Origin of the sequence: Roseovarius roseus, assembly GCF_043355935.2 — a bacterium.
In the GTDB taxonomy this organism is placed as follows: domain Bacteria; phylum Pseudomonadota; class Alphaproteobacteria; order Rhodobacterales; family Rhodobacteraceae; genus Roseovarius; species Roseovarius roseus.
This window is the reverse complement of sequence record NZ_JBHFPE020000013.1, coordinates 53,507-95,042: the sequence shown is the minus strand read 5'-3', so window position 1 is coordinate 95,042 and position 41,536 is coordinate 53,507. Positions and strand designations below refer to the sequence as shown.

The window sequence follows — 41,536 nt, the reverse complement described above, 5'->3', positions numbered from 1 at the left end:
CTGATCCGCACTCGTTGCCTGCTTGATCGCAGGCCCTCGAGGTCCCGCAGGGACGTGGTTCCGATGATGTCGTGCTCGGGACCGTCGCTGGCATCCGTCAAGCACGCTTATGAGATGGGCACATCGGAATTGCACCGAACCAGCATCATGTTGGCGGCCACGCGCTGACCACGGACCGAAGCATGTGCCCAAAGGACCTCATTACAGAGCGGCGTGAAGATCAGGCGCTGACGCCAGAAAGGGCCGATCTCCTGCTTCGGCGGGATCAGTCTTTTTGCGCAAAATGCCTTGACTGGGGTCGACCCGTTACCGAAGTCCTGTGCCTAACTATGTTTATTCGGACGCACGATGTCGTTCAGAAACGACCGTTTTGAGATAGGCATGGCGGTTACTCCGGTCCGCCGCATCCCCCCATCACCAGCCCTATGCCGGCGCCACATGGTAGCAGGCCGCGCTGCCGCAAGTCAGCTTCGAGCCCGATGCACTGTTTCGTCACGTCTTTTCTCAACGCGGCAGTAGCGTCTTGGAAATTCGATTGACAGGTGCGCTTGGGAAATCCAGTTGGTAAGATGAATTCAGGTCGATGGTCTACGTGAATAGGTACCGCTGAAATCTGTCGAGAGTCGTACTTGCCGAAATGCGACGCGCCTACTTATTAAACCAGCTAATTACGCTGGATCGAATTGAGGCGGAATGCATCGAATAATCTTTCTGCACAAAAAAGGACACGCTACGAACGGTTCCAAGATCATGCGATGTGATCAGCTCTGTCAGCTTGCACGGGAGCATATCGACGGCAAATGGAGTTTCGAGGTGGCTTCGCTCCCACACTTCAAAAACACAGGAGCCTTGAATGCGATCATCGAGGATTTAGCAGGCTCTGTCGTGGTTTTCCTGAAACGCGCCTATAATGTTTTCACATCAGACCAGTTGGAACGGCTTGGCGCACGCGCGAGAAAACTTATTGTAGATCACGTCGACGCACCGACCCATCCTCTGCCAGACTATCCTTTCGATCTGCATCTTTGTGCATCTATTGCGGGAACTCACGCGCTTCGGACGCAATTGAACGGTCCCAACTCAAAGGCGACCGGCTCGCCGACGCGGGTTGAGACACTCATTCATCACTCTGATCCGCGAATTGTTTGGACTGACTTCAGCAAGGACGTTGATCTGCGTGTCGGGTACTTCGGTATCCCGAAAAACACCATTCTCCCACGTCGCGGGGTTGAGATACCTCAATATGATGGCTCGCAATTGTCCAACGACCTCCTCGACCGAATGACTGAAACAAATGTGCATTATGCTGTCAGGCGGAATCCTGACAGTAACCCGCGACTACTGTTCAAACCGTTTACCAAGGGCTTCAATGCCGCTGCCGCGGGTGCGCATGTGCTTGTCAATCGGGATGTCTGCGACGCGGTTGAACATCTGGGATATGACTACCCATTTTTTATTGAAGGCATGAGCGAAGAAAACATCTCGGCAGGTATCGAACGGCTGAGGCAAGCGGCTGGCACAGGCACATGGAAAGACGCGTTCGATGCCGTCAATCATACGCGTCAAAGGAGCCTTCCGAGTTATTCGGCGCGAAGCCTCGGTGTAATCCTTGGTCGCCTGATGCTCTCCTGAAAACCAGCCCGCTTCGGCGGGCTTCTTGTTGTCCATTCGCGGGGTTCGAGAAGTCTTGCCCCGGTTTTTAATCAAAAACAGGCTCGTTCCGGTCAGTTTCGGATCGCTGCAGACGAGGGCAAGCAGCCGCTCTATCCTGCGCAGGCCAAGGCGGGGGCAGGGCGCATGTCCAGCAGCGCGGCCAGATCGCAATTGCCTTTCACAAGGTCTGCCAGCGTCACCATATCCAATTCGTGATAGAACGCCTCGACCGCGCGCGCGATGAAATGGCGCAGGCGGCAGGTATCGGCAAGCGGGCAGGTATTCGTCGTATCGGCAAAGCATTCCGCAAATGGCACCGACGCCTCGAAGACGCGGAACACCTGCCCGACCGAGATCCTGTCCATTGGCCGAGCCAGCCGCAAGCCGCCGCTGCGCCCTCGGATGGTTTCCACGAAACCGTTGCTTTGTAGCAGGTTGACCACCTGCTGGGTATGATTGCTGGAGGCGTTGCACTTCTCGGCGATGTCGGCCGTGCGCACAAGCGCCCCATCATTGACGGCGCAGGCCATCAGGATGCGGGAGGCAAGGTTGGTGCGGGTGGTCAGGCGCATGGGGGCAAAGCTCTGTTGCAGATTCCGGTTTTTCATTCCTACCGGCATCGGGCCGCCCCCGTATTTGATCCAGATCAGATCATGGCCAGTCAGACGCGAATAAGTGGTATCAACGACTCAAGTTTAAGGCTCTTCCCTCGTGACGCACCCAAGGCGAGACATTTCAGATGCATCTGCCGCGGCAGGATCGGGGCGCGAAGAACTGCTGCAGCCGGGCCGGCCCATGCAGCGCCGCGCCGGCCTGCTGTCTGCGCTGGCGGCGCTGGTCTGGCCGTTGCAGGCCGCGCTTGTCGCGCATGCGCTGGGCGGGTTGCTGACCGGCGCCGATATATCGGCGCTGGGCGCAGCGCTGGGCTTTGCCGGTCTTGGCGCGCTGCGGGCGCTGCTGAACGTGCTCAGCGAGGCGCAGTCGCAGGCGGCGGCCGAGGCGGTGATCCACGCCGCGCGCACGGAAATCATAGCGGCCGAGGCGCGCCGCGCGTCGGAGGGCCCATTCGGCGGCGCCGGAAGCATCGCGGCATTAGCCAGCGAAAAGCTGGACCTGCTTGCGCCCTATATCACGCGCTACGCCCCGGCGCGGGCGCGGGTGATGACGGTGCCGCTGGTCATCTTGCTGCTGGCGCTGTCGCAATCCTGGGCGGCGGCGCTGATCCTGGCGATCTCGGGGCCGCTGATCCCTGTCTTCATGGCGCTTGTCGGTCTGGCTGCCAAGGAGGCCAGCCAGCGGCAGATGGCCGAGGTCGGCAGTCTCAATGATCTTCTGGTCGAGCGGTTGTCGGCCTTGGTCGATATCCGGCTTTTGGGCGCGGGGGAGGCCGTTCTCGGCGGGTTCGCGGCTAAGGCGGGTGACTTGCGCAATCGCACGATGGCGGTGCTGCGCGTGGCCTTCCTGTCCTCTACCGTGCTCGAGCTTTTCGCGGCCATCGGCGTTGCGATGGTGGCCGTTTATGTCGGCTTCTCGCTACTCGGGGCGCTTGGCTTTGGCACATGGGGCGGGCCGATGACGCCGCAGGCCGGGATTTTCCTGCTGTTGCTGACGCCCGATTTCTACCAGCCGCTGAGGGATCTTGCGACGGCATGGCATGACAAGGCTGCCGCCGATGCCGTTCTGGACGAGTTCGAGGCGTGGCAGGGTCAGGAGACTGCCAGCCTATTGGGGCGCGGGGGCGACGCCGCGCCTCTGGCTGGTCCAGCTGCCATTTCGCTGGAGGGCTGTGTTTTGCCGGGCGGCCACGCGCTGGCGGATATCGACATCGCGCCGGGAGAAAGCGTTGCGCTGATTGGGCCCAGCGGCGCGGGCAAGACCTCGGCCCTGCGCATGATGGCGGGGCTGATCACGCCGGCCTCGGGGCATGTCAGCGTGGCCGGTCGCGCGCTGGACGGCGCAAGCGCGGATGCCTGGCGCGCACGGATCGGGTGGATGCCGCAGGCACCCCATTTCGTGAATGCCAGCCTGCGCCAGAACCTCACCTCTGGCCGCGAAGGCGATCTGGACGCGGCGCTGCGCGCCGCCGCCGTGACGGATGTTGTCGCGCGCCTGCCCAAGGGTCTGAACACCCGGCTGGGCGAGACGGGCGGGGGCCTCTCGGGCGGCGAGGCGCGGCGCCTGACGCTGGCCCGCGCGATATACGGCGGCCCGGATGTGATCCTCGCGGACGAGCCGACGGCGGATCTGGATGCGGTCACGGCGCAGGCCGTGGCCGATGGGCTGATGGCGCAGGTCGCGCGCGGCGCGACGCTGGTGGTAGCCACCCATGACGAGGTGCTGGCCGCGCGGATGGACCGCATTATTCGCATCGGAGGTGCGGCATGAGGGCGCTCTGGCAGATATTTCGCCTGATCCTGCGCGAACAGCGCGTATCCCTGACGCGGGGCGCGCTTCTCAGCTTTGTGGTGCTGGCGATGGGGGCGGCGCTGCTGGGCCTCTCGGGTTGGTTCATCACCGCGGCCGCCGCTGCCGGGCTGGCCGGGATGGGCGCGGTTTTCGACGTCTTTCGCCCCTCCGCAATGGTGCGGTTCCTGGCGCTGGGCCGGGCGGCGGCGCGCTATGGCGAAAGGGTGCTGACCCATCATGCGACGCTGCGCGCGCTCGAGGCTTTGCGCCTTCGCCTGCTGAGCGGGCTGATGGCCGCCCCGCATGACCGGATGATCCGGCTGAGGGGCGCGCAGGCGCTCAACCGCCTTGTCGCGGATATCGACGCGCTGGACGGCGTGCCCTTGCGGCTGGTCCTGCCGGTTCTGGCGGGTTTGGCGATGCAGGCGGCGGCGTTCATCGCCCTCTGGGCGCTGGTCGGCCTGCCGGTCGCACTCTGGGTTTTTATCGGCTTCGTCGCGGGGGCTGCAGTCATCTTCTGGCGGGCCGGGCGGCGCACGGCGCCCTTGTCGCGCCGGGCCGAGGCGGCGGCGCAGGCGACGCGGGCGCGGCTGATCGACATGATCCGGGCGCGGCGCGATCTGGCGGTAGAAGGGCACCTTGTCGCGCAATCCGCCCATGTGCTGGCGGCGGATGACCGGCGGCTTGCCCTGCGCCGCGATCAGGACCGGGCCGAGAGGTGGACCGGGGCCGCGCTCCAGTTGCTGGCGGCCGTCGTTGCCGCCGGAACCCTGTGGCTGGGTATCACCATGGTCCAGGCGGGAGAGATTGCGCCCGCCTTCGCCGCGCTTGTCTTCTTCGCGGCGCTGGCACTGTCCGAGACGATCGCACCTCTGCGCCGCGCGGCGGGCGATCTGGGGCGGATGGCCGAGGCCGCGCGTAAAGTGTCGCGCGACATCGCGGTGACGGAAGCTCCGGAGGGCGCTGCCTCTGCCGGGCGCGCGCTCCAGTTTGGCGCGGTGACGTTCAGCCGCGCCGGGTCGCACACGCCCATCATTCGGGATCTGTCCCTGACCGTCCAGCCGGGCGAAACCGTTGCCATGACCGGCCCCAGCGGGGTGGGCAAGTCAACGCTGCTGCTGGCCGCCGCGGGTCTGCACCCGGTGGCGGCGGGGCGCATCACACTGGGCGACATGCCCATTCCTGACTGGGACGAGGCCACGCTGCGCCGCGCGCTCACGCTCTTGCCGCAGCGCAGTGCGCTGATGTCGGGATCGGTGGCTGATGCGCTGCGCCTTGCCGCGCCGAACAGCAGTGATGCCGCCCTTTGGCAGGTGCTGGAGGCGGCAGGGCTGGCCCGACTGATGGAGGCGCGGCAGGGCCTCGGCACGATGATCGGCGGGCGCGGCGATGGCCTGTCGGGCGGCGAGGGGCGGCGGCTGGTCCTGGCCCGCGCGATGCTGCGGCGGCCCGGCGTCCTGCTGCTGGACGAGCCAACCGAGGGGCTGGACGATGCGACCGCGCGCGCGGTGTTGCGCGGCATCCGCGCCTACCTGCCGGATGCCGCGATCCTGATCGCCGCCCACCGCAAGGCCGAGATCCAGTTCGCGGACCGGGTCATCGCCCTGAAATAAGTTGCATCCACGATGTTGGTTATTGACCCATGTCAAGGATTCCGTCCCGTCCCCGGCGCACATATTCGCACATTGGAATTCTTGGGCGGTAGCGAGTCGCCGCCTGCAAGCGGGAGCTGATTGGATGGAATTCGGTATTGTCGAGTTGTCACGACTGCAATTTGCCGTGACGGTAATGTATCATTTTCTCTTCGTGCCGCTGACGCTGGGTCTGTCGATCCTCGTGGCGATCATGGAGACGGTCTATGTCATGACAAATCGCCCGATCTGGCGGCAGATGACCAAGTTTTGGGGCCTGCTCTTCGGGATCAACTTCGTTCTGGGCGTCGCCACGGGCATTACGATGGAATTCCAGTTCGGCATGAACTGGAGCTATTACAGCCACTATGTCGGTGACATCTTTGGCGCGCCCTTGGCGATCGAGGGGCTCATGGCCTTCTTTCTCGAGGCGACCTTCGTCGGCCTTTTCTTCTTTGGCTGGGACAAGCTGAGCAAGGTCGCGCATCTGGTCGTCGCTTGGCTGGTCGCCATTGGGTCCAACTTTTCGGCCCTGTGGATCCTGATCGCCAATGGCTGGATGCAGAACCCGGTGGGCGCCGAATTCAACCCGATGACCATGCGCATGGAGATGACCGATTTCTTCGCCGTCATGTTCAATGAGGTGGCGCAGGCCAAATTCGTTCACACCGTCTCGGCGGGCTATGTCACGGCTTCGGTCTTTGTCATTGGTGTCTCGGCCTGGTATCTGCTGCGCGGCCGCCATACCGAGCTGGCGCGCCGGTCGATCACCGTTGCGGCGGCCTTTGGCCTCGCCTCGGCCTTTTCGGTGGTCCTGCTGGGCGACGAATCCGGTTACTCGGCCACGCATAGCCAGAAGATGAAACTGGCCGCGATCGAGGCGATGTGGGAGACACACGACGCCCCCGCGCCCTTCAACCTTGTCGGCATCCCCGACCAGGATGCGCGCGAGACGCATTACGCCATCGAGATCCCCTGGGCCATGGGCCTGATCGGCACCCGCTCGCTGACCACGGAAATTCCGGGCATCAACGATCTGGTCGCCACCTCCGAGGAGCGCATCCGCTCGGGCATGATCGCCTATGAGGCGCTGCTGGAGGTGCGGGCGAACCGCGACGCAACCGATCCTGCCGTCATGGCCACTTTCGAGGAGCATTCCGCCGATCTGGGCTATGCCTTCTTGCTGAAGAGATATGTCGAGAACCCGCTGGACGCGACTGAGGAGCAGATCAAGGCGGCGGCCAATGATACGGTGCCGACGGTCTGGCCGCTGTTCTGGGCGTTCCGCATCATGGTGGCGCTTGGCTTCGGCTTCATCGCGACGATGGGGTATTTCTTCTACCGCGCCTCGTTCAAGGGCATGAACTTTCCGCGCCCCGCGCTGCATCTGGCTGTCTGGATGATCCCGGCCCCGTGGATCGCAGCCGAGTTGGGCTGGTTCGTGGCCGAGTTCGGGCGCCAGCCCTGGACCGTGGACGGCGTGCTGCCCACGGCCATGTCGGTCAGCGCCTTGTCGATGACCGAAGTGGCGCTGACGCTGGCGGGTTTCGTGATCTTCTACACGATCCTCTTCATCGTCGAGATGGGCCTGATGCTGAAATACATCCGCAAGGGCCCGCATCAGGATGTCGAGGAAACCGACGCTTGGAGAGAGCGCCACCACAATCGACTGGCCGGCCGGCACAATGCCGATGCCATCGCCAACCCTGCGGAGTAAGAGCAATGATTTTGCATGAATACATCGACTATGAGACGTTGCGTGTCATCTGGTGGGGCCTTCTGGGTGTGCTGCTGATCGGCTTTGCCCTGACGGACGGGTTCGACATGGGGGTGGGCGCGCTACTGCCCTTCGTCGGCAAGACGGATGTCGAGCGGCGCATCACCATCAACACCGTCGGCCCGGTCTGGGAGGGCAACCAGGTGTGGTTCATCCTTGGGGGCGGCGCGATCTTTGCCGCCTGGCCGCCGCTCTACGCGGTCAGCTTCTCGGGCTTTTATCTCGCGATGTTTGTCATCCTTGCGGCCCTCATCGTGCGGCCCGTGGCCTTCAAGTACCGCTCCAAGCGGGAGGATGCGCGCTGGCGCAGCACGTGGGACTGGGCGCTCTTCGCCAGTGGCGCGGTGCCGGCCCTGCTATTCGGCGTCGCCGTGGGCAACGTGATTCAGGGCGTGCCGTTCCACTTCACCGATGATCTGCACACCATCTATGAGGGTGCGTGGTACATGAAATTCATCGGCCTGCTCGATCCCTTCTCGATCCTCGCCGGGTTGGTGTCGCTATCGATGCTGATCATGCATGGCGGCGCGTGGCTGACGCTGAAGGCCGAGGGGCCGGTGCAGGCCCGCGCCCGCGCCATCGGATCGCTTGCCGCGCTGGTCGCAGTGGGGGGCTACGCACTGGCGGGGCTATGGCTGGCCTTTGGCATCGAAGGCTTTGCCATCGTCGGCAGCTATGTGACCGATGGCCCGTCCAACCCGCTGCATTTCGAGGTCGAGCGGTCGACAAGCTGGCTGACGGCTTACACCGACCGCCCATGGATCGTTGTAGCCCCGATCATGGGCATCATGGGCGGGTTGCTGACCTTCCTGGGGCTGCGGGCCGGGCGCGAGGTGTCGACGCTGCTCTTCTCCAAGATGTCGATTCTTGGCGTGATCTCCTCGGTGGGCCTGACGATGTTCCCGTTCATCATGCCCAGCTCCAGCGATCCGCGCTCGTCGCTGACGGTCTGGAACAGTTCTTCGTCGCACCTGACGCTCTTTGTCATGCTGGTGGCCACGGCGATCTTCATGCCGCTGATCCTGATGTATATCGCTTGGGTCTACAAGGTGCTGTGGGGCAAGGTCACCGATGCGGATGTGTCTGAAAACTCCGACTCTGTTTACTAAGGAAAGGAAATTCCGATGTGGTATTTTGCATGGATCCTCGGCCTTCCGCTGGCCGCCATCTTTGCGGTGATGAACGCCATGTGGCTCGAGCTGAAAGAGGATGAGCGCGTCATGACCAAGGGGTCTGCCAGACCGGCCAAGCCGCCGCGCGACTGATCTGGATGTGAGGCGGCAGGTCTTGCCTGCCGCCCCGCACCTTGCCGATTTCAAAGAGGTCTCATTATGTCCGTCACATCCCCCGATCTGGCACCGCCATCGCGGCTTGCCCATTACCCGGTGACCTTCTTTGCCATCGGCATGGGCATGATGGGTCTGACGCTGGCGCTGCGCGCGGCCGAGCAGGCCTTCGGGCTGGCGCATGGTATCTCGCATGGTGCCTTGCTGCTGTCGGTCGCCTTGCTGCTGGCCGTCACGGCGGGCTACCTGGCCAAGGCGCTGCGCCACCCGGCCGAGGTGGCGGCCGAATGGCACCACCCGGTGCGTATCGCCTTCTTTCCGGCGATCTCGATCTCGCTTTTGCTGTTGGCGACGGCGCTTCTGGATGTTGCGCCTGCCCTGGCCGCTCCGCTATGGCTTTTTGCGACGCTGCTGCAGGGCGGTCTGGCGCTGGCGGTGATCTCGGCCTGGATCGGGCACCGCTCGTTCCAGACGGGGATGATGACGCCCGCCTGGTTCATTCCGGCGGTGGGCAATGTCATCGTGCCGCTGGCGGGCGCGCGGCTGGGCTATATCGAGCTGTCGTGGCTCTTTTTCTCGGGCGGGCTGATCTTCTGGATCGTGCTGCTGACGATGGTGATGAACCGGCTGATGTTTCACGATCCCTTGCCGGGCAAGATGGTGCCGACGCTGATGATCCTCGTCGCTCCTCCGGCGGTGGCCTTCACGGCCTGGATGGGCCTTGCGGGCGCGCCGGGGCCATTCGGGCAATTCCTGCTGAGCACGGCCTATATCTTTGCCCTGATTGTGGCGACGCAGGTGGCCAAGCTGCGCAAACTGCCTTTTACGCTGTCATGGTGGGCGCTGTCCTTCCCGCTGGCTGCGCTGGCCATCGCCAGCTTTGTCTATGCGGGTGCGGCGGGATCGGAGGCGCATCGGTGGATCGGCGTGGGCTTACTGGCGCTCCTGGTCGCGGTGGTGGCCGCGCTGATCCTGCGCACGGCCGCTGCGATGCGCGCCGGGCAGATCTGCGTGCCCGAATAGGCGCGGCGCAGGGCGCGCGTCACTTGCCCTCAACCAGGGCGATGGCCGTATCCTGCGCCTCCTTCACGACCTTGGCGCTGGCCTCCAGCCTGGCATGGTCCTCGTCCGACATGCTGGGCACGGAATAGATCGTGCCTCTGATGGTGGCGAGCAGGGACAGCAGACATCCGCGACGGTGTCGACCCGCTCATGCGGGCAGGCCGGTATGAGATGGGGCGGCCCCCGATCGTCGCGCCGGACCAGTCGATCATCGAGCTGTCGCCATGCTCGCCCAGCACATAGGCATGTATCGCGCCCGGCGCGATCTCCAGCCGCTCGGCCAGCAGGCTGCGCAGGCGCGCGGAATCGAGCGCCGTTCCGGTTGAAATCACCCGGCCCGCGGCAAGGCCCAGCCGCCGCTGGGCGATATGGCCCAACACATCGACCGGATTGGTCGCGATGACATAGGTTGCGTCGGGCGATCCTTCGGCGACGGCATCGAGGATATCGGTCAGCACCTCCAGATTGGCCTTGGCCAGATCAAGGCGCGACTGGCCGGACTTCATCGCCACGCCCGCCGTGATCACGATCACGCTCGAGCCGGCGACATCACCGTAATCACCCGCGCGGACATGCACCGCCCGCCAGAGCGCGCCGGCATGGGCGATGTCCATTGCCTGCCCCTCGGCGCGCTGACGATCGATATCGACGATGACAACCTCGCAGCCGGGGATCACGGCCTGGATCAGCAGCGCCGCCGAGCCGCCGACAAGCCCCGCGCCGATGACAGCAACCTTGGGAAGCGTCATCATTGGATGAGGCTCCACCAGAGCGGGCCGACCGTCAGCCATATGGTGAGGTAGATGACGCTCATCAAAAACCCGTTTCGGAGCCATTCGACCTGACTGACATAGCCCGCCCCGAAAAGGACCGGGGCCGAGCCGATGGCATATTGCGTCAGGCACCCGAACGCATTCGACATGCAGGCCAGCGCGATGGCCGAGATGAAGGGATCGACGCCCGCCGCGATCAGCGTCGCGAGGGAGGCGGCATAAAGCGCCCCGATATGTGCGGTGGCGCTGGCAAAGAAGTAATGCGCATAGAAATAGATCACCACGACGACGACAAGCGCGACAGCCGGTGACAGACCGGCAAGAAGGCCGCTCATCTCACCGCTGAACCAGTCGATCAGGCCGTAATCCTTCAGCTTGCTTGCCATCATGATCAGCAGGCCGATCCAGACCATAGTGTTCCACGCCGCCTTCTCCCTGAGCGCGTCGTCCCAAGTGATGATGCCCAGGATCAGCATGGCACTGACCCCCAGCGCCGCCGCCAGACCCGTGCCGATCCCGAAAAGGGGCTGGCCCGCGATCCACAGGGACAGCAGCCCGACAAAGATCGCGCCCATCATGTATTCATTGCGGCTGACGGGCCCCATTTCCCTCAGGCCCTCCCGCGCGACGGTGACGGCATCCGGCGTCTGGGTGATCTGGGGCGGCGTAAGCCGGCCCACCACCAGCGGGATCACGGCAAGGCAGACGATACCGGGCACGAAAGCGGCAATGGCCCAGCCTGCCCAGGTCAGCTCGACCCCCTGGTCGCCGGCCAGTTGCACCGCCAGCGGATTGCCCGCCATCGCGGTAATGAACATCGCCGAGGTGATGACGTTGCACTGGAAGGCCGTCTGCATCAGATACGCGCCCACCTTGTGGCGCGTCGCGTCGTCGGAGCTTCGTCATGGCATCGCTTTGCGTCTCGAATATCATCCCGGTCTCCAGTTTGGTCAGCGCCCTGCGTGTCTGCAGGGGCCGCTTTCGAATGGCTCGTTTCCCCTGATGCAGGGTATTGCTGCACCTGCGCGGCGCCTTGACCCTGATCAATTCACGGGCGCTTGGACGCGGCGGCCTAGGGGTGAGGGGGGGCGGTTTTGGTCCACGCGCCTGGCCCGACATCATTGACAATCAGGGTGAAATGCGGGCTTTCCTTGGGCCGGGATGGGGATGGAGCCGTGCCGCACAGTTGCGCGGAATGGGGGAGGAGCATGCATGATGAGCACCGATACCAGCGCAGTCATTGCATGCCGCTGGTCTGCGCAGGTCTGGTCCGGGCGTGGCCCCAGCCGCGCCGTTTCGGGCTGAGACCATAGACATGTCCCCAATGCACACCGTCCCTTCTTATCGCCGTGACGCCAAGTCCCTTCTGGTGCTGGGCATGCCGCTGATCGGCAGTCATCTGGCGCAGATGGCGATTCACCTGACGGATTCCGTCATGCTGGGCTGGTACGGGGTCGAGGCGCTGGCGGCGCAGGTGCTGGCGCATACCTTCTTCTTCGTATTCTTCATCATGGGATCGGGCTTTGCCTTTGCGGTGATGCCGATGGTCGCCACTGCCGTGGCCGAGGAGGACGAGCGGCAGGTGCGGCGCATCACGCGCATGGGCGCTTGGGCATCACTGCTCTTTGCCGGGCTGGCGCTGCCCTTCATGATCGGGTCCGAGGCGCTTTTCCTGCTGCTGGACCAGAACCCGCAGACCTCGGCGCTGGCGGGCGAATACCTGGTGATCGCCGGCCTCTCGATCGTGCCGGCGCTGATGGTGATGGTGCTGAAATCCTACCTTGCCGCGCTGGAGCGGACGCAGGTGGTGCTCTGGCTGACGCTGGGGGGCGTGGCGGTGAACGCGCTGATCAATTACGCGCTGATCTTCGGCAATCTGGGTATGCCCGAGATGGGCGTGCGCGGCGCGGCCATCGCCTCATTGGGTGTGACCACGGCGACGCTGATCGCGCTTTGCATCTATGTCGCCCTGGCCACGCCCGAACATTCGCTTTTCGTGCGGGTCTGGCGACCTGATTGGGAGGCGCTGCGCGACGTGTTCCGGCTGGGTTGGCCCATCGGGATCACCAATCTGGCCGAGACGGGGCTTTTTGCCGCCTCCTCGGTGATGATGGGCTGGCTGGGCACCTTGCCGCTGGCGGCGCATGGCATCGCGCTGCAACTGACCTCAATTGCCTTCATGATCCATGTGGGGCTGTCGAATGCCGCCACTGTGCGCGCCGGGCAGGCTTATGGGCGGCGCGACAAGGGCGCGCTGCGCTCGGGCGCGATCGTGGCGGTGGCGGTGTCGGGGGTTTTTGCGCTGCTGACGGTGGTCGCCTTTATCGCGGTGCCGGAATGGCTGATCGCCGTCTTTCTGGACCCGGAGGAGCCGGACCGCGCCGCGGTCATTGCCATTGGCACGGGCCTTCTGGCGTCGGCAGCCCTCTTTCAGGTGGCCGATGCGGGGCAGGTGATGGCGCTGGGCCTTTTGCGGGCGGTGCGTGACACGCGCGCGCCGATGGTGATCGCCGCCGTCAGCTATTGGGTGATCGGGATTCCGGCCAGCTACCTGCTGGGCTTTCCGCTGGGCCTTGGCGGTGTCGGTGTCTGGATCGGGCTGGCCATCGGCCTTGCGGCGGCCTCCGGCATGCTGGGCCTCAGGTTCTGGCGCTGGACGGGGCGCTGGCTGATCTGAGCGCGCTCAGGTGTCGCCCAGCAGGCGGTCGGCCTTCTTTCGCACCAGAACCGTGCGCAGATCGTGCATCGCCAGCAAGAGCGCGTCGGTGACGGCCTCCAGTTGCTCATCCGTGGCCTTCGATTGCACCCAATGCGCGGTGGTGTTGAGGTAGTCCACCGCGCGGTGGATATCGTCGATATCGCGGTATTCCAGCAGTTCCAGTCGCTCGGCCATCCACTCGTTGATGACGGCGGTGTCTTCCTCGGTCAGTTCGCGCTCGCCATGCGGCTTGACTTCGCCCTTGCGGATATTGACAACCGCGATCTGGTCGAGGTCGATCCGGCGCTGCCGGTTTTCGGTGTCGACGCGGAACACGAAGGCGCCGTTTTCGCGCACCCTGAAATAGTAATCAGGCAGCTCTCCGGCCATGTTCCGCGTCTCCTTTCGGGTGTCAGCTCAGGTTTTTGCAGAAGTCCTGAATGCGCGTGCACGCCTCTTTCAGCGCCTCGTCTGAGGTAGCGTAGCTGACGCGGAAGTTGGGCGACAGACCAAATGCCGCGCCGAATACCACGGCAACACCCTTGGCCTCGAGCAGTTCTGTGGCAAAAATCTCGTCATCGGTGATCTTGGTGCCGCTGGGTGCCGTCTTGCCGATGCAGCCCTTGATGGAGGGATAGACGTAAAACGCGCCCTCCGGCATCGGGCATTCGATGCCCTCCGCCTCGTTCAGCATCGAGACGACCAGATCGCGGCGGCGCTGGAAGATCTCGTTATGCTTGGGGATGAAGTCCTGCGTGCCGTTCAGTGCCTCGACTGCGGCCCATTGGCTGATCGAGCAGGGGTTGGACGTGCTCTGGCTCTGGATCTTGCCCATCGCCTTGATGATCTGCTCGGGGCCGGCGGCATAGCCGATGCGCCAGCCGGTCATCGCGTAGGCCTTGGAGACGCCATTGCAGGTCAGGGTGCGATCATAAAGCTTCGGCTCGACTTGGGCGGGGGTGCAGAATTTGTAGTCACCGAAGACGAGGTGTTCATACATGTCGTCCGTCATCACCAGCACCTGGGGATGACGCAGCAGCACATCGGTCAGCGCCTTCAGCTCGTCCCAGGTATAGCCTGCGCCGGTGGGGTTCGAGGGCGAGTTGAAGATGAACCACTTGGTCTTGTCGGTGATCGCGGCCTCCAACTGATCTGCGGTGATCTTGTAGGCGGTATCCATGCCCGCCTCGACAAAGACAGGCTCGCCGCCCGCCAGCAGCACCATGTCGGGGTAGCTGACCCAATAGGGCGCGGGGATGACCACCTCGTCACCGGGGTTCAGCGTGGCCATCAGCGCATTGTAGAGGATCTGCTTGCCGCCCGTGCCGACGCTGACCTGCGCGGGGGTGTAATCCAGATCGTTGTCGCGCTTGAACTTGGCACAGATGGCCTTCTTCAGCTCGGGGATGCCGTCGGGGGCAGTGTAGCGCGTCTTGCCCTCGTCGATGGCGCGCTTGCCCGCCTCGCGGATGTTTTCGGGCGTGTCGAAATCCGGCTCTCCGGCGCCAAGGCCGATCACGTCGCGCCCGGCCTCCTTCAATTCGCGCGCCTTGGTGCTGACGGCGATGGTGGGCGAGGGTTTCACGCGCGACAATGTCGCGGACAGGGTGATCATGTCGGTCTCCGGATTTGAAAGTTGCGCGTCGCTGTTCTAGGTTGCCAAGCAAGACGGATCAAGCGCGTTAACAGCACCACGCAGGGAGATGACGAGAATGGATGACGATACCGCCGAGAAGTGGTTCGACCCCGATGCAACGACATTTGGCGATCGTCTGGCTGGCGCGCGCGAGCTGGCGAACATGACGCAGGCGCAGCTGGCCAAGCGGCTGGGCGTCAAGAAAAAGACGCTGGACGATTGGGAGAACGACGTGCGCGGCCCGCGCGCTATGCGCCTGTCGATGCTGGCAGGCCTTCTGAACGTGTCGTTGCTGTGGCTGCTGACCGGCGATGGCGACGGGCCGGGCGAGCCGGGCGAGGCGACCAGCTATGTGCGCGGCAGTCATCAGCTGCTTGATGAAATCCGCGCGATTTCCGCCCAGATGAAGCTGAATTCCGAGCGGCTGGCCCGCGTCGAGGAAGAGCTGCATGAATTGCTGAGGGATGAAGATGCCGGAGACGCGTGAGATCCGCCTGCGACGGCTGACCATGCGTTCCATGCGGCGGGGCATCCGCGAGATGGATATCCTGTTGATGCGCTATTCGCGCGCCCGGCTGGAAGGGCTGAGCGACGAGCAGCTTGATCTCTATGACGCGTTGCTGGAGGAGAATGATCAGGATCTCTACCAATGGGTCAGCGGCCAGGTGCCGCCGCCCGCGCAGTATAGCGCCATGATCGACGATATTGCGTCGGTCCCGGATACCGTGTGATCGGCACGGTTTTCTGGAAATACATCGCATTTTATCGGTAAAAGCGTTTTATGGGCGCCGTTTAACCGATTGTTCGGCAATTTGGGTCAGTTTCTTTCTCGAGCAGGTTATGCACGGAGAAAGAAATGAGCATGCACAAATCCATGGCGCCCCCAGCCCATGACCAGGGCTTCATGTCCGGATATCTTGATGCGCTATCACTGGTCGAGCGGCTGCACCGTCTGCTGCTGGACGTGATCAAGGATGAGTTCGAACGCGTCGGCGTTCTGGATATCAACGCCGTTCAGGCGCTGCTTTTGTTCAATATCGGCGATCACGAGGTGACGGCGGGCGAGTTGAAATCGCGCGGCTACTATCAGGGCAGCAATGTCAGCTACAATCTCAAGAAGCTGGTCGAGATGGAGTACATGCACCATCAACGCTGCGAGATTGACCGCCGCTCGGTGCGCGTGCGCCTGACGCAAAAGGGGCGTGAGATCCGCGATGTGGTGACCGAGCTGTTCGGTCGCCATGCCGAGGGTCTGCAATCCAATGGCGTACTGGGCGCAGACGGGATCGACCAGATCGCCGCCTCACTGCGACGGGTCGAGCGCTATTGGGCCGATCAGATCCGCTATATTTACTGAGCGGGCCGCGCGCCTGCCGAGGATACTGCGGCAGGACGCAGCTCGCGCAGGAGCTTGCGGGTCATCGCCGCCTCGAAATCACTGAAATCCTGCGCGGTTTCCGCAAAGGCGCCGGGACCGCGCAGAACATGGGTTCTGTAGTGATCGAGGAGCGTGCGGGTATAGGTCAGATCCTTGGTGACATTGTCCCGCCCGCCCGGGTTCACCACCAGCGCGTTGACGGTGATGCCGGCGCGCGGGTCCGTCAGCGCCGTCTGCGGCGCGGGGCCTGAGTTGGACGGCCCGTCGCCGGAGATATCGAGCGTATGCTGCCAGCAATCGCCGCGCTGGCGTAGCAACGCGCCGCCATAGCGCATCGCGGCGCCAAGCGCCGTGTAGGGGTCCTGAAAGCGCATGTTGGCGCGGCGCAGGACCTGCGCGGCGGTCGCAACATCCTCGGGGCCGTGCAAGTCGGTCCAGTCCAACAGCAGCCTCTGCTGATCCTCCGCACCCCATTGGTAGACGGCAAGCGCGACATGGACGCCGGGCATACCGAAAAGCGCGGCCTGCACCTCGTCATCCATCAGCGCGCTTGCGACTCCGTCCAGTTGAAGCCGGTATTCCTCGGCATCGACCGAGCCGGACACGTCCAGCCCCAGCGCCAGTGCAAGGCGGCAAGCCGCCTCGGCAGGTGCCGCCAGCAGCCCGAGGCACAGCATCATTGCCGCAGCCCTAGCCATGCGGCGACAGACGCGGCGCATCAAAGCCGCCCAGAATGATGTCATTGATTTCGCGAAACAGCTTGCGTGTCATCGCCGCGCGAAAGCCTTCGAACCCTGCGGCCAGCTCGACAAAGGCGCCGGGCCCGCGCACCACCTCGCGGCGGTAGAACGCCTCGACCTCGGGGTCGTCTCCAAGGATGACGAGCCCGTTCACCTGCACGTCCCGCAAGGGAAAGTGTCGATAGGCTTCCCGCGGGCCATAGCCGTAATTGTTGATGCCATCGCCTGAGACGTCGATCACGCGGCGATCGCAGTCGGGCGCCTTGCGCAAGAGGGACGAGGCATAGCCAAGCGCCTGGCCGACCGAGGTGGGAAACCCCTCGTAGCTGCGGGTGATATTGCCAAGGGCCAGCACGGCGCGATCAATGTCGGCATGGCTTGTCAGAAGGCTCCAATCCAGATGCATCTGCTGCTGGAACCGGCCAGACCATTCAAACACGGCGAGCGCCACCGCACCGCCCTGACCGCGCAGTATGGCATCCCGCACATCCGGCGCGTCCAGCGCCGCCGCAAGGCCAAGCCGCTGCAAGTCATATTCCTCCGCATCCACCGAGGCCGAGACGTCCAGCGCCAGAACGAGCGCGAGGCGGCAGGAGCTCTGCCCCGCCGCCGGTGCCGCACAGAGCGCCGCCGCCGCAGTCAGAGCTGCGGCCATGCGACGCGCCGTAGACGGGATCCTTACCAATGCCCCGTGTTTTCCATGCTGGCCCAAGGCTCGGCCTTCTCCAGCGCGTCCCCGGCCTGAAGCAGCTCGATCGAGATGTTGTCGGGGCTGCGCACGAAGGCCATATGGCCGTCGCGCGGCGGACGATTGATGGTCACGCCATTGTCCATCAGGTGCTGGCACATCTCGTAGATGTTGTCGACGCGGTAGGCCAGATGCCCGAAATGGCGGCTGTCATCTGGCAGCTTGTCGTCGCCATCCCAGTTATAGGTCAGCTCGACCGGGCATTCGTCCTGCCCCTCGGGGGCCATGAAAACAAGGGTGAACCGGCCGCCCTCATTCTCCATGCGCCGCGTCTCGCGCAGGCCCAGAAGCTGGAAAAAAGCCATGGTCTTGTCCAGATCCTTCACCCGGACCATCGTGTGCAGATAGCGTGTCGTCATCTTTGCGCCTCCAATTCATGAAACTCGCACTTCATCCTAGTGGGATATTGCCACGCGTCCACCAGCCTTTAATTTGGTGCGATCTGTGGCTAGACAGAAACCTGACCGACTCACGCAAACAGTCCCGCGCCAAGGAACCCTCACATGCCCCTCACCCCCGAGCAGACAGCCGAAATCGAGGCGCAGCGCGCCGAGCCGCAGTCCACGCTGCGCGCGACCGCACATGGCATGGAGGCGCATCTATATACTGCCTACCCGGTGCTGGATCACGGCTTTGTCCGGGTGATCGACTATATGGGCGACGATGCCGCGATCACGCAGGCCGCGCGCGTCAGCTATGGCAAGGGCACGAAATCGGTGCAGAATGATGAGGGACTGATCCGCTACCTCATGCGGCACTGGCACTCGACCCCGTTCGAGATGTGCGAGATCAAGCTGCACGTCAAACTGCCCGTCTTCGTCGCGCGCCAGTGGATCCGCCACCGCACGGCCAACGTCAACGAATACTCGGCCCGCTATTCGATCCTCGACCGCGAATTCTATATCCCCGCACCCGATGCGCTCAACGCGCAGTCGGTGGTCAACAATCAGGGCCGGGGCGAGGTGCTGGAAGGGGACGAGGCGCAGCGCGTGCTGAAATTCCTGCAGGACGACGCGATGCGCGCCTATGATCACTACGAAGAGATGATCTCGACCGAGGGTCAGCAGGGCCTTGCGCGCGAGCTGGCCCGCATGAACCTGCCCGCCAACATCTATACACAATGGTATTGGAAGGTGGACCTGCACAACCTGCTGCACTTTTTGCGGCTGCGCGCCGACAGCCATGCCCAATACGAGATCCGCGTCTATGCCGAGGAGATCTGCAAGATCGTCGCCGACTGGGTGCCCTTTGCCTACCGAGCGTTCGAAGATTACCGCATGGGCGGAGCGCAGATGTCCGCGACTGCGCTGGACTGTGTGCGCCGGATGATCAAAGGCGAAGAGGTGACGCAGGAGAATTCCGGCATGAGCAAGGGCGAGTGGCGGGAGTTTGAAGGGGTTTTGGCTGGCTGAACGCAACGCCTTGCGTGTTAGTTCAGGCTGCATCCCGTTTCGGAGGCCATCACGCGGCCAAAGTCACGCCCATCGGCGAGGCTGCATTTCCCGATAACCCGGTCATAGGATGTCTGGGTATTAAGGCGGCAGGTCACCGTCTTGCCATTGACCAGTTGACTGGCGCGGCGTGTGGCCATGTCTCCGGTAAGCGTTCCGCTTTCAGCGCAATCCAGATTGGCGATGCGCACCGGGGTCGTTCCGACGACGAATGTGTCTCCATCGCGGATATATGTAACGGTTCCGGTCAGGGTCTGGCTGGCCGAACCGGCAAAGCCACCGCCGATGCGATTCCAGGCATTCCCGCCATTCAGGCTACGGGGAGCCGCGCGCGGCTGGGTCTTGCCAATGCGCCCATCCTGATCTCCTACAGTTCCGGCGACGGCGATGATGCCCAGCGCGATCGGTATGAATATGAGGCTCGGTAGCCGTCTGCGCCACTTTTTCAGGTGCCAAGGCTTGGGTCTGACGAAATCCAAGACATTTCTCCGCCGCGCAACGGGGCGCAGCGGTTTTTTTGCGGGTTTGAATCCGACCAAGTTTGTCATGCCGTCGGCATAACGACAAAAATGGACGAAATTTTGGCGAGGGCCTGATGTTTAGGCGCGCTCCAACCACCCGCCCACAACATCCACAAACGCCCGCGGCTCCTCTGCATGCAGCCAATGGCCCGCGCCCTTGAGCGTCATGAAGCGCGCGTTCGGGAAGAGGGGCTTGATCACCTCGCGGTGTTCGGACTGCACATAATCCGACGTCTCGCCCGAGAGGAACAGGGCAGGGCCGTCATATTTCCCTGACACCTCAGGAAAGCTCATGATCTTGGGCATCTCGGCGGACAGCACGTCCAGATTGAGACGCCAGCGGCGCTGGGCCACGTCCAGCGATTGCAAGAAGAACGGGACCAGCGCGGGGTTGTCCACGACCGCCTCCAGCAGGGGCGCGGCGTCGCTGCGGCGCTCCACTCCTGACAAATCGACCGATTTCATCGCCTCGATATAGGGCAGTTGGCTGTGCTCATAGGTGACGGGCGCGATGTCGGCGACGATCAGGCGGTTCACCAGATCGGGCTGTGTCAGCGCCAACACCATCGCTGCCTTGCCGCCCATCGAATGGCCCAGAACATCGACCGGGCCGTCCTCGGCCTCGATCACCTCGGCCAGATCGGCGGCCATGTCCGGGTAGCTGTGGGTATCCTGCCACGCGCTGTCCCCATGGTTGCGCATGTCCACGGCCACTACGCGGCGCGCGTCCGACAGGCGTTTGGCGATCACGCCCCAGTTGCGGGCCGAGCCGTAAAGGCCATGCGCGATCAGAAGGGTGGGGGCATCCGTGGCGGTGCCGTGCTGGGTCATGTTCAACATGGCCCCTGCTTAGCGCGCCCGCCCGTGCCGTTCCAGCCCCATTGAGCGGCTATTGAGCATGGCCCGCGCCGCCTGTAGGGTCGCGCGCGAAAAGGAGCCCGGCATGGTCGATCCCACGACATTTCAAAGCGATATCGACGCGGCGTCCGAAAAGCTGCGCAGCCGTCTGGGGGCGCGGGGCGCAACGCTGGCTAAGCAACTGCGCCGCGCAGGCCGTGCCTTGCCCAAGGCCGCGCGGCAGGGCGGGCACCGTTTGACTCAGTTGCAGGCGATGATGGCGCATCCACGGCTGCGCCGCCTGGTGCGGGCCGAGGATGCCTCGGCCGCGCTGGCCACGCTGAACGCGCCTCTGGACCAGATAGACGTCAAGGAGCGGCGCAAGGACCGGCTCTTGCACTTTGCGGGCAGCATGGTGGGCAACCTTTTGCTGCTGGCCTTGCTGCTGGTGATCGTGCTGCGCTGGCGAGGGCTGATCTGAAACGCAAACGGCGCCGCTATTGCCAGCGGCGCCGCATTTGGACAAGTTTCGGCCTTAAAGGTTGGGGTAAAGCGGGAAGCGTTCGCACATTTCTGCAACTTCGCGGCGCACCTTGGCCTCGACCTCTTCGTTGCCATCAGCGCCGTTCGCGGCCAGACCATCGACAACTTGGGTGATCCAGTCGCCAATCTGGCGGAACTCGGCCTCCTTGAAGCCGCGGGTCGTGCCCGCCGGGCTGCCAAGGCGCAGGCCGCTGGTGACGGTGGGTTTTTCGGGGTCAAACGGCACACCGTTCTTGTTGCAGGTGATATGCGCGCGGCCCAAAGCGGCATCGGCAACATTGCCCTTCACCCCCTTGGGGCGCAAATCAACCAGCATCAGATGCGTGTCGGTGCCGCCGGTGACGATGTCCAACCCGCCCTTCATCAGCTGATCGGCCAGCGCCTGCGCGTTCTTGATCACCTGCTGGATATAGCCCTTGAAGGACGGATCCAGCGCCTCGCCAAAGGCGACGGCCTTGCCGGCGATCACGTGCATCAGTGGGCCGCCCTGGATGCCGGGGAAGATGGCGCTGTTGAACTTCTTGGCCAGCGCCTCGTCATCGGTCAGGATCATGCCGCCGCGCGGGCCGCGCAGGGTCTTGTGTGTGGTGGTGGTGGCCACATGCGCATGGGGGAAGGGCGAGGGATACTCGCCGGCCGCGATCAGCCCGGCGAAATGGGCGACATCTGCCATGACATAGGCGCCGACCATGTCGGCGATCTCGCGGATGCGCTTGAAGTCCAGCTGGCGCGGGATGGCGCTGCCGCCCGCGATGATCATCTTGGGCTTGTGCTCTTTCGCCAGCTCTTCCATCTGATCGTAGTCCACGTCCAGCGTGTCGCGGCGCACGCCGTATTGCACCGCGTTGAACCATTTGCCGGACTGGTTGGGCGCGGCGCCATGGGTCAGGTGCCCGCCTGCATCGAGGCTCATCCCCAGGATAGTGTCGCCGGGCGTCAACAGTGCCTGCATCACGCCCTGGTTGGCCTGGCTGCCCGAATTGGGCTGCACATTCGCGAAACCGCAGCCAAATAGCTTGCATGCGCGCTCTATCGCCAGGTTCTCGGCCACGTCGACGAACTGGCAGCCGCCATAGTAGCGCCGGCCCGGATAACCTTCGGCGTACTTGTTCGTCATGACCGAGCCCTGCGCCTCCATCACCGCCGCCGAGACGATGTTCTCGGAGGCGATCAGTTCGATCTCACTGCGCTGGCGGCCCAGCTCGTTCGTGATCGACGCGTAAAGCTCGGGGTCGCGGTCCGAGAGGGACTGGGTGAAGAAACCGGAATCGGACATATGGGGTGGCTCCCTTGGATTGAACAGCTTTGTGGAATGGCGTAGCGGAAAGCCTGTCTCATTGTAAGAAGGGAATGCGACTATTTCCCACGGCGATGCGGCAGCGCTGGCAGAGCGGCGCAAACTGTGATGTGATCGGCGGCGTCACGAAAGCCAAGGATACTTCCCCATGCCAGATTGCCCCGAATGACGCGCAAGATCGCCTTTCTGGCCAGCGATGCCGCGATGGCGCTTGCCGCGCGCAAGGCGCTGATCTCGCGCTATGGCGACACGCCCGAGGAAGAGGCCGATGTCATTGTGGCGCTGGGCGGCGATGGGTTCATGCTGTCGACACTCCACCGCACGCAGGAGCTGGACGTGCCGGTTTACGGTATGAACCGCGGCACCGTCGGCTTTCTGATGAACGAATACGGCGAGGCCGACCTGATGGAGCGGCTGGAGGCCGCGGGCGAGGAGGTAATCAATCCCCTCTCGATGCGCGCGGAATCCGCCGATGGCACGCTGCATCATGCGCTGGCCATCAATGAGGTGTCGCTTTTGCGCGGCGGCCCGCAGGCGGCGCAGCTCCGCATCTCGGTCGATGGACTGGTCCGGCTCGAAGAGCTGGTCTGCGACGGCGCGCTGGTATCAACGCCTGCCGGATCGACTGCCTATAACTACAGCGCGCATGGCCCGATCCTGCCCATCGGCGCAGAGGTGCTGGCGCTGACCGCCGTTGCGGCTTTCCGTCCCCGTCGCTGGCGCGGCGCGCTTCTACCCAAGGCTGCCGTGGTGCGTTTCGACATCTGCGAGCCTGAAAAGAGGCCGGTGATGGCAGTAGCCGACAGCCGCTCGGTCGAGAATGTCCTCTGGGTCGAGATCCGGTCCGAGCCCAGCATCGGCCACCGGATTCTCTTCGATCCGGGCCATGGTCTGGAAGAGCGTCTGCTGCGCGAGCAGTTTGTCTGAAATTGCCGCGCAAGGCAGGGAACCATGCGCCCGCCAACCCGTTACCATCCCAGTAGCGGCGCGGGCATGACCCCGCCGAGGAATTCAGACCCGAAAGGAGTTCAGACATGAACTGGGATACCATCAAGGGCAATTGGAAACAGCTGACCGGCGAAGCCAAATCGCACTGGGGCAAGCTGACTGATGACGACGTACAAGAGGCCGCAGGCGAGCGTGAAAAGCTCGTCGGCAAGGTTCAGGAGCGCTACGGCGTTGCCCGGGACGAGGCCGAACGCCAGGTAGATGAGTTCGCAGCCAAGCACTAAGGTTCGAACCCTACTCAGATCAGTGTCATGATCGAAGGAGGTGGTCCCAAGCGGGGCCACCTTTTTTCATGGCGCTACCTGGCATCGCGTATGACGCTGGCAGGCGCCCAGACTTTTTTGGAGAAAATACCCATTACACCCGATTTGCCGGGGGCGCGGTCAATGTTGGCTGGGCGACTCCTGATCGCTTTTGCCACGCCTGCACCTGCACTACTCTGCAAGGCATGATCATCTCGCCAAACCGCAACTACGTCTTCGTCCACATACCCAAGACCGGAGGCACCTCGCTGGCCACGGCGCTGGAGGCGCGCGCGATGCGCGACGATATCCTGATCGGGGATACGCCCAAGGCGCGGCGGCGGCGGGGCCGTCTCAAGGGGCTTGGCGCGCCGGGCCGCCTTTGGAAACACGCGACGCTGGACGATATCGCCGGGGTCATGCCGCCCGAATGGATGGCACAGGCCCTCGTCTTTACGCTGGTGCGCAATCCGTGGGATAGGATGGTCAGCTATTATCACTGGCTGCGCCTGCAGCGCTTCGATCATTCGGCGGTGCGGGCGGCGCAAACCCATGAATTCTCAGCGTTTCTGGACCTGCCTGACATGCAGGCATCAATCCGGTCGCACCCTTATGGGCGCTATGTTCGTCGCGGCCAGAGTGAAAGAACACCGTTGTTCATCCGGCTCGAGACGTTTGAGGCCGATGCCGCGCCGCTTTGGGATCATCTTGGCTTCCGGCTGAATCTGCCGCACCTCAACGTGTCACCACGCGTAAGGGATTACAGGCAGTATTATGACGATGCCGCGCGGCGCTGCGTCGCCTCCCTCTGTGCCGAGGATATTGAGAGGTTCGGATACCAGTTCGCGGCGGGCGCGTCTGAAGGTTAACAGCGGGCAGGAGCGGGGCTGATTGTCCTCCGAGAGGCGACACTGCCGCGGGCGGATCATGTTTTGGGCGATAATTAGCCGGAGTCGGTGTATAATCGGCGCTTCGCTGCGCGCAATTGGATGTTGCGGCGTTCTCTGACGGGATTGACCGCGATGTTCGAGTGGATTGGCACGGCTGGCGATACGCCCCCGGCGGACTGTAACGGGCAGGACCGGGACGTGCCCGGTGTGGGGCAGGCGGGTCTTTCGGCGTCGGTCTGCGTGGCCGGGACGGGGGGCTGGCTTGCGCTGGGCGCTGTCGCGCCCGGTGACCTCGTCCTGACCTTCGACGCGGGGCTGCAACCTGTCGCCGAAATCCTGCGAGAGCCCGCATGGGCCGGTCGCGGCCCATTGCTCCCGTCACTCTGGCTGGTCGAGGTCCCAAGCCGCGCCCTTGGCAACCGCGAGGTGATGCATCTGGCCGCCGACCAGCTGGTCCTGATCGAGAGCGATGTGGCCGAGGCCGTGACCGGCGATCCCTTTGCCCTTGTCACCGCCCGCAGCCTCGACGGCGTGCGCGGCATCCACCGCGTCCCGCCCCAGCCGGGGGACGAGATCATCACGCTGACATTTGCCGCGGAGCAGATCGTCTTTGCCGCGGGCGGTGCGATGCTCCACTGCCCCGCCGCCGCCTCCGATCTGCTGGAGGCCGCGCCGAGCGCGCCAGGTTACCCCAGGCTTTCAGCGCAGCATGCGCGCGAAGCTGCAATGCAGATGGACGAGGCCGCGCTTCAGGCGCGGTCCGCCGGACTGCCCGGCATCAAGTCATAAGGAGGCTTCCAGCCCGGCAGTGCCTCGATCCGCGAGAGCCAGCGGTCGATCGCGGGCCAGTCGGCGCGCTCAAATCCGAAAGGCTCGGGGTAGAAGAGGTAGCCGCAGCAGGTGAAATCGGCATTGCTCGGCCCATCGCCGACGATCCAGTCGCGCCCGTCCAGATGCGCGTCGAGCGTCGCATAGGCGCCCTTCAGCCGCCCCTGGATGAATCCGATCACATCGGGGTTTCGCTTGTCCTCGGGGGCAAAATTCATCAAGAAGCGCGCCACGCCTGCCTGACTGCTGAGCTTGTGATTGTCCCACAGCACCCAGCGCAGGATCTCCTGCGCCTCGTCGGCATTGGCTCCGCCGAATTTTCCTGTCTTTTCCGACAGGTGCATCTGGATGGTGCCGGACTGGGTCAGCACCTTGTCGCCATCGACCAGCACCGGCACCTCGCCCATCGGGTTGATCCGGCGAAACTCCGCTCCGCGCGTCTCGCCGCCGAAAAAGTCGACCTTGATCGGCTCCCAGTCGAGGCCGCTGAGTTCGAGCGCGAGCGCAACCTTGTACGAATGGCCGCTCTCGCCCATGCAGTAGAGTTTCAGTGTCATGCCGATCCTTTCGTTGCCGCGCCTGTGGAGGGTGTTCGCCCTGAGTATTTCAAGAGCGGTGAAACAGGGCGCGGGCGCATTCACCGGTCCGGGCATAGGTTTCCCGAAGAGGTAGCCCTATCTCTTGCGCGCTTCCAGTTCGGAATTGAACAGGCGCAGGCGGTGGCCGAACGTGTCCTCGTTGATGACGCTATCGAAATTTTCGAAGAGAAACGACAGCGCCTCGCCCTCGTCCAGCCCGGCCTCCTGCGCGAGGCGGCGCAAGCGGCGATAGCCGTCCTCGGTCATCGCCACGTTGAAGCGGCGGGTCATGCGAAAACGTTTGGGCATCGGCGGCTCCCTGGTGGCTGGCCTGCAAAGGTGGGGCAGGGCGCGCAAGATCAGAGCGCCGTGCCGCCACTTTAAACAGCCTATGGACCCCGCGTCACCCCCCTGCCGGGAGCCCATCACTCGGCCGCGTGGGCCGATCCGTCGCGCTCGGCCAACATGCGGGCGAACCAATCCATCTGGGTGCGCAGCTCGTCGATGGCGCTGTCGAGCTCGTCGCGCTGGCGGACCATGTCCTCCAGTCGGTCGGCGGCCAACTCTTGCGTGCGCACCAACTGGCTATACTGCTGATCGCCGGCGTCATAGAGATCCAGCAGCTGGCGGATCTGCTCCAGCGAGAAGCCGAACCGCTTGCCGCGCAGGATCAACTTGAGCCGCGCGCGGTCGCGCTTGGTGAAAAGGCGTTTCTGGCCTTGGCGGATCGGTGCCAGAAGCTCTTTGGACTCGTAGAATCTGAGCGTGCGTGGGGTCACATCGTAACTGTCGCACATCTCGCGGATGGTCATGGTCTCGCTTGACATGGGGGTACCTGGCTGTCTGATTTTCTATTTGCAGCCGAGATAAGCCACCATGCGGCAGATGCAACATCTGCCATCGGCGGGTGACTGCGAACGTTACGTCACTTTTACGTGTTCTTTGCACGTTTCGGGGGCTTGCGTGTTGGCTGCGGCGGGCCAATAACGGGGCATGAGTCCTCGTTTTTCCCTCAAGGTCAAGCACCTGCCTTGCGGCCGGCCCGAATGAACGGTGCCTCGGCTATCAGGCTGACGCATCGGCGTGTGCTGCGCATCGCGTGGCCTATCGTGCTGTCAAATGCGACGGTGCCGCTGCTGGGAATCGTCGATACAGGTGTGATCGGCCAGCTTGGCGCCGCCGCGCCTATCGGCGCGGTAGGCATCGGCGCGGTGATTCTGACGGCGATCTACTGGCTGTTCGGTTTTCTGCGGATGGGCACCAGCGGGCTGACCGCGCAGGCGCGCGGGGCGGATGACCGCGCCGAGGTGGCGGCGATGCTGACGCGCGCGCTGCTGATCGGGGGCGCGGGCGGCGCGCTGATCTTGCTGCTGCACGTGCCGCTCTTTGCGGGCGCGTTTGCCATTGCGCCCGCCAGCGCCGAGGTCGAGAGTCTCGCGCAGGAATACATGGGCATCCGAGTGTGGAGCGCGCCGGCCATGATCGCCCTCTTCGGCATGACCGGCTGGCTGATCGCGATGGAGCGGACGGGGGCCGTCCTGATCATCCAGCTGGTGATGAATGGCCTCAACATCGTGCTGAACCTGTGGTTCGTGCTGGGCCTCGGCTGGGGCGTGGCGGGCGTGGCGTGGTCCAGCTTCGTTGCCGAATGGGCGGGGCTGATCGTCGCCTTTTTCCTATGCCGAGATGCGTTCCGGGTGCCGGACTGGCGCAACTGGCCGCTGGTTTTCGACGCGGGCCGCCTGAAGCGGATGGCCTCGGTCAATACCGACATCCTCTTGCGCTCGGCGATGCTGGAGGTGGTGATGCTGTCCTTCGTGTTTCTGGGCAGCGATCTGGGGGACGTGACACTGGCCGCCAACCAGGTGCTGGTGCAGTTCCTGCATGTCAGCAGCTATGTCATGGACGGCTTCGCCTTCGCCGCCGAGGCGCTGGTGGGGCAAGCAGTGGGGGCCAAAGCACGCGGCGCGGTGCGGCGCGCGTCGATCCTGACCGGCGAATGGGGGTTGGGCGCGGGTGTGCTGCTGGCACTGTCCTTCGCGGTCTTCGGCGGGGCGGCGATCGACGCGCTGGCCACGGATGAGGCGGTCCGTGCGGCGGGTCGCAGCTATCTGCCCTGGATGGTCATCGCGCCCATCTTCGGCGCGGCGGCATGGATGCTGGACGGCATCTTCATCGGGGCGACGCGCACGCGCGACATGCGCAACATGATGGCGCTGTCGCTGCTGGTCTATGGCGCGTCCCTCGTGGCGCTGGTGCCGCTTTTCGGCAATCATGGCCTCTGGATGGGGCTTCTGGTCAGCTATGTGGTGCGCGGCGTCACTCTGGGCGTGCGCTATCCTGCGCTCGAGCGCGCGGCAGGCTAGTCGCTGGTCCGCAGGCGCGAGCTTTGGACCAGCCAGATCGTCAGCAGCGGCAGCGCCACGGTCAGCACGCCGGCCACAATCAGCAGCATCCCCAGCTGGCTGTAATCTGCGGGCACGGTGATGGCGCCCGTCTCGCTATCCGTTATCTCGCGCGTGACAAGGAAAATCTGGTTGAGGTATTTCGTCGCCAGCGACGAGGCCGAGAGGGCGAGGTTGGTGAACGAGGCCATGACGGCAAAGAAGGTCGCCTTGAGATGGCTGGGCGCGTTGCGCGCGATCCAGGCCAGCATCGGGATGAGGGCGATCTGGCTCAGCGGGCTTTCGGCGGCAGTATCCAGCACGGCAATGAAACGGGCATCGACGATGCCCCATGTCAGCGGCGCGGTGATGTTCTGGATCCCGTAGTAGAGCGCGATATTCGGCAAGGCCAGCACCCCGGCAATGATCGTCAGGGTGAGATAGACGCGCGTCAGCCGGCGCTCGGCCATATAAGGGCGCAGCACCAGCATCGCGCCCAGCGTCAGCAGCGCGGCGATCATTCCAAGCACCGACAGGAATTGCGCGTCAAAGCCGAGCCCGTCGATCACGAACCATGTCGCGCCGGGGCCGGGCAGGGGCACCGCGCGAAAGACGAAGACGATCAGCGCCGTCCCGACCAGCATCCTTGCCTGCGACTGGCTGAGCGCCTGAACAAGCTGGCGCATCAGGAAAATCACGATGGCCATCGACCCGGCAAAGACGATCTCCTGCGCGAAGGGCACGTTGAGCAGGCCGACCGTGAGCGACAGCGCGACAAAGGCGCCGCCGCCGATGAAGTACCACGGGTTCACCTTGGTGGGCGGACCGGGCCGCTCTTCCAGATGGGCCGTATCCTGGCCGCGGGCACGGGCGGTCCTTATGGCGCGGCCGCGTTGCCAGGCGGCCAGCATCACGCCCGAAACCGAGATGGCGGGCACGATCATCGCGATGGCATAGATGCGGGCATAGTTTTCGGCCTTCATCGCCTGGGGCAGATCCTCGACCCCGTTGAAGACCGTGATGTTGATGGCCGAGACGATCAGCGTCCCGCCGATCAGGGCGACGCGGCCCAGCGTCTGCATGGTGGTATGGAGCGCGCGCGATGTCTCCTCGTCCAGCGGCGCGCCGGCCTCGTCCACCACTGGCACCGCCTCGACCGACATGGCGTCGGCCACCGCGTCTTGCAGGACCAGCCCGCAAGGCATGAGGAGGGTCGCGCCGACGAACCACGCCTCGACCGGCATCATCGTGGCGAGGGTGTCCGGCGTGGAGACCAGCAGATACATCGTGCCAAGGCTGCAGGCGACCAGCGCGGCGCCCAGCCAGACCAGCCACGCCTTCCACCGCCAGATGATGTCCACCAGGTGCCCCAGCGGCATTTTGAGCGCCCAGGGCAGGCCCGCCCAGAACGCGAGACCGGCCAAGAAGGCTGCGGATAACCCAAGGTATTCCTTGACGAAGAACGTGCCGACAATGCCCGTGATCGTCGAGATCCCATAGGCAAGGTAGACCATCAGCGGCGGCAGGTAGGACCAGCGCATTTGCCGCCCAAGATCAAAGACGGTGGCGTCGATCCATCTGGCAACCGGGGCAATCATCCGTGCCTCACCCGTCCAGTAGACTCAGCACCGCCTCGGGCGGGCGGCCCATGACGGCGCGGTCTTCGGTCATGGCGAGCGGGCGCTCGATCAGGATCGGGTGCGCGGCCATCGCGGCGAAGAGGGCATCCTCGGGGCTGTCCTTGGTCAGTCCGGCCTCCTTGAACGCGGCCTCGCCTTTGCGCATCATGGCAATCACCGGCCCGCCGAGCAGGGCATGCGCGGCTCGCAGCTCCGCCTCGCTGGGCGCGTCCTTCAGGTAGAGCCGCACCGTGACCTCGGCATGCTCCTCCAGCAGCGCCAGCGCGGCGCGCGATTTCGAGCAGCGTGGATTATGCCACAGCGTGATCATAGCCATTCCTCCCGCCCCGCGCCCACGGCCTCGGTCACATTGTCAAACCCGTCGGCCTCCAACAGCCGGTCCAATCCCCGCGCGATGCGCGGCACAAGGCCAAGCCCCTCATAAACCAGTGCCGAGTATAGCTGCACGGCGGACGCACCCGCGCGGATCTTGGCATAGGCCTGCTCGGCCGATCCGACCCCGCCGACCCCGATCAGCGGCATCCGCCCTTCGGTCAGTTGCGACAACCGCGCCAGAACGCGTGTCGACCGCTCGAAGAGCGGCGCGCCCGACAGGCCGCCTGTCTCGTCCCGGTGGACGCTGCTCAGCCCGCTGCGATCCAGCGTCGTGTTGGTGGCGATGATCCCGCTCAGACCCGCGCGCTGCGCGACCTCGGCGATCTCGGCCAGCGCCGCATCGTCAAGGTCCGGCGCGATCTTGAGGAATACCGGGATGGGGCGTTCCAGCCAGGCGCACGCCTCCATCACCCCGGCCAGAAGCGCGGTCAGCGCCGCACCGCCCTGCAGGTCGCGCAGCTTCTCGGTATTGGGGCTCGACACGTTGACCGTGGCAAAATCCAGATGCCGACCGCAATGGGCCAGCACGCGGGCAAAATCCTCGGCCCGGTCGTCGCTATCCTTGTTGGCACCCAGGTTGAGACCGATGACGGCCCCCTTGGGACGCTGCGCCAGCCGCGTGGCCGCCGCCTCCATGCCCTGGTTGTTGAAGCCGAAACGATTGATCACCGCCCGGTCCTCGGGCAGGCGGAAAAGGCGCGGGCGTGGATTGCCGGGCTGGGGGCGCGGCGTGACGGCGCCCACCTCGATCATGCCGAAGCCTGCACGCGCCAAGGGCGCCAACGCCTCGGCATTCTTGTCAAACCCCGCGGCCAGCCCCACCGGATTGTCCAGCCGCAGCCCCGCCACCTCGCAGGCAAGGCGCGGGGACGTCACCCGGCCCGGTAGCGGCACAAGCCCCAAGCGTAGCGCCCTCAGCGCCAGCCCGTGCGCGCGCTCTGGATCGAACTGGCGCAAGAGGCCAAGGCCGATCCGCTCGACCGCGCTCATAGCGCGCCCGCTGGGAATTGATGCACGCCGCCCTCCAGCGGCAGGGGCTGGGCCCATGCCACATCGGAAAGCCGCAATTCACGGTAGAGATGCGGGAACAGCGCGCCGCCGCGCGACGGCTCCCACTTCAGGGCGCCCTCCAGCCGGTCCGTCTCGATCCCCAGCAGGAACAGCCCGTCCTCGCCGGCAAAATGCTTGGCCGCTGTCTCGGCCGCCTGTTCGGGCGTCGAGAGGTGCACATAGCCGTCGGCCACATCCACCGGCGCTCCTGCGCTGGTGCCATCGCGGCGCAGCGCCGCCCATTCATCGGGCCGGAAAATCTTGTAAACTATCATGGCTCCCTGATGCCGCGCCCCGCGGGTACGGTCAAGCGCCGCGACGCGGCGGCGGGGCAACGCCCCGTCTTCATCTTGGCAAAAATACTCAAGCACCGCCTGCCACGCGCACGGACCTTGCCAAGCCGACGGACGGCGCGCTCCGGGCCAAGACGCTTAGGGATCTGGCGAATGGGCTAGGCTGCCTAACGCGCGCGCGGCTCTGACGCTGGTCACTCGCCGTCAAAAGCGACCAGCGTGCGCACATCCATTCCCAGCGCCTCCAGGCGTTTGCGCCCACCCAGATCGGGCAGATCCACGATGAAGGTGCAGGCCGCGATACGCGCGCCCAGACGCTCGATCAGGGTGATCCCGGCCTCCGCAGTGCCGCCCGTGGCCAGCAGGTCATCCACCATCAGAACCGTCTCGCCTGCCTCAATGGCGTCCTCGTGCAGCTCGAAGGTGGCGGTGCCGTATTCCAGCGCGTAATCCTGCGTAAGGACCGTGCCCGGCAGCTTGCCCGCCTTGCGCACGGCCACGAATCCGGCATTCAGATGACAGGCAACGGCGCCGCCCATGATAAAGCCGCGCGCTTCCAGCCCGACAACCTTGTCGATGCCCGTGCTCTCCCACGGCGCGGCCATCTGAGCCACGGCGGTGCGCAGTCCAGCAGGATCGGCAAGAAGGGTGGTCACATCGCGAAACATGATTCCCGGTTTGGGAAAGTCGGGGATGGTGCGGATAAGCGCGCGCAGGGATGGCTCGGAAATGGTCGTTCTCCTTTTCAGGTGGTGCCGCGCCGCAAGAATGCGGTGGCCAGCCCCATGGCAATCAGCGCGCCGCCGCCCGCGCGGGTCAGCCAGGCGATTACACCCGGCCGCGCGATGCGCGCGCGCATCCGGTCCGCCAGCAGGGCATAGGCCAGTGCGTTCAGTGCGGCTAGCCCCACGAAGGTGCCGATGAGCACGGCGAATTGCAGTGTCAGAGGCGCATCCAGCGTGACGAATTGCGGCACGAAGGCGATGAAGAAGGCGATGGATTTGGGGTTGAGCGCGGTCACGGCAGCTGCATGCCAAAAGACACTGCGGCCGGTGACCTCGGCGCTGGATGGCAGGGTCAGACCAGCGCCCGGCGCGCTTCGGATCAGCTTGATCCCCAGCCAGACAAGGTAGACCGCCCCGATCCATTTCAGCGCAGTAAAGAGTGTGGCCGAGGCCAGCACCAGCGCGCCGAGGCCCATGAGCGAGGCGCTCATCGCCACCAGATCGCCCAAGGCAACCCCGCCCGCCGAGGCAAGCGCGACGCCGCGCCCCTTGCTGAGCGCGTAGCTGAGAACCAAGAGGACCGTCGGGCCGGGGATCAACAGAAGCGCGGTCGAGGCGGCAACGAAGGCCAGCCAGAGGTCCAGTGGCATCGTGCGCACTCCTTTTTAATATGCGGATCAGTCTGCGGCCCTATTCAGCACACGGCCTGCCACCGCGTCCAGCCTTTCCAGCATTGCAGGGTCCCGAGCTTCGGGTGCGGTCAGGATGGCATATTCCAGCGCGCGATCGCAGCCATGGGGGCAGGGCGCGGGCTCGGCCTCCAGATGCGCGGGAAGGATGCGCAGCATGTCCTTGGCGCGCGCGGCATTGCCCATCAGGGTCGCGATGATCGCGGTCACATCGACCTCGCCATGCTCGGGATGCCAGCTGTCATAATCGGTGATCATCGCCACGCTCGCGTAGCAAAGCTCGGCCTCGCGGGCCAGTTTCGCCTCGGGCATACCGGTCATGCCGATCACGTCGCAGCCCCACTTTTCGCGGTAGAGCTTGCTTTCAGCCACGGTCGAGAATTGCGGGCCTTCCATGGCCAGGTAGGTGCCGCCGCGATGCACGCGGCTGCCTGTCGCCTCGGCGGCATCCGCGCAGGCAGCGCCGAGGCGCGCGCAGGTCGGGTGCGCGACGCTGACATGGGCGACGCAGCCGGGGCCGAAGAAGGATTTCTCGCGGGCGAAGGTGCGGTCGATATACTGATCGAGGATCACGAAATCGCCCGGCGCCATATCCTCGCGGAAGGACCCGCAGGCGGAGGCGCTGACCACATCCGTCACGCCCAGCCGCTTGAGCGCGTCGATATTGGCGCGGTAGGGCACCGAGGCGGGGGTGTGGATATGACCGCGACCGTGCCGGGGCAGGAAGGCCATCGGCACGCCGTCCAGAGTTCCGGTCAGGATGCGGTCCGAGGGCGCGCCGAAAGGCGTCTGCACCTCGCGCCATTCGGCACCCTCCAGCCTCTCCATCTCGTAGACGCCCGAGCCGCCGATCACACCGATCATTCTCTTCGCCATCCAGGGCTCCTTTCGCGGTTTACCCGTCAGGGTTTAGGCCCAGGCGCGGTGAATGAAAAGCAGGCAGAGAGGGGCGATTTTGTCCGAGGCCCGCCTGACCCGCGTGATTTAAGTGTTTCGAAACAGGTTGGGTGCCAATTCAGGTATAGCCAAGAAACCGAAGGAGGGGTAAGGGGGCCACTCGCCCGAAAAGACGCTTATTGACAGGACACACGCCTTGAGAACCTCACTGGCCGCCTTCGCCAAGACCATCACGATGCCCGATCTGCGCGTGATGCAGGACGAAACGTTTAGCGCCGCGCGCGTGCGGATCGAGCTGCTGTCAGGCCTGACAGTTGCGCTGGCGCTGGTGCCCGAGGCGGTCGCGTTCGCGTTCGTTGCTGGTGTGCACCCGCTGGTCGGGCTTTATGCCGCGTTCCTTGTGGGGCTTGTCACGGCGGTGCTGGGCGGCCGGCCGGGCATGATCTCGGGGGCGACGGGCGCACTGGCGGTTGTCATGGTGGCTCTGGTGGCGCAGCACGGGGTGGAATACCTCTTTGCGACCGTGGTGCTGATGGGCCTCTTGCAGGTGACTGCGGGCGTGCTGCGATGGGGCAAGTTCATTCGCCTCGTGCCACATCCGGTCATGTTGGGTTTTGTGAACGGCCTTGCCATTGTGATTTTCCTAGCGCAGCTGGGGCAGTTCAAGGTGCCTGGCACGATGGAGAATACCGGCCATGGCATGAGCGGCGGTGTCTGGCTGTCGGGGCAGCCCTTGCTGATCATGCTGGCGCTTGTCGCGCTGACGATGGGGATCATCTACATCATGCCGCGCATCACGCGCATCATTCCTGCGCCGCTGGCTGGCATCGGCGTTGTCGCGGGGCTTGTCATCGCCTTCGGCCTCGACGTGCCGCGCGTCGGCGACTTGGCCTCGATCAAGGGTGGCTTGCCGTCCTTCCATATCCCGATGGTGCCGCTGAATCTCGAGACGTTTGAGATCATCCTGCCCTACGCGGTGATCCTTGCCGCGATTGGCTTGATCGAAAGCCTGCTGACGCTCAACCTTGTGGGCGAAATGGTGGGCCGCCGGGGCGGTGCCAGCCAGGAGTGCATCGCTCAGGGCCTTGCCAACACGCTGACTGGGTTTTTCGGCGGTATGGGCGGCTGCGCGATGATCGGACAGTCGATGATCAACGTCAAATCGGGTGGGCGCACGCGCATTGCGGGCATTGCGGCAGCACTCTTCCTGCTGATCTTCATCCTGTTTGCCGCGCCTTTGATCGAGCAGATTCCGCTCGCTGCGCTGGTCGGCGTCATGTTCATGGTGGTGATCGGCACCTTCGCCTGGAATAGCCTGACCATTCTGCGCAAGGTGCCGTTGACTGATGCGATGGTGATCGTCCTCGTGACGGCGGTCACGGTGAAATACGATCTGGCCATCGCTGTGGTCGTCGGTGTCATCGTCTCGGCGCTGGCCTATTCGTGGAACAATGCCAAGCGGATCCACGCGACGACCAAACTGGACGCAAGCGGCGCGCGCGTCTACAGCATCGAGGGGCCGCTCTTTTTCGGCTCGGCCGAGGGCTTTGGCGAGCTTTTCGATGTCGAGGGTGACCCGGACACCGTGATCGTCGATTTCGATCAGAGCCGGGTGGTAGACCAATCGGCCTTGCAGGCCATCGAGGGGCTGGCGGGCAGGTATCAGGCTGCGGGCAAGTCCTTGCAGTTGCGCCACCTCAGCCGCGATTGCCACCGCCTGCTGACGAAGGCTGGGCATCTGATGATCGACAGCGACGATGATCCCGAATACCAGGTCGCGGTCGATTACGATGTGCGCACCGGCGTTCTGGGCGCAGGCCACTAGGCCCCGCAGGCGCAGCGTGCAGAATTGTCGCCTGCGGCATGTCGTGCTAGCCAAGCGCGGTGAAGGACAGGGAGCGGCGCGGCGGTGGAACTGAGGCCCGAGACGGAGGCGGACTGGTGGGAAGTCGAAGCCCTGCTGGACCTGTGTTTTGCGCCGGGCCGCGAGGCGCTGTCGTCCTACCGTCTGCGTGAAGGCATCCCTCCCGTTCCCGGCCTCAGCACGGTTGCCCGCGACGAGGCCGGCATCCTCGCCGGGGCGATCCGGTACTGGCCTGTGCGCATCGGTGATGCCTGGGCGCTGCTGCTAGGGCCGATCGCGGTGCATCCGACCCACCAAGGCGAGGGGTTGGGCGCCTACCTCATGCGCGGCTCGCTGGCCGAGGCGCGCGAGCGCGGCTGGGACCGGGTGATGCTGGTGGGCGATGCACCCTATTATGGGCGCTTCGGTTTTGCCCGGCTTGATCATGTCGAAATGCCGCCGCCCACCAACCCGGACCGTGTTCTGGGCCTTGACCTGACGCCAGGCGCTTGGGATGGTATTATCGGCAAAGTGACGCGCGCTGCTTGAAACCGGGGCCAAATGCGCCGATCTATAACCCATGATGGATTTGCTTGACCCCCCGATCGACAAGGCCGCCGTCGCGGCGCGGCTGGATGCGCTGGCGCAGCGCCACAGGCGCGCGGGCAATCTGGGCATACAGGTGCTCAACGTCGTCGGCGGGCGCGCCGAGGCGCTGATCGACCGGCTGCCCGAACGCGTGCGCGATCGCCTAGAGGGCGGCACGGCGCAAGCGCTCGAGATGGCCATGGGGGCCGCGCACCGCTCGCGCGGGGTGGTCGGAACACAGCCCGGCTGGCTGAGCCGTGCGGTCACCACTGCGATGGGGGCGGCCGGCGGCTTTGGCGGACTTCCCAGCGCGATGGCCGAATTGCCGATCACGACAACCATCCTTTTGCGTGCCATTCAGGACGTGGCCGGCGAATACGGCTTCGATCCGGCCGAAGAGGGCGTGCGCTATGACTGCGTGCAGGTCTTTGCCGCAGCGGGCCCGCTGGATCATGACGACGGCGCCGATCTGGCGTTTCTGACGACGCGCGTGGCGGTCACCGGCAAGGCGATGCAGGCGCTGATTTCCAAGGTCGCGCCGCGCCTCAGTGTGGTTCTGGGGCAGAAACTGGCGGCGCAGACGGTGCCGGTGCTGGGCGCGGCTGCCGGGGCCGCGACGAACTACGCCTTTACCAGCTATTACCAGCAGATGGCGCATGTGCATTTCGGTCTGAGGCGCCTCGCCATCGAGGCGGATATCCCCCATGCCGAGCTGCTGGAGCAGTTTCGGGCGCGCATCGCCGCGCCGCCCGCCAAGCGCTAGAGTTTTTCCCGCAGGTATTCCATCACCGAAGGACGCACGGATTGGTCACCGCGGCGCCCGGCCTCGTCAATGACGCTGCGCAGCTCGTCCAGATCGGTGCGGCGCAGGATCGACTTGACCGGGCCGATGGAGGCGGGGCGCATCGACAGGCTGCGCAGGCCGATGGCGGCAAGGCAGGCCGCCTCGACGGGACGCCCCGCATCCTCGCCGCAGAAGCTGAGCGGCGTGTTCGTGGTGATGCAGCGCTCGACGATGCCCTGCAGGAAGGTCAGGAAGCTGACATTCAGCGTGTCGTAGCGGCGCCTCACGCGCTCGTTCTCGCGGTCGGCGGCGAAAAAGAACTGTTTGAGATCATTGCCGCCGATCGAGAGGAAATCGACGCTGCGATAGAACTGATCGGGCGCATAGGCGAGGCTTGGCGTTTCCAGCATCGCGCCCAGTTTCAGCGTTTCCGGCAAGGGATGGCCGAGGATCCGCTCGCGCTCCATCGCCTTGTCCATCTCGGCGCGGCCCGCATCGAATTCCTCGAGCTGGGCGACAAAGGGGAACATCACCGTCAGGGGCCGCCCCTTGGCGCCGCGAATGAGGGCCTGAAGCTGCATCCGCATCACGCCCGGCTTGTCGAGGCCGACGCGGATCGCCCGCCAGCCAAGCGCCGGGTTCGGCTCGTCCGTGGCCTTCATGTAGGGCAGCACCTTGTCCGAGCCGATGTCAAGCGTGCGGAACACGACCTCGCGGCCCTTGGCGGCATCCATGACGCGGGCGTAAAGCTCGCTCAGCTCGGCCCGTTTGGGCATTTTCGAGCGGACGAGGAATTGCAACTCGGTCCGGAAGAGGCCAACGCCGTCCGCGCCCGAGCCTTCGAGGCTGGGCAAATCGGCCATGAGGCCCGCGTTCATGGTCAGTGACAGGGTGCGCCCGCACAGCGTTGTCGCGGGCTTGTCCCGGATCGAGGCGTAGCGTTCCTGGGCCTTGGCCTGCATCGCCATCTTATCGCTGAAGGCGGCAAAGACCGTGTCGTCGGGGCGCAGATGGGCGATGCCCTGATCGCCATCGACGAGGATCGGATCGCCGTTCAGTGCCTCGGTCGTGACGTTCTTGGCGTGTATGATCAACGGAATCGCCAGCGCGCGCGCGACGATGGTGGCATGGCTGCCGACGGCGCCTTCCTCCAGCACGATGCCCTTGAGGCTGCGGCCATAATCCAAGAGTTCGGCAGGGCCGATGTTTCGCGCGATCAGGATGGGGTCGGGAGGCATCTCGGCGCCGGTCTCATTGCCTTGGCCGGTCAGGATGCGCAGCAGGCGATTGCTGAGATCATCAAGGTCGTGCAGGCGGTCGCGCAGATAAGCGTCGCCCACCTGAGTCAGGCGCGCGCGGGCGTTCGTTTGTTCCTTTTCCACGGCAGCCTCGGCCGAGAGGCCCCTGCCGATATCCTGCTCCATTCGCCGCAGCCAGCCCTTGGAGTTGGCGAACATGCGGTAGGCCTCGAGCACCTCAAGCTGCTCCTTGTCGCCAAATCGGGCGCTGCTGAGCATGCGGTCGACGCCAACGCGCAATTGATCGACAGCCTCGCCCAGGCGCTCCGTCTCGCGCACCGGGTCTTCGGCGATGAGGTTGGTGACCACCACGCGCGGCTCGTGCAGCCAGACATGGCCGCGCGCCGTTCCCTCCTGCGCGGTGGTGCCGCGAAAGAGGACGGCGTGCTGGTGGCGCGCGGACATCGCCGCGCCTTCGCCGATGAAGGCGCCCAGCTCGGCCATTTCGGCCAGCACCATAGCCACGACCTCGACTGCATAGACTTCTTCTTCGGAGAAACTGCGGGCATCCTTGGACTGCACCACCAGCACGCCCAGCTTTTCGCCAAGGCGTTGGATCGGCACGCCCATGAAGGACGAATACGCCTCCTCGCCGGTTTCGGGCATGAAGCGGAATCCGCGAGTGCCGGGCGCGTCGTCGGTGTTGATGACTTGCCCAGTGCGCGCGACACGGCCAACCAGACCCTCGCCCAGCTTCATCCGGGTTTCGTGCACGGCTGAGGCGTTGAGCCCCTCGGTCGCGCACAGCTCAAGCGTGTCCTCGTCGCGGAAAAGATAGATCGAGCAGACCTCGATCCGCATTTCCTCGGCGATCAGATGCGTGATCTGATCCAGCCGCGCCTGACCTGCAGCGTCGTCGGCCATGACCGCCCGAAGGCGGCCCAACATCTGGCGGCTGTCAGTCTGGAAATCCTGGCTCATCAGCCCTTTGCCTATCCGCCTGTCCGTCGCCGGGGGAGGGGTGAGATCGCCTCAGCCCGCCTTGTCCAACTCGAACGTATCATGCAGTGCCTGCACGGCGAGTTCCATGTATTTCCGGTCGATCAAAACGGAAATCTTGATCTCGGAGGTTGCAATGACCTTGATGTTCACGCCTTCATCCGAAAGCGTCTTGAACATTTTTGCCGCGACGCCCGACTGGCTACGCATGCCGATCCCGACCGCAGAGACCTTGGCGACATTGGTATCGGCCACCAGGTTGCCATAGTCGATCCGTCCGGCGGCGACCGCGTCCTTCAGCGCCTTTTCGGCGCGCGCCACCTGATCCGTGGGGCAGGAGAAGGTCATGTCGGTGCGGCCATCCTCCGAGATGTTCTGGATGATCATGTCGACATTGACGCCCGCCTCGCTGAGCGGGCCAAAGATGGCGGCGGCGATGCCGGGCCGGTCGGCCACGGACAGAAGGGTCATCTTGGCCTCGTCGCGGGAATAGGCGATGCCGGTCACAACTTTGGATTCCATGATTTCCTCCTCGGCGCAGACAAGGGTGCCGGCGTCATCTGATTGTTCCTCAAAGCTGCTGAGCACGCGCAGCTTGACGTTATAACGCATCGCCAGCTCGACCGAGCGGGTTTGCAGCACCTTGGCACCAAGACTGGCCAGCTCCAGCATCTCCTCGAAGGCGATGCGGTCCAGCTTGCGGGCCTTGGACGAGATGCGCGGATCGGTGGTGTAGACGCCGTCCACGTCGGTATAGATGTCGCAGCGCTCGGCGTTCAGCGCGGCGGCAAAGGCGACGGCGGTGGTGTCGCTTCCGCCCCGGCCCAGCGTCGTGATTCGCCCCTCAGGGCTAACGCCCTGGAACCCGGCGACGACCGCCACACGCATGCCCTCGGCGAACTTGGCCATGATGTTGTCTGGCGGGATATCTTCGATCCGGGCGGCGCTATGCGCCGAGGTGGTGCGCACCGGCACCTGCCAGCCCTGCCAACTGCGGGCGGGGATCTCCATTTCCTGCAAGGTCAGCGCCATGAGGCCCGCGGTGACGTTTTCGCCCGAGCTGACGACCGCATCGTATTCGCGGGCGTCATAAAGCGGGGACGTCTCGCCGACCCAGCCGACCAGCTCGTTCGTCTTGCCCGACATGGCCGAGACGATGACGATCACGTCATATCCCTTCGCCACCTCGACGCCCACACGCTTGGCCGCGCGGCGGATACGGTCGAGGTTGGCGACGGACGTGCCACCGAATTTCATCACGAGAACGGGCATATGAGGCGTCCCTTGGCTGTGTTCGCAGGCGGTTTACGCGGCGGCGCGCCCAAGGGCAAGAGCGCGCGCCTAGCCCGCGGCCTCGCGCGCCATCTCGCGCAGGGCGGTCATGGCATCATCGGCGCGATCGGTCGGCACGAAGAGGTGATCGTGGTAATATCCCGCTACCGGATTGACGCCCATCCCGAGGCCCGCCAGTCGCGTCGTCACGCGGGCAAGGAAGCCGACGGCATCAAGAGCGGAATGCACATTGAGCGTGATCATGCGGCAGGCAAAGACGTGATCCAGCCCGGAGGCATCCGCATCCGCCTCAGTCACGATGATGGTGGTGCCCTCGCCCTCCTGCATGGTCATGCGGGGGGCGAGGCCCGGCGGCACGGCGCGGCCCGGCAGGGTGACGAAAACATATGTTTCGGGGTCCAGCACGGGCGACATTCCTGCTAGAAAGCGTTTGAGGTCATGCTCGCCGTTCATGGATGTACCTTTGGATTTGCGTTCCGGTCCAAAGACCATTCCACGCCGGGCATGTCCAGCGCAGCGGGCTCAATTCACCTTGCGAACGGGACGGAAAGGCAGGGGCAGGATCGGAACGCCATCCTCGACCAGCTTGCGGGCCTCGCCCAGCTTCGCCTCGCCATGAATCGAGCGGGTGGGGGCATCGCCCTCGTGCATCTGGCGGGCCTGTTTGGCGAAATCGGTGCCGACATACTCGGAGTTGGCCTCGATCCGGCGGCGCAACTCGGCCATCGCCTGCTCGGCGGGGGTGGATGGCGCGG

The 41,536-nt window shown here is 64.5% G+C and carries 45 protein-coding genes and 1 pseudogene (1 of these 46 only partly in view); 21 read left to right on the top strand and 25 right to left on the bottom strand.

All coding sequences use genetic code 11. From position 1 onward, the window contains the following. The first annotated feature begins 693 nt into the window (after nt 1–693). Nucleotides 694–1,632, top strand: a complete 939-nt coding sequence (locus ACEWPL_RS16150) for a hypothetical protein (RefSeq protein ID WP_393929081.1) — start codon at nt 694–696, stop codon at nt 1,630–1,632. A 131-nt stretch (nt 1,633–1,763) separates the two neighbouring features. On the opposite strand, the gene ACEWPL_RS16145 is transcribed toward ACEWPL_RS16150, so the two are convergent. After that, entirely contained in the window at nt 1,764–2,261 is a 498-nt protein-coding gene (locus tag ACEWPL_RS16145) for an RrF2 family transcriptional regulator (protein WP_393929083.1), read from the bottom strand. A 187-nt stretch (nt 2,262–2,448) separates the two neighbouring features. Here ACEWPL_RS16145 and cydD point away from each other — a divergent pair, with 187 nt between their 5' ends. The 6 genes from cydD (at nt 2,449) to ACEWPL_RS16115 (ending at nt 9,776) form a co-directional block, all read left to right on the top strand. Further along, on the top strand, nt 2,449–4,038 hold the full coding sequence (cydD, locus tag ACEWPL_RS16140) for a thiol reductant ABC exporter subunit CydD (protein WP_393929085.1): 1,590 nt from the start codon (nt 2,449–2,451) through the stop codon (nt 4,036–4,038). Beyond that, entirely contained in the window at nt 4,035–5,672 is a 1,638-nt protein-coding gene (locus ACEWPL_RS16135) for an amino acid ABC transporter ATP-binding/permease protein (protein ID WP_393929087.1), read from the top strand. The genes cydD and ACEWPL_RS16135 overlap by 4 nt, the downstream gene beginning before the upstream one ends. A 124-nt stretch (nt 5,673–5,796) precedes the next feature. Beyond that, nucleotides 5,797–7,407, top strand: a complete 1,611-nt coding sequence (locus ACEWPL_RS16130; protein WP_393929090.1) for a cytochrome ubiquinol oxidase subunit I — start codon at nt 5,797–5,799, stop codon at nt 7,405–7,407. 5 nt (nt 7,408–7,412) lie between these two features. Further along, a complete protein-coding gene (cydB, locus tag ACEWPL_RS16125) occupies nt 7,413–8,576 on the top strand; it encodes a cytochrome d ubiquinol oxidase subunit II (protein ID WP_393929092.1) in 1,164 nt (387 codons plus the stop codon). Between the two features lie 15 nt (nt 8,577–8,591). Next, complete coding sequence (gene cydX, locus ACEWPL_RS16120) at nt 8,592–8,732, top strand: cytochrome bd-I oxidase subunit CydX (protein ID WP_393929096.1); 141 nt, start codon at nt 8,592–8,594, stop codon at nt 8,730–8,732. Nucleotides 8,733–8,798: 66 nt separating this feature from the next. Further along, complete coding sequence (locus ACEWPL_RS16115) at nt 8,799–9,776, top strand: SLAC1 anion channel family protein (protein WP_393929098.1); 978 nt, start codon at nt 8,799–8,801, stop codon at nt 9,774–9,776. A gap of 29 nt (nt 9,777–9,805) precedes the next feature. Here the strand turns inward: ACEWPL_RS16115 and ACEWPL_RS16110 are convergent, their stop codons facing one another. Next, nucleotides 9,806–10,567 carry a malate dehydrogenase gene (locus tag ACEWPL_RS16110; protein WP_393929100.1) on the bottom strand — a complete coding sequence of 254 codons (762 nt, stop codon included), beginning with the start codon at nt 10,565–10,567 and terminating at the stop codon, nt 9,806–9,808. Continuing rightward, nucleotides 10,564–11,475 (bottom strand): annotated as a pseudogene (locus tag ACEWPL_RS16105) (DASS family sodium-coupled anion symporter); the annotation flags it as partial. The pseudogene ACEWPL_RS16105 and the gene ACEWPL_RS16110, both read right to left, overlap by 4 nt. 437 nt (nt 11,476–11,912) lie before the next feature. Here ACEWPL_RS16105 and ACEWPL_RS16100 point away from each other — a divergent pair. Then, a complete protein-coding gene (locus ACEWPL_RS16100) occupies nt 11,913–13,265 on the top strand; it encodes an MATE family efflux transporter (RefSeq protein WP_393929102.1) in 1,353 nt (450 codons plus the stop codon). Between the two features lie 6 nt (nt 13,266–13,271). Here the strand turns inward: ACEWPL_RS16100 and ACEWPL_RS16095 are convergent, their stop codons facing one another. Then, the gene (locus tag ACEWPL_RS16095) at nt 13,272–13,676 is read right to left on the bottom strand and encodes a hypothetical protein (RefSeq protein ID WP_393929104.1); all 405 of its coding nucleotides are present in this window, start codon (nt 13,674–13,676) and stop codon (nt 13,272–13,274) included. Between the two features lie 22 nt (nt 13,677–13,698). Then, the gene (locus tag ACEWPL_RS16090) at nt 13,699–14,901 is read right to left on the bottom strand and encodes a pyridoxal phosphate-dependent aminotransferase (RefSeq protein ID WP_393929106.1); all 1,203 of its coding nucleotides are present in this window, start codon (nt 14,899–14,901) and stop codon (nt 13,699–13,701) included. Between the two features lie 97 nt (nt 14,902–14,998). Here ACEWPL_RS16090 and ACEWPL_RS16085 point away from each other — a divergent pair, with 97 nt between their 5' ends. From ACEWPL_RS16085 to ACEWPL_RS16075, 3 genes are all read left to right on the top strand, one after another. Beyond that, nucleotides 14,999–15,409, top strand: a complete 411-nt coding sequence (locus ACEWPL_RS16085) for a helix-turn-helix domain-containing protein (protein ID WP_393929108.1) — start codon at nt 14,999–15,001, stop codon at nt 15,407–15,409. Then, nucleotides 15,393–15,653, top strand: coding sequence for a succinate dehydrogenase assembly factor 2 (locus ACEWPL_RS16080; RefSeq protein WP_393929110.1), 261 nt, complete (start codon nt 15,393–15,395; stop codon nt 15,651–15,653). The genes ACEWPL_RS16085 and ACEWPL_RS16080 overlap by 17 nt, the downstream gene beginning before the upstream one ends. Nucleotides 15,654–15,778: 125 nt before the next feature. Beyond that, nucleotides 15,779–16,279, top strand: coding sequence for a MarR family winged helix-turn-helix transcriptional regulator (locus ACEWPL_RS16075; RefSeq protein ID WP_393929112.1), 501 nt, complete (start codon nt 15,779–15,781; stop codon nt 16,277–16,279). Here ACEWPL_RS16075 and ACEWPL_RS16070 read toward each other — a convergent pair. Genes ACEWPL_RS16070 through ACEWPL_RS16060 form a run of 3 tightly spaced genes read right to left on the bottom strand, consistent with a single transcriptional unit; the run spans nt 16,273 to nt 18,147 of the window. Continuing rightward, nucleotides 16,273–17,019: a DUF1194 domain-containing protein gene (locus tag ACEWPL_RS16070; RefSeq protein ID WP_393929114.1), complete on the bottom strand. Its 747-nt coding sequence runs from the start codon at nt 17,017–17,019 to the stop codon at nt 16,273–16,275. The genes ACEWPL_RS16075 and ACEWPL_RS16070 overlap by 7 nt on opposite strands. Continuing rightward, the gene (locus ACEWPL_RS16065) at nt 16,991–17,695 is read right to left on the bottom strand and encodes a DUF1194 domain-containing protein (protein WP_393929116.1); all 705 of its coding nucleotides are present in this window, start codon (nt 17,693–17,695) and stop codon (nt 16,991–16,993) included. Before ACEWPL_RS16065 ends, ACEWPL_RS16070 begins: the two co-directional genes overlap by 29 nt. Before the next feature lie 23 nt (nt 17,696–17,718). Continuing rightward, on the bottom strand, nt 17,719–18,147 hold the full coding sequence (locus ACEWPL_RS16060; protein WP_393929118.1) for a VOC family protein: 429 nt from the start codon (nt 18,145–18,147) through the stop codon (nt 17,719–17,721). A 144-nt stretch (nt 18,148–18,291) separates the two neighbouring features. Between ACEWPL_RS16060 and thyX the strand changes: the two genes are divergently transcribed. Continuing rightward, nucleotides 18,292–19,200, top strand: a complete 909-nt coding sequence (gene thyX / locus ACEWPL_RS16055) for an FAD-dependent thymidylate synthase (RefSeq protein WP_393929120.1) — start codon at nt 18,292–18,294, stop codon at nt 19,198–19,200. 17 nt (nt 19,201–19,217) lie between these two features. On the opposite strand, the gene ACEWPL_RS16050 is transcribed toward thyX, so the two are convergent. Then, a complete protein-coding gene (locus tag ACEWPL_RS16050; RefSeq protein WP_393929122.1) occupies nt 19,218–19,718 on the bottom strand; it encodes a thermonuclease family protein in 501 nt (166 codons plus the stop codon). Nucleotides 19,719–19,838: 120 nt separating this feature from the next. Beyond that, a complete protein-coding gene (locus tag ACEWPL_RS16045) occupies nt 19,839–20,600 on the bottom strand; it encodes an alpha/beta fold hydrolase (protein ID WP_393929124.1) in 762 nt (253 codons plus the stop codon). Between the two features lie 103 nt (nt 20,601–20,703). Here ACEWPL_RS16045 and ACEWPL_RS16040 point away from each other — a divergent pair, with 103 nt between their 5' ends. Further along, on the top strand, nt 20,704–21,078 hold the full coding sequence (locus ACEWPL_RS16040) for a hypothetical protein (protein WP_393929126.1): 375 nt from the start codon (nt 20,704–20,706) through the stop codon (nt 21,076–21,078). Nucleotides 21,079–21,132: 54 nt separating this feature from the next. On the opposite strand, the gene glyA is transcribed toward ACEWPL_RS16040, so the two are convergent. Continuing rightward, nucleotides 21,133–22,416, bottom strand: coding sequence for a serine hydroxymethyltransferase (glyA, locus tag ACEWPL_RS16035; protein ID WP_393929128.1), 1,284 nt, complete (start codon nt 22,414–22,416; stop codon nt 21,133–21,135). A gap of 186 nt (nt 22,417–22,602) precedes the next feature. On the opposite strand from glyA, the gene ACEWPL_RS16030 reads away from it, so the two are divergent. The 4 genes from ACEWPL_RS16030 to ACEWPL_RS16015 all read left to right on the top strand — a co-directional run bounded on the left by ACEWPL_RS16030 (nt 22,603) and on the right by ACEWPL_RS16015 (nt 25,366). After that, on the top strand, nt 22,603–23,364 hold the full coding sequence (locus ACEWPL_RS16030; RefSeq protein ID WP_393929130.1) for an NAD kinase: 762 nt from the start codon (nt 22,603–22,605) through the stop codon (nt 23,362–23,364). A 107-nt stretch (nt 23,365–23,471) separates the two neighbouring features. Then, nucleotides 23,472–23,669 (top strand): CsbD family protein, encoded by a 198-nt coding sequence (locus tag ACEWPL_RS16025; RefSeq protein WP_393929132.1) that lies wholly within the window; start codon nt 23,472–23,474, stop codon nt 23,667–23,669. A gap of 224 nt (nt 23,670–23,893) precedes the next feature. Next, nucleotides 23,894–24,556 carry a sulfotransferase family 2 domain-containing protein gene (locus ACEWPL_RS16020; protein WP_393929134.1) on the top strand — a complete coding sequence of 221 codons (663 nt, stop codon included), beginning with the start codon at nt 23,894–23,896 and terminating at the stop codon, nt 24,554–24,556. Between the two features lie 153 nt (nt 24,557–24,709). After that, nucleotides 24,710–25,366, top strand: coding sequence for a Hint domain-containing protein (locus ACEWPL_RS16015; RefSeq protein ID WP_393929136.1), 657 nt, complete (start codon nt 24,710–24,712; stop codon nt 25,364–25,366). Here ACEWPL_RS16015 and ACEWPL_RS16010 read toward each other — a convergent pair. The 3 genes from ACEWPL_RS16010 to ACEWPL_RS16000 all read right to left on the bottom strand — a co-directional run bounded on the left by ACEWPL_RS16010 (nt 25,327) and on the right by ACEWPL_RS16000 (nt 26,810). Further along, nucleotides 25,327–25,962, bottom strand: coding sequence for a glutathione S-transferase family protein (locus tag ACEWPL_RS16010; protein WP_393929138.1), 636 nt, complete (start codon nt 25,960–25,962; stop codon nt 25,327–25,329). The two genes, ACEWPL_RS16015 and ACEWPL_RS16010, sit on opposite strands and share 40 nt — an antisense overlap. A 117-nt stretch (nt 25,963–26,079) precedes the next feature. Continuing rightward, the gene (locus ACEWPL_RS16005; RefSeq protein WP_393929140.1) at nt 26,080–26,292 is read right to left on the bottom strand and encodes a hypothetical protein; all 213 of its coding nucleotides are present in this window, start codon (nt 26,290–26,292) and stop codon (nt 26,080–26,082) included. A gap of 116 nt (nt 26,293–26,408) precedes the next feature. Next, nucleotides 26,409–26,810 (bottom strand): MerR family transcriptional regulator, encoded by a 402-nt coding sequence (locus ACEWPL_RS16000; RefSeq protein WP_393929142.1) that lies wholly within the window; start codon nt 26,808–26,810, stop codon nt 26,409–26,411. 219 nt (nt 26,811–27,029) lie between these two features. Here ACEWPL_RS16000 and ACEWPL_RS15995 point away from each other — a divergent pair, with 219 nt between their 5' ends. Beyond that, nucleotides 27,030–28,349 carry an MATE family efflux transporter gene (locus tag ACEWPL_RS15995; RefSeq protein ID WP_393929145.1) on the top strand — a complete coding sequence of 440 codons (1,320 nt, stop codon included), beginning with the start codon at nt 27,030–27,032 and terminating at the stop codon, nt 28,347–28,349. Here the strand turns inward: ACEWPL_RS15995 and ACEWPL_RS15990 are convergent. From ACEWPL_RS15990 to ACEWPL_RS15960, 7 genes are all read right to left on the bottom strand, one after another. Continuing rightward, a complete protein-coding gene (locus ACEWPL_RS15990; protein WP_393929147.1) occupies nt 28,346–29,965 on the bottom strand; it encodes an MFS transporter in 1,620 nt (539 codons plus the stop codon). The two genes, ACEWPL_RS15995 and ACEWPL_RS15990, sit on opposite strands and share 4 nt — an antisense overlap. Before the next feature lie 7 nt (nt 29,966–29,972). Then, the gene (gene arsC, locus ACEWPL_RS15985; protein WP_393929283.1) at nt 29,973–30,317 is read right to left on the bottom strand and encodes an arsenate reductase (glutaredoxin); all 345 of its coding nucleotides are present in this window, start codon (nt 30,315–30,317) and stop codon (nt 29,973–29,975) included. Further along, nucleotides 30,314–31,372 carry a quinone-dependent dihydroorotate dehydrogenase gene (locus ACEWPL_RS15980; RefSeq protein ID WP_393929149.1) on the bottom strand — a complete coding sequence of 353 codons (1,059 nt, stop codon included), beginning with the start codon at nt 31,370–31,372 and terminating at the stop codon, nt 30,314–30,316. Before ACEWPL_RS15980 ends, arsC begins: the two co-directional genes overlap by 4 nt. After that, entirely contained in the window at nt 31,369–31,707 is a 339-nt protein-coding gene (locus ACEWPL_RS15975; protein ID WP_393929151.1) for a DUF952 domain-containing protein, read from the bottom strand. The genes ACEWPL_RS15980 and ACEWPL_RS15975 overlap by 4 nt, the downstream gene beginning before the upstream one ends. Before the next feature lie 212 nt (nt 31,708–31,919). Then, nucleotides 31,920–32,456 (bottom strand): adenine phosphoribosyltransferase, encoded by a 537-nt coding sequence (locus tag ACEWPL_RS15970; protein ID WP_393929285.1) that lies wholly within the window; start codon nt 32,454–32,456, stop codon nt 31,920–31,922. A gap of 14 nt (nt 32,457–32,470) precedes the next feature. Next, entirely contained in the window at nt 32,471–33,100 is a 630-nt protein-coding gene (locus tag ACEWPL_RS15965; protein ID WP_393929153.1) for a LysE family translocator, read from the bottom strand. A gap of 27 nt (nt 33,101–33,127) precedes the next feature. Then, on the bottom strand, nt 33,128–34,015 hold the full coding sequence (locus ACEWPL_RS15960; RefSeq protein WP_393929156.1) for an S-methyl-5'-thioadenosine phosphorylase: 888 nt from the start codon (nt 34,013–34,015) through the stop codon (nt 33,128–33,130). 256 nt (nt 34,016–34,271) lie between these two features. Here ACEWPL_RS15960 and ACEWPL_RS15955 point away from each other — a divergent pair, with 256 nt between their 5' ends. The 3 genes from ACEWPL_RS15955 to ACEWPL_RS15945 all read left to right on the top strand — a co-directional run bounded on the left by ACEWPL_RS15955 (nt 34,272) and on the right by ACEWPL_RS15945 (nt 37,230). Continuing rightward, nucleotides 34,272–35,861 (top strand): SulP family inorganic anion transporter, encoded by a 1,590-nt coding sequence (locus ACEWPL_RS15955; protein WP_393929287.1) that lies wholly within the window; start codon nt 34,272–34,274, stop codon nt 35,859–35,861. Nucleotides 35,862–35,945: 84 nt separating this feature from the next. Further along, complete coding sequence (locus tag ACEWPL_RS15950) at nt 35,946–36,428, top strand: GNAT family N-acetyltransferase (RefSeq protein ID WP_393929158.1); 483 nt, start codon at nt 35,946–35,948, stop codon at nt 36,426–36,428. A gap of 34 nt (nt 36,429–36,462) precedes the next feature. Next, nucleotides 36,463–37,230: an EcsC family protein gene (locus ACEWPL_RS15945; RefSeq protein WP_393929288.1), complete on the top strand. Its 768-nt coding sequence runs from the start codon at nt 36,463–36,465 to the stop codon at nt 37,228–37,230. Here the strand turns inward: ACEWPL_RS15945 and ptsP are convergent. The 4 genes from ptsP to ACEWPL_RS15925 all read right to left on the bottom strand — a co-directional run. Next, a complete protein-coding gene (gene ptsP / locus ACEWPL_RS15940) occupies nt 37,227–39,470 on the bottom strand; it encodes a phosphoenolpyruvate--protein phosphotransferase (RefSeq protein ID WP_393929160.1) in 2,244 nt (747 codons plus the stop codon). The two genes, ACEWPL_RS15945 and ptsP, sit on opposite strands and share 4 nt — an antisense overlap. Before the next feature lie 51 nt (nt 39,471–39,521). Further along, on the bottom strand, nt 39,522–40,760 hold the full coding sequence (locus ACEWPL_RS15935; protein ID WP_393929163.1) for an aspartate kinase: 1,239 nt from the start codon (nt 40,758–40,760) through the stop codon (nt 39,522–39,524). A 69-nt stretch (nt 40,761–40,829) separates the two neighbouring features. Next, entirely contained in the window at nt 40,830–41,234 is a 405-nt protein-coding gene (locus ACEWPL_RS15930) for an ACT domain-containing protein (RefSeq protein WP_393929165.1), read from the bottom strand. 69 nt (nt 41,235–41,303) lie between these two features. Continuing rightward, on the bottom strand, nt 41,304–41,536 hold the 3' portion of the coding sequence (locus ACEWPL_RS15925; RefSeq protein WP_393929167.1) for a DUF1178 family protein. Its footprint extends 208 nt past the window's final position; only the last 233 of its 441 coding nucleotides appear in the window; its start codon lies off the right edge, out of view — the gene reads right to left on this strand; it ends in the stop codon at nt 41,304–41,306.

Coding starts and splice junctions, on each gene's coding strand:
- ACEWPL_RS16150 (WP_393929081.1), top strand. CDS start 694: ATGCATCGAATAATCTTTCTGCACAAAAAAGGACACGCTACGAACGGT.
- ACEWPL_RS16145 (WP_393929083.1), bottom strand. CDS start 2,261: ATGAAAAACCGGAATCTGCAACAGAGCTTTGCCCCCATGCGCCTGACC.
- cydD (WP_393929085.1), top strand. CDS start 2,449: ATGCAGCGCCGCGCCGGCCTGCTGTCTGCGCTGGCGGCGCTGGTCTGG.
- ACEWPL_RS16135 (WP_393929087.1), top strand. CDS start 4,035: ATGAGGGCGCTCTGGCAGATATTTCGCCTGATCCTGCGCGAACAGCGC.
- ACEWPL_RS16130 (WP_393929090.1), top strand. CDS start 5,797: ATGGAATTCGGTATTGTCGAGTTGTCACGACTGCAATTTGCCGTGACG.
- cydB (WP_393929092.1), top strand. CDS start 7,413: ATGATTTTGCATGAATACATCGACTATGAGACGTTGCGTGTCATCTGG.
- cydX (WP_393929096.1), top strand. CDS start 8,592: ATGTGGTATTTTGCATGGATCCTCGGCCTTCCGCTGGCCGCCATCTTT.
- ACEWPL_RS16115 (WP_393929098.1), top strand. CDS start 8,799: ATGTCCGTCACATCCCCCGATCTGGCACCGCCATCGCGGCTTGCCCAT.
- ACEWPL_RS16110 (WP_393929100.1), bottom strand. CDS start 10,567: ATGATGACGCTTCCCAAGGTTGCTGTCATCGGCGCGGGGCTTGTCGGC.
- ACEWPL_RS16100 (WP_393929102.1), top strand. CDS start 11,913: ATGCACACCGTCCCTTCTTATCGCCGTGACGCCAAGTCCCTTCTGGTG.
- ACEWPL_RS16095 (WP_393929104.1), bottom strand. CDS start 13,676: ATGGCCGGAGAGCTGCCTGATTACTATTTCAGGGTGCGCGAAAACGGC.
- ACEWPL_RS16090 (WP_393929106.1), bottom strand. CDS start 14,901: ATGATCACCCTGTCCGCGACATTGTCGCGCGTGAAACCCTCGCCCACC.
- ACEWPL_RS16085 (WP_393929108.1), top strand. CDS start 14,999: ATGGATGACGATACCGCCGAGAAGTGGTTCGACCCCGATGCAACGACA.
- ACEWPL_RS16080 (WP_393929110.1), top strand. CDS start 15,393: ATGCCGGAGACGCGTGAGATCCGCCTGCGACGGCTGACCATGCGTTCC.
- ACEWPL_RS16075 (WP_393929112.1), top strand. CDS start 15,779: ATGAGCATGCACAAATCCATGGCGCCCCCAGCCCATGACCAGGGCTTC.
- ACEWPL_RS16070 (WP_393929114.1), bottom strand. CDS start 17,019: ATGCGCCGCGTCTGTCGCCGCATGGCTAGGGCTGCGGCAATGATGCTG.
- ACEWPL_RS16065 (WP_393929116.1), bottom strand. CDS start 17,695: ATGGCCGCAGCTCTGACTGCGGCGGCGGCGCTCTGTGCGGCACCGGCG.
- ACEWPL_RS16060 (WP_393929118.1), bottom strand. CDS start 18,147: ATGACGACACGCTATCTGCACACGATGGTCCGGGTGAAGGATCTGGAC.
- thyX (WP_393929120.1), top strand. CDS start 18,292: ATGCCCCTCACCCCCGAGCAGACAGCCGAAATCGAGGCGCAGCGCGCC.
- ACEWPL_RS16045 (WP_393929124.1), bottom strand. CDS start 20,600: ATGTTGAACATGACCCAGCACGGCACCGCCACGGATGCCCCCACCCTT.
- ACEWPL_RS16040 (WP_393929126.1), top strand. CDS start 20,704: ATGGTCGATCCCACGACATTTCAAAGCGATATCGACGCGGCGTCCGAA.
- glyA (WP_393929128.1), bottom strand. CDS start 22,416: ATGTCCGATTCCGGTTTCTTCACCCAGTCCCTCTCGGACCGCGACCCC.
- ACEWPL_RS16030 (WP_393929130.1), top strand. CDS start 22,603: ATGACGCGCAAGATCGCCTTTCTGGCCAGCGATGCCGCGATGGCGCTT.
- ACEWPL_RS16025 (WP_393929132.1), top strand. CDS start 23,472: ATGAACTGGGATACCATCAAGGGCAATTGGAAACAGCTGACCGGCGAA.
- ACEWPL_RS16020 (WP_393929134.1), top strand. CDS start 23,894: ATGATCATCTCGCCAAACCGCAACTACGTCTTCGTCCACATACCCAAG.
- ACEWPL_RS16015 (WP_393929136.1), top strand. CDS start 24,710: ATGTTCGAGTGGATTGGCACGGCTGGCGATACGCCCCCGGCGGACTGT.
- ACEWPL_RS16010 (WP_393929138.1), bottom strand. CDS start 25,962: ATGACACTGAAACTCTACTGCATGGGCGAGAGCGGCCATTCGTACAAG.
- ACEWPL_RS16005 (WP_393929140.1), bottom strand. CDS start 26,292: ATGCCCAAACGTTTTCGCATGACCCGCCGCTTCAACGTGGCGATGACC.
- ACEWPL_RS16000 (WP_393929142.1), bottom strand. CDS start 26,810: ATGTCAAGCGAGACCATGACCATCCGCGAGATGTGCGACAGTTACGAT.
- ACEWPL_RS15995 (WP_393929145.1), top strand. CDS start 27,030: ATGAACGGTGCCTCGGCTATCAGGCTGACGCATCGGCGTGTGCTGCGC.
- ACEWPL_RS15990 (WP_393929147.1), bottom strand. CDS start 29,965: ATGATTGCCCCGGTTGCCAGATGGATCGACGCCACCGTCTTTGATCTT.
- arsC (WP_393929283.1), bottom strand. CDS start 30,317: ATGATCACGCTGTGGCATAATCCACGCTGCTCGAAATCGCGCGCCGCG.
- ACEWPL_RS15980 (WP_393929149.1), bottom strand. CDS start 31,372: ATGAGCGCGGTCGAGCGGATCGGCCTTGGCCTCTTGCGCCAGTTCGAT.
- ACEWPL_RS15975 (WP_393929151.1), bottom strand. CDS start 31,707: ATGATAGTTTACAAGATTTTCCGGCCCGATGAATGGGCGGCGCTGCGC.
- ACEWPL_RS15965 (WP_393929153.1), bottom strand. CDS start 33,100: ATGCCACTGGACCTCTGGCTGGCCTTCGTTGCCGCCTCGACCGCGCTT.
- ACEWPL_RS15960 (WP_393929156.1), bottom strand. CDS start 34,015: ATGGCGAAGAGAATGATCGGTGTGATCGGCGGCTCGGGCGTCTACGAG.
- ACEWPL_RS15955 (WP_393929287.1), top strand. CDS start 34,272: ATGCCCGATCTGCGCGTGATGCAGGACGAAACGTTTAGCGCCGCGCGC.
- ACEWPL_RS15945 (WP_393929288.1), top strand. CDS start 36,463: ATGGATTTGCTTGACCCCCCGATCGACAAGGCCGCCGTCGCGGCGCGG.
- ptsP (WP_393929160.1), bottom strand. CDS start 39,470: ATGAGCCAGGATTTCCAGACTGACAGCCGCCAGATGTTGGGCCGCCTT.
- ACEWPL_RS15935 (WP_393929163.1), bottom strand. CDS start 40,760: ATGCCCGTTCTCGTGATGAAATTCGGTGGCACGTCCGTCGCCAACCTC.
- ACEWPL_RS15930 (WP_393929165.1), bottom strand. CDS start 41,234: ATGAACGGCGAGCATGACCTCAAACGCTTTCTAGCAGGAATGTCGCCC.